Here is a 57,671-nt window from a genome sequence, read left to right as displayed (position 1 = left end):
TGCTGATCGCCATGGCGGCGCTCTCGTTCGCGGTGTATCAACAGGGCCTCTCGCTCGTCCAGCAAGAGAAGCAGGTGGTGTCGTCGGCGTGGCTGCAGAGCAAGGAAGCCGAGCTGCGTCACTACGTCAAACTCGGCTACAGCGCCATCAAACCGCTGCTGACCGATACCGACGTAAATGGCGCTCAGCAGCAGGCACTCGATCTGCTCGGGCAAATGGAATTCGACCGCGACGGCTATTTCTTCGTCTATGACCTGAACGGGCGCAATCTGATGCACCCGCGCCAGCCCGATCTGGTGGGCAAGGATCTCAGCGGTCTGCGCGATGAGCATGGCGACCTGGTGGTGCAGCGCCTGCTGGCCGCAGCCCGCGCCGCCGGCACGGAAGGTCAAGTCATCCATTACCTGTGGCAGAAGCCGTCCGCACAGCGCGAAACCGAAAAGCTCGGCTATGTGATGGTGGTGCCCGAATGGAACTGGATGCTGGGCACTGGCATCTATAACGACGACATCGAAGCCGCCCTGAACGACATCGACGTCGCGGCCCAGCAGAACATCCGCGGCATGCTGGCCTGGGTGGCGGGCATAGCCGCGATCAGCACACTACTGGTTGCGGGCAGCGGCCTGGCACTGAACATCAGCGATCACCGTCAGTCGGATGCGAAGCTGCGCCTGCTGGCCCGGCAAGTGGTGCAGTCGCAAGAAGACGAGCGGGCGCGGCTCTCGCGCGAGCTCCACGATGGCATCAGCCAGCATTTGGTGTCGACCAAGCTGGTGCTCGAAGCGGCGCACGAACGGTTGCTGCGGCAGTCGCCCCGCCACGACTCGGCCGCACCACCACCGGGCCGGCCGCCCGTGGAAGACCTGCTGGCAAACGCGCTCGAACGCCTGCATGCCACCGTGGGCGAGGTGCGGCGCATCTCGCACAACCTGCGGCCGTCGCTGCTCGATGACCTGGGGCTACCGACCGCGCTGGCGCAACTGGCCCGGGAAATCACGGCGGCATCCGGCAGCGCCGGCTCACCCCTGCATTCGGACGTGCACGTGCATGGCGAGGTGACGCCCTTGCCCGAATCGCACAACACCGCCCTCTTCCGTATCGCGCAGGAGGCGCTGACGAATGTGATTCGCCACGCCCGCGCGGCGCGCATCGATATGACGCTCACGTATGCCGCCGATCATGTGCGGCTCGACATCCAGGACGATGGCTGCGGCTTCGACTACGCCGACGTGCAACGCGATCCCGATCGCGGCATCGGTTTGCGCAACATGCGCGAACGCGTCGCGCCCCTGGGCGGGCGCATGACGTTGCACACCGGCCTGCGCGGCACCGCCCTGTCCGCGAGCTTGCCCACGTCGGGTGCCGCCCCCGCATGACCCAAATCCATCCATCGACGCCATGACGCCAAGCAACGCTGCCCCCTCAACCAAGCCCCCCACCGCATCACAATCAGCGTCAAACGCGACGCCTCACATCACGCCCACGCGCCTGATGCTGGTCGACGACCATCCGCTCGTACGCGACGGGTTGCGATTGCGGCTGGAGGTCGTCTCGCATATCGAGGTGATGGGCGAAGCCGATGACGGCGAAACCGCCGTTGCCCTGCTCGAGCAGCTCGATGCCGACCCGCACGCGCACCTGCCCGATTTGATCCTGATGGATCTGAACATGCGCAAGATGAGCGGTCTGGCCTTGGCGACCCTGCTGCACGAACGCTGGCCGCAGATTGCCGTGCTGGTCCTGTCGATGCATGACAACGTCGAATACATGATGCAGGCCATGCGGGCCGGGGTACGCGGTTATCTGTTGAAAGACGAACCCGCGCAGGAAATTCTCGTCGCGATCGACCAGGTCATGGCGGGACGCAATCATCTCAGCCCCACGGTGGCCATGAAGCTGGCCCAGGCCAGTTTGCCCACCACGCTGCTCAGTCCGCGCGAGCGGGAAATCCTGCGGCATGTGGCCGCCGGCAGTGCGAACAAGCAAATCGCGCAGACGCTCAATCTATCGGTACGGACGATCGAGACGCACCGGCAGAACATCAAACGCAAGCTCGGCATCGACGGCCAAGCCGAATTCGTGAAGTATGCCGTCGAACATCGGGGCGTCTAGTACTGCGGGTAGATACGTATAGGAGGCGCGCGTCCTTTAGGGTTGAATCCAACTGGCATTCGGACACACCGGATCGATAACAAGATTGGAGACTTTCATGACCCCCACGAACGTGTACGGTGCCGGTTTGCGCACCGTTCTGGCTGTCGCATTGATGGCCATCGGCAGCAGCAGCCTGGCCGCCGACTATCCCGATAAGCCGATCCGGCTGCTCGTGCCCTTCGCGGCCGGCGGCACGACCGATATCGTGGCGCGCGTTGTGGCCAACGGCCTGGGCAAAGAGCTGGGCCAGACCGTCGTGGTCGAAAACCGCGGCGGCGGTGGCGGCTTGATCGGCGCCGAAGCCCTCGCACGCTCGCCTGCCGACGGCTATACCTTGGGTATCGCCACGGTCAGCACCATGGCCACCGTGCCTGCCACCAATCCGAAAACGTCTTACGACCCGATCAAGGATTTCACGCCCATCGTCAACCTGGTCAACGTGCCCAACGTGATGACGATCAATCCGGCGGTTCCGGCCAAGGACATGAAAGAGTTCATCGCCTTGCTGAAAGCCAACCCGGGCAAGTACAGCTATGCCTCGTCGGGCACCGGCGGCATCTCGCATCTGGATGGCGAATTGTTCAAGTCGATCACCAAGACCGACATGGTGCACGTGCCCTACCGCGGATCGGGTCCGGCATTGAACGACACGCTGGCCGGTCAGGTCAACGCGCAGTTCGACAACCTGCCGTCTTCGCTGCCGCACATCAAGGCAGGCAAGCTGCGCGCGCTGGCCGTGGCGTCGCCCAAACGGGTGGACGGTCTGCCGGATGTGCCCACGTTTGCGGAAGTCGGCCTGGCGGACGTGAACAATGTGGCGTGGTATGGCATCGTGGCCCCGGCCAATACACCGCCCGCCGTGGTCAAACGCATCCATGACGCGACCGTTGCCGCGCTGAAGAACCCGGAGGTCAGCGCACGCCTGGTCGACGGCGGCTCCATTGTGGACGGCAATACGCCCGAACAATTTTCCGCTCAGATCAAAAAAGAACTCGCCTTGCGCCAGCGCATTGCGAAAGAGCAAAACATCAAACTCGTAGAATAGGCATGATGTGATCGCAGCAGCCGCACAACGCGGCCTTTGCGACGCGGCGGCGTGGCTTAAAACGTATCGGTTCGCTACCGAGCGGCGCCGCGCTTGCCGAATTTGCTTAGTTTTTCCTGCCTTGTTGGGCAAATCGCTGATTTTTGCCTTGCAACGCCAAAAAATAGCCGGGGATGGTTGGTTCAAAGCAACTGCTATCCCCCGCTCGCCCCGGTTGACCATTAAACTCCGGGCTGACTTAAATAAAAGTAGCTGATATGGGTTTCGAACAACTTGCCCCCCTCAAAGAGGCGTTTGCCAAGCAAGCGCTGGAAAAGGCCAAGGAGCAACCGCGCTCCGCCAAGCCTGCTCAAGATCAAACGAAGGGGCAACCTCGCAGCGCCAAACCGGCGCACGATCCGGCCAAATCGCGTCCCCGTGGGCCCAAGCCCGGCCATACCGGCAACGGCAGCAACGGTGGCAATGGCGCCAACCCGAATGCTTCCGCCCCCGCGCACGCCGGCAAACGCCCGCCTCGCCCCCAACGCCCGGCGCAACCGCCCGCCGATCCGGTGGTGCTGGCAATCGCGCGTCTGCAACGTCACTTCCCGGCCGCCTTCCCCAAGAAGCCTGCCCCCAAGTTGCCGTTGAAGCTGGGTATCCATGCCGATCTGCTGCAAGAGCAAAAGAAGCTGCAACTTGACGAAAGCGAGATCACGCAAGCCATCGCAACGTGGTGCCAAGGCGCCCGTTACTGGGCGTGCATGACTGAAAACGCGGCGCGCGTCGACCTCACCGGCGCCCCCAGCGGCGTGGTGACGGCGCCCGAAGCGAATCGCGCCCGCCATCAGGCGCGCCGCCAACGCACGACGGCGAAGAAAGCTGAAAAAGCCGCGAACGCCGTGCCGGCTGAAGGTGATGCCGCCGCACCGGCGCTGGATCCGCAAGCCGCGCAAAGCGATGCGGCCGCGCAAGCGACTGCACCCGTGCAGGCTGTGAATGCACCCGACGTCGCTCAAGTGGCCGATGCGACAGCAAACGCCGAGACGACAGTGCCGGCAGTTGCTGCCGAATCGCAGTCCGCAAAATCGCAGGTCGCAGAATCGCACGCCGAGGCAGCGCCCGCCGATGTGATGGCGCCTGCGGAAGCGACGGCGGATTCGACCGACGCGCCTAAGCAAGCGTCTTAATCGATTCTGCCCTGCCGCGCGTGGCGCAGCAGGCAATCGGCCGTCGATCAACACCCAGCGACATGTAAAACGCGCCGCCTCGAGTCTGTCTCGATGCGGCACGTTTCTTTGGGGTCGACACGCGGCGATTTGCGCGACGCATCCCTTATGTTCAGGCCATCGCCGATGCCACCTCGTCGGAGGTCAGAAACGCATCCCAGCGCTTGAGCGCCTCGGCTTCGGTTACCGAGCGGGCAGCATTGGCGAGAAATTTGGCTTGAATGCGTTGCTCACTCGCGGGCCGCTCGACGCTCCCCATCACTTGCGCGATGCGCGCTTGCAGGACGCGGCCATCGGCCAACGTGACGTCCAGCACGGCGCCGAATTTCTGCGGGAAGCCGCTGTCGTCCCACCGCTCGGTCGTTACGCGCTTGGCCAACGTCAACGCGGCGTCGTCCAAGGGCGCCACCGTCATCGCGGGCACATCGATCGGGATACCGAGCAGCGCGCACGCCACCGTATACGGCAAGCTGTATTTGGCTTCGTTGTTGTCACGCGGTTGCTGCTTGACCGACCAGGGCTCGGCAATCACCAGGGCGGCACCCGGAGCAACGCGGCAATGCACTGCGACGATCGGCGCACCTGCGGCCTGCTCGCGCAAGTGCTCGGCCGCTTCAAGATAGGGATGAATGTAGTGACAGCACGGATAGAACTTGAATGCGGCTTCTCGCAGCGCCCACCGCGTGCCCAGCCCATCGAGCGTGGTGTGCAAACGATCGCCCGCATTGCGATCGTCGGCGTAGGCGGCAAACACGCCGTATTTGTCTTCGAGTACCGCAGCGGGGCCCGTCATCCCTGAACCCGCCAGGGTGCTCGCCCAGATTGCCGCATGCGCGGCCCAACCGGGATGCAGCGCTTTCACATTCGACCCATTGCTCAAAAACGCAAAGATGCCGCTCGCCTGACTGCCGGCGATCCCGGCGGCGTGCGTCATCGTGGCGATGGATTGCCCGCGTGCCTGTGCCGCCAGCAGCGCGGCCACGATCGCCCCGCCCGCCGATGTCACCTGAAACCCTCGACGTTGAAAGCCGCCTGGCGCAGCCTCGCCCAATCGCACAAGCAACTCCCAACCCGCAATCGTCAGCCGCACGGCATCGCTCAAGCGTAAGCCCTGCTCCTGCGCGATCGCGAGCACCGTCGGCACGATCACTGCACTGCCATGCACGATCGCGCCCATGTGGGTATCGTCGTATTCGAGCGAGTGCATCGAGGTGCCGTTGATCAAGGCGGCGATATCTGACGGCGCACGATCATCGAAGCCCAGCAATGACGCCGGGCCGGCATGCGGCGACTGCTGCCGCAACGTGCGCACCATATCGCGATGCGCGGGCACCGCGGCGGCCGCCAGTGCAACACCCACCGCATCGGCCATATGCAGCCGCGCCAATCGCTCGACATCGTCCGGCACAGCGCCGAGATTCAGGTCGGCCACGAAGGCTGCCATTCGTGCGGAGGCACTTTCGGTCCGGCTCATGCGATCGCCTTCGCCGCGTCGCGGCCGGCCAGATAACCCAGGCCGATCGCCGTCAACAACCCATTGCCCGAGCTATAGCCCGATGCGCCCTGGCTGCCGCTGATCCCTGCGGCCGCACCGCCGCCCGCATACAACCCAACGATCGGTGCCCCGTCTGCGCGCAGCACGCGACCGATATCGTCGACCGCCAAGCCGCCCTGCGTATGAAAAAGCCCGGGCGTCACGCGGCAGATCCACAACGTGCCGCTCAACGGCGCCAGACCGAAGCGGGTGCGTGCGAACGCATCGGCCGTTGGCGTGTGCGCACCGGCCGCAGCGTTGTAGTCGGCAAGCGTCTGGGCCAACGTGTGTGCGGGCAGATCGAACGTCGCCGCAAGCCCCTCAATCGAATCGCTGCCCTTCACGCCGCCGTGATCGACGAGTTCCTGAAACTCTTCTTCCTTGCTGGCGATCGCCTTGATGCGATCGTCGAAGATGGCATACACAGGCGACTGTTGCGCCAGCACGAGGCGAGCGTAGCCTGAGTAGCCGAGATCTTCGTCGCCAAAGCGCGCGCCCTCGGCGTTGACGAGAATGCCGCCTTTTTCGATCGTGGTCCACGAGAGCAATGAACCATGCGGATAAGCGACCGCCGCATACCCTTGATAGGCCTGCATATTGGCCAGACGCGCCCCGAGCTGCTCACCCCAGAGCACCGCTTCGCCTTCACTGCCCAGTGCGCCAAAATACTCCGCTCCCGCGATCTCGCTGCAATGCTGCCCTACGAGGGTACGGTTGGCGGCAAAGCCGTTGGTGGCAAGAATTACCGAACGCGCCCCGATGCGCGACGATTCAACGCCTTCGCCTTGCACCGCCGCGCCGACGATCGCACCGTGGGTATCGACGAATAACGTGGTGACCGCATTATTGGTGGCCAGCGGAATGTCGCGCTGCGTGACGGCGGCCAGCAAGTCGTCGACCAGATCCTGGCCGCGCCGCGACACGGGCGCATGCAAGCGCGGCACGGTATGCCCCACATGACAGTAATCGGTGATGAGCGCCATCCGCGCCCCCACGGTATCGACCAGCCATTCGCACAGCTCGGCCGACACGCGCGCCATGACCGGCGTGAGGTGCGGCAATTCGCTTGCGCCTGCCGTGCGCTCGAGATCGGCAATCATGCGCTCGGCCGAATCGTCGATGCCCGCAGCGCGTTGAAACCGGCTGCCTGCCCCCGGCACCGACCCCGTGCTGAGCGACGAGTTGCCGCCCGCGCGATCGCGCTTTTCCAGGATGGCCACGGTGGCGCCCGCATCGTGCGCGGCGATGGCTGCGGCCAATCCGCATGCGCCCGCGCCCACCACCAACACGTCCACCTCAAGATCCCACTCGACGCCGGCGTCATGCTGCTCGACTGCTGCTTTCATGCTGAAGCCCTCTCCTCGTTTGTGTTGTTCGATCAACGCTGCGGTTCGGCAAACATCGCGTCGAGCGACGCAGACCATGTGCTCGACAGCGAAAGCGACATCGCGCCATCGCCGCTTTCAACGGCCACTTGCGCGAGCCGTTCAAGCACGCCGGCAGCCGATGGCGCCACCGGTGCGCACAACGCGGCCACTTTGCGCCAAATCGCTTGTTCATCGAACGGCAGATCCGGTCCGCCAGGCGCGCTCCAGCACGTCTCGCGATCTGCGCCTGCGGCAGTCACGATCTCGACCGTCGCCGGCCGATCGTGCGGCGCCGGTCGCACGGCGTCGAAAGGCACGATCTCGATCAGTTGCCGCAGCCGCGCGATACGCGGATCCGATAATGAGGCCGAATCGAATGCCGCGACACCGCCGTGGCCATGCACGATGGCTGCGGCCACCGCATGCGGCAGCGAGAACTTCGCCGCCAGCGTGGTCGAGGGCTGGCGATTGTCGAGCTTGAGCGCAAGCGGGTGTGCCCACACGCGCACGGCGCTCACCGCGTCGCCGTCAAGCAAGGCCGGTGTCCGCGCAATCAACGCCTCCACGGCAGCAATCGAAGAATGTGCATACTGGCAGCACGCGTTGATTTTTTGATAGCCCGCGCATACGGCCCAGTCGCCGTCATCGTCGAAGGCTGAAAGATCCGTGGTCGTGCCGAGGCTGGTGACGTAGACGTCATAGGGCGTACTCGCCAGGCCACCGATCCCGGCACGCGCATGGTCGACGGCGGCAATGCCTGCTGCGGCGCCGTGCGCGGCCCAGGTGTTGCGTATCAGGGCGCCTTGCACGGCTTGATTGAAGGGCCCGGCCATTCCCAGCGCTGCGGCACCCGCCACGGCGGCGATCAATTCGTCGGCAGGCAAGCGCCGCAGCAACGCCACGCCAGCCGCCGCGCCCACGGGCGCCAGCAACGCATGCGGATGCAAGCGCAGATCGGGAAAGCGCCAGGCGCGTGCGACGCGTGCAACGATCTCGTAGCCCAGGATCAGCGCACGCAAGACGTCGCGGGCGCTCGCGCCACGCGCCTCTGCGGTCGCCAGCAATGCGGGCAACACATACAACCCGCCGTGGCACACCGCTTTACGGTAGCCCTCGTCGAGTTCGTTCCATCCCATCGTCAAGCCATTGATCGACGCCGCATCGCGTCGCGAGGCGAGCGGCCGGCCACGCGCGAGGATCGTTACCGCACCCGCGTCGCCTTCGCTCAACGCCAACTGTCGGGCGCGCACGACTTCGGGCTCATCCGCCGCGCTGAATGCAGCCGAAACGTTGTCGGCCACGATCATGGCCGCGCGGCGTCGCGCCGCCACCGGCAGATCCGGCCACTCGCAGGCGGCAATGCGCCGCAAGCAGGTGGCAAAAGCACTCGCCGCGTCCGCTCGCGCCGTCTCGACGCCATCTCCCACTTGCCCGCCATCGATGACCTGGATGCCATCGCTTGCTTGTCCGCTATCAGAACCAGGCACCGGTCGTGCAGCGAAATCGTTTGCCATCGCATTCGCCCCCAGATCGCGCGTACTCAAAACAGGTCCCACAAACTTTCTTGTTTGAGCAGTTCGGCACTCGCGCCGTCGTAGATCACGCGGCCCGACTTGATCACCACGGCCCGGTCCACGTTCTGCAGCGTGGCTTGCACGTTCTGCTCCACGATGACCACAGTGGTGCCGCGCGTACGGTTGATCTCCGTCACGGTGGCCAGCACATCGCGCACGATCACCGGCGCCAGCCCGATCGTGGGCTCGTCCAACAGCAGAATCGACGGCTGCGTCATCAATGCCATGCCCAGCGCCAGCATCTGCTGCTGACCGCCGCTCAATGACCCCGCGACCTGCTCGCTGCGTTCGGCCAGCAAGGGAAACAGCGCATACACCTCGTCGAAGGCACGCTTGCGTGCCGTGGCGTCGTGCTTCAAACCGGCGATGGCCAGGTTCTGTTCGACCTGCAATTCGCGGAAGACGTTATTGCCTTGCGGCACAAACGCCATACCGTAAGCGACGTTGTGGTGCACCTCACCTGCACGAATCGGCTGGTTGCGATACCGCACATCGCCGTCGCACCCCTCGAGATCGCCCAGGCACGCACGCAGCATCGTCGTCTTGCCGGCGCCGTTGTGACCGAACACGCCCACCCGTTGCCCTTCGGGCACGCTGAGCGACAGATCGTGCAGCACGTGGAGTTTGCCGTAATGGGCATTGACGCCCTTCAGTTCAAGCATCTGAATCCTCTCTCGCGCGACTGCGCGCTATTGCCCGAAGTAAAGTTCGGCCAGCGTTTTGCTTTCCAGCAACGTGGTCACATCGCCGCGTTCGAGAATGCGACCTTGCGCCATGAACACCGCGCTGTTGCACAAGTCGCGAATGAACGACACGTTGTGCTCGACCACGCATACCGCGCGTCCGGCGGCCGCCTCTTCACGCACGATGTCGCGCATCGTCTCGTACGCCATGCCCTCCACGCCGGCCATGGGCTCGTCGAGCAACAGCAACGGCCCCTCGCTCATCAATGCGCGCGCCAGCCCCACCAGCTTCTGCTGCCCAAAGGTGATGTCGTTGACGTTCGCATCCGCCAACGCCTCCAGCTTCATCCGCGCCAGGATCCCGTGCGCCCTTTCGCGCGTGGCCGCTTCCGCGCGTTTCACCGAAGGGCCGGCCGTGATGAGGCGCCACAACGATTCGCCGGGATAATGCGACGGCGCGATCATCATGTTGTCGAGCACCGATAGCGATCCAAACAATCGCATGTGCTGCCAGGTGCGCGCCACGCCCAGGCGTGCCCGCGCATACAGCGGCAGCCCGGTGAGCGTACGGTCGCCGAGCACGATGGTGCCGGCATCAGCCGGCACCACGCCGGAGATCAAGTTGAACAGCGATGTCTTGCCGGCGCCGTTCGGCCCGATCAGCCCCAGGATCTCGCCGCTGCGGATCTCAAGGTCGATGTTGTCCGATACGACCACGCCGCCGAAGCGCTTGCACACGCCTTTGAGGTTGAGCACTGTTGTCACGATTGACCTCCATGCGCCGCGCTGCCTTTGGCAGAGGCCACCAGTCCTTGCGGCCGCAGGAAAAGAAACAGGATCACCAGCGAGGTGAAAATCACGCCTTGCAAGGGGCCCATGATGCCGGACGGCAAGTTCAGGAACGTAATGGCCTCGGGCAACAGCAGCAGCAATACCGCGCCCACCACCGGACCGAGTACCGAACCCATCCCACCCACCACGACCATCGTGAGAATCATGGCCGACTGCAAAATCTGAAATTGATCCGGCGTGACGTACTGGTAGTAATAGGCATACAGTCCGCCGGCAATGCCCGCCACGCCTGAACCCAATGCGAAGATGGCGATCTTGATGTTCATGGCGTTGCGGCCCAGGGCCAGAAACGCCAATTCATCGTCGCGCATGGCCTGGATTGCGCGGCCATAGGGCCCGCGCACCAGCGCGCGAATCGCCAGCACCACCACGAGCGCCACACCCAGCGCGATGCCCGCGAACACGAGATTGCGATTGCCTTGCACCACGTTGGGAATGCCGCCGAGCCCGCTTGCGCCGCCAACGAAATCGAGGTTCTTGATGATTTCCAGGAGCCCCAGCTGAAAACCGATGCTCGTGATCAGCAGGTAGTCGCCCGAGATCCGCAAGGACGGCAACGACAGCATGAACGAGAACGCCATCGAGATGCCGAAGCCCGCAGCCACGCTGAGCACCGGATGCAAGCCGAACTGTGTACTCAGCACGCCCACCGTGTAGGCGCCAAGTGCGAAAAAAATAGGATGGGCGATGCTGATCAGCCCGCCGAATCCGATGATGAGGTTGAAGCTGGAGGCCAGGATCACATACAGCCCGACCAGCACCAGCAATGACGCGACATATTCCATGATGCGACTCCGTACGCTGTTCAGACGCCGGCCGCAGGTGCGGCGGCCGTGGCGGGTTTGCGCGCGCGACGCTTGATGCGCACGCCCTGCGGGAAGAACAGGATGGTGATGAAAAGCAACGCGTACAGGATCAAGCTCTGCCAGGCGGAAGGAATCACAAGAATGCTGAAGGCACGCAAGAGCCCCAGGAATACCGCCGCGATGGCCGCGCCAAACACATTGCCCATGCCGCCCAGCAACGCGGCGATCACGGCGAAGAGCATCATTTCGAGCGGTGTATTGGGCACCATCGATGCACGCGTGCCGAAGAGATACATGCCCACCGCGATCAGGATGGCTGCGATCACGAAGGTCACGGCATAGACGCGCCGCACGTTGATGCCGTACAGGCGCGAAAGATGGGGATTATCGGCCGCGGCGATCATGAACTGCCCCTGCCGCGAGCGATGCATCACGAGATAGAGCAGGCCCATCAACACCACCGTGGTGCCGATCGCCTTGAGATCCCACTCGCTGATCACCACGCCACCCACGATGTGAGAGGTCGACATGAGCGTAGCGGCAAGCGATACCGGCTCGGTGCCTGCAACCATGGCCAGCAGATACTGCACCAGCTCCGACAACACCAGGGTGAAGATGAAGAACGTGAGCGGCGGTGAGTGACGGCGGCGGAAGGTTTGCAAGCCGAACACCTCCATCGCCAACGCGGCGGCAATGGCAGCCAGCGCGCCCAGCAGCAAGGCGACCGAACCGGGCAAGCCGAATTTCTGGATCGCCGCATACATCGTGTAGTAGGCGATCCCCATCATCCCGGCCTGGGCAAAGTTCCATACTTTGACCACCTTCAATACCAACGCGAACGCCGCGGCCAACAGCACCGCATAGCTCGAGTTGGCCAGACCCGTCCAGAAGATCTGCATGAGCGTCTGGAAATCCAGCATCGCTGCTCCCCTTGTGGCGCGGGTCGCCCCGCGCGTGGCTGTTTTTATTGGATGGTCGCAACCGGCACGAACTGCCCGCCTTTGACCTCGAACAGATACACCGGCTTGTTCACGCGGTGATCGGCGCCCACTTCAAGCTTGCCGGTCATCGGCAGATCGAAGGTGCCGATATCGACCAGGGCGCGGCGCATATTGGCACCGGTCAACGGCTGATTGTTCTTGAGCAGGTGGCTGTACAGATTGGAGATCAAGTACGGCATGTCATACAGATACTGGGTATACGGCAGGCCGTTGGGCACGCGTCCTTCCGCCTTCTGCCAGCGCGCCACGAACTCGGCGATGCGCGGGTTTTGCTCGGCCGACGGCGCCAGGGCCGACACGAGCATGCCTTCGGCGGCCGCGCCCAACTGCGCCACGATCTTGGGGTTGTAGCCGGCGGAGTAGGTGGAAATCGGCTGCTTCAGACCCAACTGCCGCAACTGCGCCACCACCTGCGGCAGATCCGATACCAGCCCCTGGATATGGATGATTTCAGGATTGGAAGCCCGCACCTTCAACAGCGCGCCGGTGTAGTCCGTGGACTGCGCGTCGTAAGCCTCATAAGCCACCACTTTTCCACCCAGCTTCTCGAAGGCATCGCGATAGATCTTCGCGCCCTCCACACCGCTGTCGTTGTGGATGTACAGCACGGCGGCGCGCTCTTTCTTGAGTGTTTCGCGCGCGTATCGGGCTTGCGCCACCACGTCCACATCCGCCAGCGGATACGTGGTGTAGATGTAGTCGCCCAGCTTGGCGATTTCGGGTGAATTGGCGCCCACACTCAGGCCCAGCACTTCGCTGCGGTTGGCGATGGGCGCCACCGCTTTCACCACCGCACTCCAGGCCGTACCGAAGACCGGAACGCGGTCGACGTTCACTAAACGATTGACGGCATTGATGCCCAATCGCGGATCCGCTTGCGTATCGAGCAGAATCATTTCAAGTTTGTGGCCGTCCACGCCGCCCTTGGCGTTGATGTCGTCCACCGCCCACTGCGCGGCCTTGGCCTGATCGGCACCAAACAACGCTTGCGATCCCGTCAACGGCATCGCAAGACCGAAACGCAGCGGCTCTTTGGCCGTTTGCGCCATCACCTGGCCCGAAATGCCAATGCCGGCGGCCACCGCCACCAACGACACGATGAGGCTTCGACGTAGATTCTTCATGATTGTTTTCCCCACGAACATGATTAGGCTTGGGCCTTGCGGCCAACGTTTTGCAGACTGGCGATAATCGACTCGGTAGTGCCCACGTCGGCATACTTCTCCGACATGTCGAACAGATTCACGGCATGCGAGACCTGACTGCGGTCATACACGGCGTCTTGCGGCACGAAAACGCGGAAATTCAATGAGAACGCGTCGACCACACTGCCGCGCACGCAGCCGCTGGTGGTGCAGCCCGTGACGATCAACGTGTCGGCCTGCAGATCGATCAGGTGGCTGGCCAGCGCCGTACCGAAGAACGCGCTCGGATGTTTCTTAGGCAGCAGCACGTCGCCGGGCTGCGGCGCAACTTCCTTGACGAAGTCATAGCCGTGCGCGGGGATCGTCATGATCGACGGCACCTTGTCGGCCAGCCGGCCGGCATCGGTAGACGTTTTGGGCGCCACATGCGGATACAGCACCGGCCAGCCGCGCTCGCGAAAGGTCGCCAGCAACTTGGCGATATTGCCCACCGCCTTCCAGCCCACGTCGCCGCAACTCGTTGGAAATTCCTTGATGGACTCCCAGAACGGCTGCGGGGTCGTACCCACGGTGCGGTACTGCACATCGATGATCAACAGCGCGGGCCGAACGCCCAACCCGGAAGGCCGGCCGAAGCCCGCCGCCCGATAAGCGCGTTGCTCGTCTTCGCTGATGATGTTGTCCCACGGTTTCGTCGTTACGTCATTCATTTCGCATTCACCTTGCGCGAGAGATAGCGCCCATATCCTGGTTTGCCCACCATCTTGCCGTCCTGCATCACCGTCTCGCCGCGTACGATCGTGCGGACGGGCCACCCCTTCAGATCCCAACCGTCATACAGGCTGTAATCGGAGTACGAACCGAGTTCTTCGGCACGCACCACGCGGCTGCGTTCGAGATCGACCAGCGTAAGATCGGCATCGGCGCCAACGGCGAGCGAGCCTTTCTTGGGATCGAGATTGAAGATGCGTGCAGGCCCACGCGTGAGCAGATCGGCGATGCGTGCCAACCCCAATCGCCCCTTGTGATAACCCTCTGAAAGCAGCACCGGCAGGATCGTGGCCGTGCCGGGAAACCCTTGCGAGGCCAGCCACAGCGGCCGTTCCTTGGTGGCCTTCTTGCGCGGCACGTGATCGGAAGCCACCACATCGATGCTGCCGTCGCGCAAGCCTTCCCACATCGCCTCCACATCGTCTTTCGAGCGAAACGGCGGGTTGGCTTTGCCCAGCGAGCCGATATCCGAATCTTCGTCGTGCGTGAGATAGTGCGGGCAGGTTTCCACATGCACATGCTCGTAGCGCTCGCGCCACGTGCGCACCTCATCCAGCGCCAATCGGGTGCTCAGATGCGGGATATAGATCCGCGCGCCCAGATGCTCGGCAAAGTACATCGCCCGCACGCAGCTTTCAGACTCGGTAAACGCGGGCTTGGACGCCGACCAGTCCTTGAGCGTGTCTCGCCCCTCGGCCTGCAGACGACGGCGGATGCGATTCACGATTTCGATGTTCTCGGTATGGCAAACCACCTTGATGTCGCCCAGTCGGGCAGCTTCGCTCAACAGATCGTAGAAGTAGCCGTCATCGGTGCCGTCCAGCCCGAGGTAGCGGCCCTCTTCACCTTTGAAGTTCATGAAGTACTTGAACGACGTCACGCCGTATTTGTTCACGTACTCCGAGAGCTCACGCACGTGCATCTCGTTGGCGACGCTGAAGTGAAAGCCGTAATCCACATACGCCCGCGTGCGCGCATACTCCTGCTCGCGGCGATACACCTCGGTGTAGTCCTCGTTATTGAGGAAATAGCCCAGCACCGTGGTGAAGCCGCCTTGTGCGGCGTATACGGTTTCGGTTTCGTATTCGGTGATCTTCTCGCCAAACCCGAAGTGCACATGCGCATCGATCAACCCCGGGAACACATGCAGCCCATGGGCCGAGATCTCAGGCGTGCCTTCGGCGACGGGCGTACCGGGCAACAACCGCGCCGCGATGCGGCCATCCTTGACCAGCACGTCGAGTGCTTGGCCATCCGTATCGGCATCGACGGCAATGCCGCCGCGCAAGACAAAATCCGTGGCCATCAACGGCTCTCCGAAGGTTGGGGAATGAGGGAATCGAGCGCTGCGAGATCCGGCGGCAGCAAGCCAGGTTCATCGATGCGCAGCGCCGCCAAACTGTGGGCGAGCCAGGCGCGATCGATGCCCACGCCGATGCACACGAGCCGCGAACGCGGATCGTTGCCTGGCCAATGATCGATCGGTTCGGGCCGGTGAAATTCACGCCCGACGGTTTGCAGAAAGATCTGCGGCGGGCGGGCGTCCGCGACGCGCAGCAAGCCTTTGCATCGCAAGAGATCGTCGCCGTAGTGCCGCGAGACGAGATGCCACCAGGCCGCAATGCCGGCCCAGGTGATGGGCTCGTCGAGGTAGAAACTCACGGTGCTCACACGTTCGTGAAAGGCGTGATCCTGGGTGTGGGGGTGATCTTGGTGGTGATCGTGAGCGGGGTCGTGATCGGCATGGCCCAAGTCAGCTGCATGCGCTTCGTGTTTGGCGTGTGCGTTGTGTGCGTCGTGTTTGTCGTGTTTGTCGTGTTTGTCGTGTGCGCCGTGCTCGCCGTGCACGTGATGTACGTGATGCGGTTCATGTGCCTTGCGGTCCAGCCCGGCGAGCGCTTGAGCAGACGCGGTTCCGTCGCGCACCGCATCCCACTGCCGCGTGCCGCCCTGCTGCGTAAACACCGCAACTGCCGCATCGCCCGACGTGCAGGTCAGCACGTGCGCCAGCGGATTCGCGCCTGCAATCGCGTGCGCCAACGCTTGCACGTCTGCCGCATCGGCGAGATCCGTTTTCGTGACGACCACCACCTCGGCCGCCGCCAACTGGCGCACCGACTCCGGTTGCGTGCGCAACTGCCGCAACCCTTGCGCGCCGTCCACCGTCACGATCACTTGATTGAGCCGCATCGTTTCGGTCAACAGCTTGTCGCCCAGCAGCGAATGCAGAATCGGCAGCGGTTCGGCCAGGCCAGTGGTTTCGATCACGATGCGCGTCAAGGCCGTGCCGTTGCCACGCGCCACGGCAACCACGTTGAGCAGCGTTTCGCGCAGCGATCCGCTGAGCGTGCAGCACAGGCAACCCGACTCGAGCAGCAAGACGTTCTCGGCCACTTCGGCCAACACCAGCTGATCGATACCGATGTCGCCCACTTCATTGACCACCACCGCGGTGCCCGCCGATTCCGGCGCGCGCAACCAGGCGTTCAACAGCGTTGTCTTGCCGCTGCCCAGAAATCCGGTGAGTAAATCGCAGTCGATTCGCATCGTGGTTCGTCGTGGCGCCAGGGTCGTCAGACTTTGGGTGCCAAGACTGCTGGCGACGGCCAAGTCATCGGTTGCATCACTCTTCTGCCGCCTTAGCAGCGTTACGTAGAGCGATATTGAATATCGACAAGCATAACGATGAAATTGCGGTTACGCTAGTCGGAATTCCATATCATTTAACGTTACAAATCGGCGTGCAACCGCAGCGGGTGGCGCAAAAGCCGGTGCCTGGAGATGAAATGCGTCAGAATTCGGCCTTGCCCGCTCATACACCCGCGTTCGTCAGAACCAGCGCCACCATGGCTGAAAAGAATCCAAACTCCGTCGAGGCCGTCAAAGTGGCCGTTCGCGTGCTCGATGAGCTCGCGGCGCAGCAACGCCCCATGGGCGTGACCGAACTTGCCGACGCGTTGGGCGAGACGAAGCCCCGCATTCACCGGCATTTGTCGACGCTGAAAGAAATGGGCCTGATCGAGCAGGAGCAAGCCACCGATCGCTATCACCTGGGTTGGCGCGTGTTTCAGTTGGGAGAGGCCGCGGGCAATCAATTCGATCTGCGCGCGCGTGCCGAGCCGTACATGATTCAGATTCGTGACGAGCTCAGGGAGACGGCAGTATTGGCCGTGCCGATCAATGCGACCCCGATGGTGATTGCCACTGCCGACAACATCTACGCGCGGATCTTGATCAGCGTGAAGCCCGGCAATCGGCCGCTGCCGCATTGCTCGGCGCTGGGCCGCCTCACCTTGGCGTTCGCGCCGAAAGCGCTGCAAGAATCGCGATTGTCGGAGCCCTTGCTGGCCGAGACGAATCTATCGATGATCGATCCGGCCAAGATTCGTGAGCGGCTCGAGATCATTCGCCATCAGTTCTACGAGGTATCCGACGGCGAAATGATGCTGGGCGTGAACACCGTTGCGGTACCCATCTTTCGCAATGGCGATCAACTTGCCGGGGTCCTGTCGATCGTGGGATCGATTCAAAATATTCCCAACCCGCCGCGCCGCGCTCAGGTGGAGATGCTGCAGCATTGCGCGGCAGCGCTGTCGACGCAGTTGAATAGCCAGGCGTATGCGAACTGGCATTTGCGGCAAAGCGCCTCTGAGATCCTGGACGCATTGCCCTGATCGTGCGCACCGGGTGCTGACCTGATGGTGCACCCTTGGCGCGACTTGAGCGCCTTGCACGTTCGATGTCGACGACATCCCTGCTGCATGCATTGGCCCCTTTACACCAGCGGACGTTACGCCGCGTTCGTTTCCGTCTCCGCCAGATGAAACGCCTTCTTGCTTACCAGGTGCGCACGGATCGACGCCTCGGCGGCATCCGCGTCGCGGGCCAAAAGCGCCTTCACAAACCGCTCATGATCCGCCACACCCGCTTCCCACTCGCGCCGATCCAGATTTGATTTGTAGCGTAGCGCCTGCACCTGCAAGTTCAAGCGGTCGTAGGTCGCCGTAAGCGCCGGATTGTGCGCGGCACGGTTGATGGCGATATGGGTGCCCATGCTCGCCGCGAAGTACGCGCCGATATCGCCCTCTTCGGTCTTTTTCAGCATGCGCGCATGCAGCGCGGCGATCGCGGCGAGCTCGGCGTCCGAGGCGCGTTCCGCGGCCTGCCGAATGGCCAGCCCTTCGAGCACGGCCAGCACATCGAAAATATTCTCGATGTCGGCTTCCGAATGCTCGATGACCACCGCGCCGCGCTTGGGCTGAATGCTCACCAGCCCATCGGCACTCAACACCCTATACGCCTCGCGCAGCGGCGTACGCGACACGCGCAGCCGATCGCATAGATCCCTTTCGTTCAATACCGTGCCCGGTTTTAACGTGCCGTCCGTGATCAATTGCCGCAGCCGATCGGCCACGACCGCAGCGAGCGTGGGATGGTCGATCGCGAGTGGATCGAGTGCCTTTTGCGAGGTCGATTCGAGAGACGAGCTAGGGTAATCCATAGGTGCGCACCGCAAAAAATGGGACTAGTTTGGCATCTGGTATACCAAACACCATATACCAATTAATCAATTAAAACGTCGCCTTTCCGGGATGACGGCATCGAGCAACAAAGCTCGAGCATGAAAAACAATGGAGACAGGCATGCACAAGAATACTGTATGCAAATGGGTGGGCGCGGCCGCGCTTGCCGTTGCGCAGATCGGCACGGCGCAGGCGCAAGGCACGTTTCCCAACAAGCCCATTCGCTTGATCGTCGGGTTCGTTCCAGGAGGCGGCACCGACGTATCCGCACGTTTGATCGCGCAGCGGCTCAGCGAGGAGCTGGGTCAGCAGGTGGTGGTGGAAAACAAACCCGGCGCCTCTGGCCTGATCGCGGCCGATGGCGTGACCAAGGCGGAGCCTGACGGCTACACCTTGCTGCTGGCCAATATGCAGTCCACCGTGGCCGCGCCGTATGTGCTGCCGGTGTCGTTCGATCCGCTGAAGGGATTTACCGCCGTGCGCTACATCGGCTCGGTGCCCAACGTGCTCGTGGTCAACCCCACGAAAAACGACGTGAAATCAGTGAGCGAACTTCTTGCGAAGGTGAAAGCCGCACCGGGCACATTCACTTATGCGTCATCCGGCATGGGCAGCCCCCAGCACTTGAGCGCCGCGCGCTTCTCCAAGATCACCGATGTGAAGATGGAGCACGTGCCCTACAAAGGCAGCGGTCAGGCCATTGCCGATCTGCTGGGCGGCCAGGTCGACATGAATTTCGATACTCTGCCCAGCGTGCTGGGTCAGGTGAAAGCCGGCAAGCTGCGCGCCCTCGCCGTCACCAGCAATAAACGCACGGATACGCTACCCGATGTACTCACGCTGGCCGAAGCCGGCGTGAAAGGTATGGACGTCGAGCAGTGGTATGCCGTGCTCGCACCCGCCAATATCCCCGCCCCCACCCTCACCCGCCTGGATCAGGCGATCGACGCCACGCTGCGCGACAAGACGGTGGCCGCGAAACTTGCCGAGCAAGGCATGGTGCTGGGCGGTGGCCCATCCAATCCAAAGGATTTCCAAGCCTTTCTTGAGACCGAATACAAGAAATACGGCGCCATTACGACCGACCTGGGCATGAGCAAACCCTGACGCCGGCGCGCGCACCACACCGCGCGTCGCATGCGCAAACAAACGTCGATGCGCATCGCGCCACAGGCAAAACCGCCGCACCGCTATGCGCGCTCCTGAGCGATAGCGACAACATTGGATCGAAGACATGAACACACTTGCTGACACCCCTGCTGTAGAGACCAAACCTTTACTCGTTGCCCGCGATGGCGCCATCGTGACGATCACATTCAACCGTCCCGAAAAACTCAACGCCTTCACCATCGACGTGTGGCGCGATCTCGGCACAGCATTCCTCGAACTTTCCGAGGACGACGACGTGCGTTGCATCGTGATGCGCGGCGCCGGTGAGAAAGCGTTTTCGCCCGGCAACGATATCTCCGAGTTTGAAACCTCGCGCTCGAACACACAGCAGGCCACGGCTTACGGCCAGGTCATGCGCCGCACGATCGAGGCCATCGCCAATTGCCGCCATCCCGTGATTGCGCAGATCCACGGCATCTGCGTGGGTGGCGGACTGGAAATCGCCAGCTTGGCCGACATCCGCATCTGCGGCACGTCATCGCGTTTCGGCGTGCCGATCAAGAACCTCGGCCTGGTGATGTCGTACACCGAACTGGCCCCGCTGATCCGCTTGGTCGGCCCGGCCGTGGCGCTCGATGTTCTGCTGGAAGGCACGATCTTCGGTGCCGACGAAGCCTTGCGGCTTGGCGTGGTCACACGTGTGGTGGCCGACGATCAAGTCGCCAATGAGGTGGCTGCCACTGTGAAGCGGGTCGCCGCAGGCGCCCCGCTGGTCGCGCGCTGGCACAAGCAATTCATCCGCAAGATCGCCTCGGGTGAAAACCTGAGCGACGCCGAACGCAATGAAGCCTTCGCGTGCTTCGACACCGAGGACTTCCGTATCGGATACCAAGCGTTCCTGAAAAAAGAAACGCCAAAATTCACAGGCCGTTGAGCCGAGGATGCCTTATGACTGAATCCACATCGCCCAACAAAACCGGCGCGCTCTCCGGCATGCGCGTCATCGAACTCTCGCAAATCATGGCCGGTCCCACGTGCGGCATGATGCTCGCCGATCTCGGTGCCGACGTGATCAAGGTCGAGAAACTCGAAGGCGGCGACGATGCCCGCCAGTATCGCGATCCCTTGATCAACGGCGTCTCGGCGCCCTTTCTCATGCTCAATCGCAACAAGCGCGCGATCGCGCTCAATCTCAAAAGCGACAAAGGCCGCGAGGTGCTGATGCGCCTGTTGAAGGACGCTGACGTCATCACCGAGAACTATCGCAAAGGCACCATGGAAAAGCTCGGCCTGGGCTATGAGACCTTGCGCCAGACCAATCCCGGGCTCATCTATTGCGCGGTATCGGGCTACGGCAAAACCGGACCCTTTGCGGACAAGGGCGGCTTCGACCTGATCGCGCAAGGCTTTTCCGGCTTGATGGCCATTACCGGCGAACCCGGCGGCCCGCCGCTGCGTACCGGCAATTCGGTGGCCGATATCAATGCAGGATTGTTGGCGGCCTTCGGCGTGCTGGCGGCGTACCAGCACAAACAGAAAACCGGCGAAGGTCAGATGGTGGAAACCTCGCTGCTGGAGGCCAGCCTGCAGCAACTCTATTGGCACGCCGCCATCTATTTCGGCACCGGGGAATCGCCCGGCCCCACGGGCTCCGCCCATGTACTCACCTCGCCGTATCAAGCCTTCCCCACCGCCACCGAATGGATCATCATCGGCGGCGCGAACGAGAAGAACTGGACGCGCATCGCACAAGTGCTCGGCCACCCCGAATGGTGCGACGATCCGCGCTACGCCAAGAACGCGCAGCGCATGGCCAATCGCGACACCCTCATTCCTGCGATGACCGAGATCCTGTCCAAACGTTCTGCCGCAGACTGGCTGGTCGACTTCGACAACGCCGGCGTACCGGCGGGCCCCGTGCATTCGGTGGGCGAAGCGTTATCGCATCCGCAAACGCTGGCGCGCGAGATGGTGGTTGAACAAACCCATCCGCAAGCCGGCCCCACACGCACGATCGGCATGCCCGTCAAGTTCTCGGCCACGCCGGCGCAGTATCACCGCGCCGCGCCGCGATTAGGTGAAGACAGCGTGCAGATCCTGAATGAGCTGGGCTACAGCGCATCGGACATCGACGCGATGATCGACGACGGCATCGTCGGCGACGTCGAACGCCAGACCGTCGATCACTGACCCGCCACTGCGACGACCCATCGCCTGAATATCTCCAGTTCGGGCGATCGGCGTCGCGGCTGTTCGGGCAGCAGGAAGTAATACGTGGAATCCCCCAAATCGACGGACAATTCAAAAGGCATCACCAGCCGGCCGTCCTGCAACTCCTTGCTCACCAGCGCCTTCTGGGCGATTGCCACGCCATAGCCCTCCAACGCCGCTTCGTAGGCCAATACCGACGATTCGTATTTCATACCCCGAGTAACGTCGATCTCATCGACGTGGGCGGCGCGCAACCAGATGAACCAATCGTCCGGCCGCGCCAGCACGTGCAGCAACGTCTCGTGAGCAAGGTCGGCGGGAGACGTCAACCGACGCGCCTTCTCCGGCGTGCAAACGGGCACCAGCTCATTGGCCATCATCTTGTAGCTGGCCACGCCCTTCCACTTGCCATCGCCCATCTGGATGCCGGCATCCAGATCCTCGCGCTCGAAATCCGGCGGCAGCAGCGACGTATTGATCTTCACATCGATCGCCGGATTTGCACGGTGAAAACTTGCCAGGCGCGGCAGCAGCCAACGCATCGCAATGCTGTGCGGGGCGCGGATCTGAAACTGCTGGCGCCGTTGGTCGCGTCGAACGGCAGCTGTCGCACGCCGCAATCCGTCCATCAGTAGCGTCACCTCTTCCAGATAACGCTTGCCGGTATCGGTCAGCACAATCGCCCGGTGCTCCCGGTGAAACAGCCGCGTGCCCAAATGCTCTTCAAGCAGCCTGATGTGCCGGCTGACCGCAGCAGGCGTCACGCAGAGCTCACCCGCCGCCGCCGACACACTCGCCAGCCGGCCCGCCGCTTCGAAAGCGCGCAATGCATTCAGCGGCGGCAACTGATCCATGGGATGGCCCGATCTTTCGATTAACAAAAACTAAATCTTATCGTAGATAAAGTTGCTTGAGCAGGCGCACGACGAGGCACACCATAGATCCGAACGCACCGTAGAAACGTCTACGCGACGACTCGGATTCATGGGGAAAAAAATGATCTCATTCTTGACCAGAAAATGGATGTTGTGCGGCGTCGCTGCCGTGATGACCAGCAGTGCCGCAGTCGCCCAGGCGCAGGGTTATCCCGACCGGGCGGTCACCATCGTGGTGCCCACCACGGCGGGCGGGACGGCCGATATTCTCGGCCGGTTGCTGGGCAAGAAACTGGGCGACATGTGGGGTCAACCGGTGGTCGTCGAGAACCGCTCTGGCGCCGGCACGCAGATCGGCACCGAGTATGCGGCCCGCGCCAAGCCCGACGGCTATACGCTGATGCTTACCTTCAACGAACTGGCCACGCTGTCTGCCGTCAACAAAAATACGCGCGTGGACGTGGTGCGCGACTTCACCCGCGTGGGCAAGATCGGCAGCCTGCCCGTCGTCATCCTGGGCAATCCCAAGATGACGGCCAACACCATGGGCGAGTTGGTCAAGCAACTGCAAGCCGCGCCAGGCAAATACACCTATTCGTCCGGCGGACCTGGCTCGATCCTGCATCTCTACACCGAGATGTTCAAGCAGGTTGCGAAGGTCGACATGCTGCACGTGCCCTACCGCGGCGCCCTGGAAGCTTCCACGGCGTTGATCGCAGGTGAAGTCGACGTGCTGGTGCAGTTCGCCAACGGCAACGTCATCAACTATGTGACCTCGGGCAAAGCCAAAGGCTATGCCGTGGCGTCGCCGCAGCGCCTGACGCGTCTGCCCGACGTCCCCACCACAGCGGAAGTGGGCATGCCCGATCTGCAATTGGAAGCCTGGTACGGATTGTTCGCACCCGCAGGGCTGCCGAACGATCTGAAGCAGAAGATCAATCGCGACCTGATCGAGGTCATGAAGCAACCCGATATCCAGGAACGCCTGGCCACCCTGAACATGCAGGTGCAAAGCGGCACGTCCGAATCGTTCGACGCCTTCTTCCTGAACGAGCATGAACGCTGGACCAAGCTTATCGCCGATGCCGGCATTCAAGGTAATTAAATGGAGACCACATTGACTTACAGCCCCGCCACCCACAAGCCGTTGACGTTTCACACTGCGCGCGAGGACTTCATCGGCGGCACCGACAACGCACGTGCGTATCTCGAGCGCTGCCTGGAAACCATCGACGCCCGCGAGCCCGCCGTTTTGGGCTGGGTCACGCTCAACCGCGAAGGCGCCCGCCAGGCGGCCGACGCTTCCGTCGAACGCTATCGCGCCGGCCGCCCCCTCTCGCTCATCGACGGCATGCCGATCGGCATCAAGGATCTCATCGAAACCCGCGACATGCCCACTGAAATGGGCTGCGCGGCATTCAAGGGCAACTTCCCCAAACGCGACAGCGCACTCGTGCGTGCGCTGCGCGATGCCGGCGCCATCGTGCTCGGCAAAACCGTCACCACCGCGCTCGGCTTTCTGGATGCGGGTCCCACCACCAATGCCTTCGACGCGCGCCGCACCCCCGGCGGATCGTCCAGCGGCTCCGGCGCCGTGGTCGGCGCGAACATGGTGCCGGTGGCCATCGGTTCGCAACTCGTGGGGTCCGTCATCCGCCCCGCAAGTTTCAATGCCAACTGGGCACTCAAGCCCACGTACGGCGGCATCAATCGCGGGGAACGCATGGGCTTCAGCCAATCCCACGTGGGCGTGCATGCGGGCTCGGCCATCGACATGTGGCAGACCACCATCGAGATCGTGCAACGCGCCGGCGGCGACCCCGGCCATCCCGGCGTCTACGGCACCACCGAAGCCCCCAAGCCCATCAAGCCGAAACGCCTCGCCGTGTTCGAAAGCGAAGGCTGGCCCCGCCTGGACGCCGCATCGCGCGAAGCATTTGAAAAGGCCCTGAGCGCCATCGCCGCGCAAGGTGTGGAGATCGTACGCCGCGGCCAATCGCAAAAGCTGGAAGCCCTCGAACGCGCCATTGCCGATTGCACCGCGCTCTCGATGCGCCTCAATGCCTGGGAACAGCGCTGGAGCCTGGCCAACATCGCCGAACAGCACATGGACACGCTCGGCCCCAGCCTGCGCGAATCGCTCGAACTCGGCCGCGGCCTCACGCTGGATGACTTCCGTGAATCATTGCGTGAGCGCGAAGCGGCGCGTACGCAACTCGCCGCCCTTGCATCGGAATGCGACGCCCTCATCAGCCTCGCTGCCTGCGGCCCTGCGCCCTTGATCGACGACATCAAAGGCACGGCGTTTCCCACTGGCGACGTGTCGTTCAGTTGCGTCTCGTCGCTGCTCGGCGCACCCTCGGTGACCACGCCGGTATTGGCCGTGAACGGGATGCCTTTGGGGATTCAGGTGATGGGGCAGCATCACGACGATGCCAAGGTGACCGGGATTGCATGCTGGTTGGCGAACGCGTCGCTTGGCTGACTGACGATGCAGGGAAGCATGCCGTCTCTCGATCCTTTCGTCAGTTAGCTAACTGACGATGTGGGGAAGCGTACCGTCCCTCGATCATGTCGTCAGTTAGCTAACTGACGATCTGGGGCCGCATAAGGTCCGCCAATCATTTCGTCAGTTAGCTAACTGACGATCTGAGAGGCGTAGGTTTGCCGCGAGCCTCCTCCCCATCTGTGGACCAATCTGGGGGCCAGCGCTCTCATTTTTACGTTGGCGTAAGTTGAACGACAGCGGTCGTAGAATATGTCAGTTGAGCGACAGTGGCCGTGGACTAAGCCGCGATCGCAGGATATTCCGCCGACGCATCGGGCCAAGGGGTCAGCACCTCGAAGCCCGTCTCAGTCACCGCCACCATGTGCTCCCACTGGGCCGACAGCGAGCGGTCCTTCGTCACCACCGTCCATCCATCGCCAAGCGTCTTCACTTGCGAACGACCGGCATTGAGCATCGGCTCGATGGTAAAGATCATCCCAGGCTCGAGCGTGGCACCCGCACCCGGACTGCCGTAATGCAGCACCGTGGGTTCGTCGTGATACACACGTCCAATCCCATGTCCGGTAAAGTCGCGCACCACGCCATAGCTGTGTCGACGTGCCACGGTTTGAATCGCGTGCCCGATATCGCCCAGCGTTGCCCCCGGCCGCACCGCGCGAATACCGGCCACCAGCGCCTCGTAGGTGGTGTTCACCAACCGCCGCGCAAGCGGACTGCCCTCACCCACGATATACATGCGACTCGTATCGCCAAACCAGCCCTCCTTGATGACAGCGACATCGATATTGACGATGTCGCCGTTCTTCAACGTCTTGGCCGACGGAATCCCGTGGCACACCACGTGATTCACTGACGTCAGAATGGTCTTCGGGTAATCCTGATAACCAAGATTTGCCGGCGTCGCCTTCTGCACATTGACGATGTAATCGTGGCAGAGCTGGTCCAGATAATCGGTGGTGACGCCTGCTTTCACATGCTCGCCGATCATGGCCAACACGTCGGCGGCGAGCATGCCCGCTGCACGAGACATGGCGATCTCGGCTGGCGTGTGGATCACGATATTGCCGCTCATGGGCGCACCTCGGTCACCGTGGGCGGCTTCGCGCGCTTGGTGGCGCGGGGCACTTTCGAATCGATGGTGGGTACGGCGCTGGATTTGCCATGGCCTGCCGATTTGGATTTGGCAGGATCTGCCGTTTCGAGCACAACTTTCGTCGCTGCTTTCGTCGCCGCCTTGGTCGCCACATCAGACACCGATGTCGAATCGGCAGCCAGCACGCGAAGGTCAAACCCACCGGCCAGTTCAGCGCGAATCAACAGTTGACAGATTTCGCGGTGGTCCAGACCCGGATGCAGCTCCGCCAACATCCCTACCCGCATCCAGTGCTCAGCCTGCGCATTGATCGAGCGGCTCAGTGCGTCGCTCGCGATGCGAAGATTCTCATGCATGCCATCGGAAATTTTTACGATACCCATGTGAAGCGCCATATATGAAACATGTATGAATCATATAACAAGTCACGTCGCTCGTAGCGGGCCTAAGCGCAAAACGTCGCACAGCCCCTAAGCTGCCAACGTCTCACGGATGTTATCCATCACAATCCGAGACGCAGGACTCAACCCCCGGGAAAGCGGCCACACCACATTGAGCGTGAGCGTCTCCTTCGTTTCGATCGGTACCGGCACTAACCCGAGTTTTCGCGCGTACGACCCGGTCAGACTTTCCAGGATGCAGGGGCCACACCCCGCATCGGTCAATCCACAGGCGGCAGAAAACTGCACGATCTCAATGCTGGGTTGCCAGGTCACGCCTTCGGCTTCCAATGCCAACGCCGTTGCCGCGCCCACAGGAAGATGCCGACTGTGCGCGATGTAGGGATGCGCCGCCAGTTCAGCCACACCGATGCTGGAACGATTCGCCCACCGATGATCTGGCCGGACCACACAAACCAGTCCTAGATCTGCGATCTTCTGAAACCCAACATGCTCATGGGCGCCTGAGCCAAGCACGACGCCAAGTTCGATGCGCTGCTGAATGGCCATCTCGATCACTTCGGCGGCGGTGCCCACCTTCACGATCACGGTTCTCGCGGGCTCCTGCAATTGCAGCGCGCGTACTGCCGATGGAATCACGCTGGCGCCGGCTGCAGAGACGGCGCCGATGGTAAGCGGTTGGCCCGTGCCACGGCCCATGCTCTGCACGCGCTTGTCCACGGCGTCCAGCGCCGCCAAGGCATGCGTGACGTCCGGCAAAAGCGAACGACCTGTGGCGGTCAAGACCAGCCGGCGACTCTGACGTGAGAACAATGTGGTGCCGATCCTCGCCTCGAGATCCTTGAGCATGTTGCTCGCAGCAGGTTGCGACAGTCCTACTTCCGTCGCCGCTTGCGTGACGGAGCCGGTTCGGCACACGCCCGCAAACAACGCCATCTCTCGCGGCTTCATTATGTTTTTCATATGAATCCATTGCCAACATGCATTTGACGGCATGGTAGCGGGAATCGCAGACTCTCGTCACATTGCCGACGAGGATCAACGTGAACATTACCCAGATCAATGGCTACCATCTCCGATTCAAGCCGGCCGAGCCGTTGGGCAACGCCCGAACCTTCATCAGAGAGCGCAATTTTCTGGCGCTGGAAGTCAAAACCGACGCCGGTCTCTCGGGATGGGGCGAGGTGTTTTCCTCTCCCTGGGCGGCGGCGGCACTGATACAGCGCCAGATGGCGAAGGAAGTAATCAATCGCTCGCCGTTGGACCACGGCGTGATCTACGCACGGCTGCTCGGCAGCATCGGCTACGACAAACGCGGCGCCTCGATGATGGCGATCTCCGCGCTCGATATGGCGATGCACGACCTGGCCGCCCGCGCACAAAATATAAGCGTCGCCCAGTTGTTAGGCGGCGTGGTGCGCGACGCGTTGCCTTGCTACGCCAGCGGCCCCTTCATACGCGAAGGCGCGGATCCCTACGCCCACTACGAACGCGACATCGAGCGGTACCTCAAACAGGGCTTCAAGGCCGTCAAGCCGCGGGCGGGCATCAGCCCGCGTGCCGACGCGAAGATGGCCGAACGCGTGCGGTCGTCGATTGGCGACGATCTGGAATTCATGATCGACATCAATCAGGGCTACAGCAGCGCAGCGGCGAGCCAAGCCGTTCAGATGATCGAGCACACGCGCCCGCTATGGGTGGAAGAACCCGTGCATCCTGAAGACCTGGAAGGCTACCAGCGCGTGGCGAACGCCACCACGATCCCCATTGCCGGAGGCGAAGCACTGGGAAGCCTTGCAAGTTTCAATGCATTCATCGCCTCGGGTGCACCCACCGTGCTGCAGCCCGACCTCACCGTGTGCGGCGGCTTCACCGGATATCGCAAAGCCGCCGCACTGGCCGAAGCACGCGAGATCTGCGCGATGCCGCATGCCTTCGGCACAGGCATCAATTTCTGCGCGTCGCTTCAGATGGCGGCCGCCACGCCCACGCGCCATTACGGTTTGAGTGCCCCCTACCCCTGGGTGGAATACGACCCCACCGGCAATCCCTTGATCGAACTGTGCGACATCTCGTTGGACAGCAATGGGCTCATCACGCTGCCGCCAGGACCCGGCTTGGGACTCGAGCTTTCTCCAGACCATCTGACGCCCTGGATCGTGGAGCACTGGTCGGTGAACTCACCATGATCGACCGATGAACCTGCCGCGATCATCGGAAAAAAACCAACGCCTCTATGCACCGCAGCACGCATGGCGTCACAGAAAAATCAACGACGGAGACAACAATGAACAAACATCACACAGCGATGGGTCAGAAAGCGCGACGGAAGGTATTGGGATTGATCGTGCCGGCAGTGATGTGCGCGATCGCCCTGCCGGCAACGACATACGCGCAGGAGTGGCCACAAAAGCCCATCACCCTGGTTGTGCCATTTCCGCCCGGCGGCACGACTGATGTGACCGCACGCATCATTGCCAAAGAACTGACCGGAAAGCTGGGACAGCCGGTCGTCGTCGAAAACAAGGCAGGTGCCAGCGGCAACATCGGCAGCGCCTACGTTGCCCGCGCACAGCCTGACGGATACACACTCGTCATGTCTGGCGTGGGCACGCACGCCGCCAACGTCGGGCTCTATAACAACATGCCGTACGACCCCGTCAAGGACTTCACCCATATCACCACGGTGTCGTCCAGCCCGAACGCGATCCTGGTCTATGCCGAGGTACCAGCAAAAAATTTGACCGAACTGATCGCGCTCATCAAGCGTGATTCAAAACTGAATTACGCCAGCCCCGGCACCGGCTCGTCGGGCCATCTGGCATTCGAGCTTTTGCGCAAGCAAGCCAACCTGCAGATCCAGCACATTCCGTACAAGGGCGCTTCCCAAGCCTTGACCGATCTGATCGGTGGACAGGTGCCGATACTCGTGATGGTGACGGACACGCTGAAGCCGCATGTCGAGACCGGAAAGATCCGCGTTCTCGCCGTGACCGGGCCCGAGCGCAGTACGCTTTTCCCGGATGTGCCCACGGTGGCCGAATCGGGATATCCGGGCTTTGCAGCGGTATCGTGGACGGGAATTTCGGGGCCGGCGGGATTGCCTAACGATGTCGTGCGCAAATTGTCGGAAGCGAGCAAAGCGGTACTCGACGATACATCCGTGCAAGCGCAATTCGCACGCACGGGCAATACCTTGCAATATCGATCGCCCGAGGCGTTTACGGCATTCGTTCAGGCTGAAGTCACCAAGTGGGTGGGCGTTGCGCGCGACGCAAACGTGCAGCAATAACGGGATCCAGAACACAAAAAGCCTACCGTGACCGGTGGGCTGAATGCTGGGTACTGCGAAAAATTCTGGTGGGCTGTGAGTGGCTCGAACACTCGACATACGGATTAAGAGTGCGGGGCGCAATACCTGCGCAAGGTGTTTATCCTCAGTAGCTATGCGGGTCAGCGGCCCGCAGGCCGCGCATAGACCGCGCGATTTGCCGCCACTTCGTCAATTTCTCCCCACCGCTTAGGCGACGATATACTGTATTTTCATACAGCATTGACGTGTGCCGCTATGCCCTTCCGCGACCCATACCCATGCACGAACTGTGCGAGATCCAAGAACGGTTACGCGGTGATCCGCGAGGTGAAGGGAGTGTTGCATGAGGTTTATCACATGCAACAAGGCCTTTCGCGGGAGGGCAGGCTGCCCGGGAGCGCCCGAAGACCAATGGTTTAATGCGTAACACCCAGACGACTGCGCTCGGGCATCGCTTTAACAGGCCGAACCTAGTGTAAAAGTTCTGAGATTCCGCTCGCCAGCGGGTTAACCAGTGGCAGCTAGCATCGATTAAAGACCAAGCAATTGAGTAAATAAAATTGCTTGACAGAACAGCGGATCGGGTAAAAAAATCCGCGATCCATCTTCTCAGCTAGGCTGAAGTAGCCACCGTCGTGGCAATTGGCATATTCAGTGGCTGAGATCAAGATCTAACTGCGTTGCGCCTATATTTAAACGGATCGCGCACCGTATGTTTGACCGTTCCCTCTCAGATTCGAACGTTAATGTGAACGTATTCGACCCTTCTTTTGGCACTGGAGCGTCGAAACTAAACTCCATACGCAACCCGGCCAACGCCTGCAATGACGTTGCAAACGTAAGGTATTTCTCCCTCGATGTGGTTAGGTTACGAAAATCCGGTCGACGATAAGTGGAGCTATTCACTGGCCGCGAAGAGGCAGACGCTGACGCGAGATCAACTTCAGTGGCCGCAAACAGCAGATCATCAGAATGACCATTCATTTGCCTTTTGGTGAATGAGCTTGAGGCAGCGGTTTTAAGTAACATCACCCCGGCGTCAAACCCTCCCCGCTTACGTTTCTTGGATTGCCGCTCCTGGTCGAGTGTGGCTCCATCGATTCCGAGTGACTGTGCAAGCGCAAAAAGGACTTCTTGGACATCCGCAAGTTCCCCGAGAAGGTCGTTCGCACTCGTCGCATCTAGCGCCTCAAATGCCTCCTCCACCAATTTCTGCTTTAGAGCTTTAACCAAGGTATCGCCAGTCAAGTTAACGTGGATAACCTGCTCTCCTCGCCCTTTGATGAAATCTGGTATGCCGTCCCGAACCAATTTATTGAAATCGACAACTTCCTCAGTTGCATCGAACAAATCCACACACTCGACTCGACATCCACCGCTCATGAGCAAGTAGTACGCATGCGATAAAACGCCCCCCGAAAGTTCAACAATGCAACCATTCTCTTTCGCTAAGAGCGCAAGCTCCTTGGCAAACGATTGATTGCGAATTAGTTCAGCATCGATCGGCTCAATAATAATTCGCTGTATCGGCTTCCCCAATCTGACGTCTTCAGTCAAAGTTATCCAATCAACTGTCGTCCGAATACGGACGTCATGTATCGATCGGTGCTTACGACGAGGGGCAGCCTTGGGACCGTCCTCCAAATCCGAGATTGTGTGATACCAAGGTAGCACACGATGTTGCGTGGCTTGCCGATGCGTGTCGATGAACCACATCACCGCGACTGGCTTGCCCTCAGATTCTGCGATCGCTCGGGTAGTACGAGCAATCTCGGAGATCCATTCCTTCTTCTTAATACTGCGGACCCAGTCGTGCTGCGCATCTGTTGCTTGAGGAATCCATCGTCCGTCAGAATCCGCAGCGATAAATGTACCTTTATAGCGGATACGTTCGCGGACTTCATATTCACTTGTAGTTGCGGACTGATCAAGCACCCTGGATCTAGTGTCAACCGAGAAGGTGTCGTGGGAGTGCCAATAGAGACCCTCAGGGATGCCCCAAAGAGATTCGATGCGTACCGTTGAAATGTCTGGCTGAGCGCGTGCCCAAGCCGATGCAACAGCAGGAATAAAATGATGTGCAATCAAACAGATTCCACAATCCTTCAAATCATGCTTATTAATAAACGGAACAAGCTTATCAACAAACCATGCTTTGGCATCATCAGCCGAGCGCAGCTCGTCACTTCTCGGAAGCATATCCCGGTTCGCAGCTGGAATATTTGTACCATCGACCCTTATGATAAAAGGCCGGAGAGTAAGATCTGCCAAGTCAGCATCGAGATTGGTCGAGATCCTTCCCGAAAATATTGATTCTATTGCTTTTGCATCATCGATCACATAAAACGGATTAATATCATAATTTAGAGACGCGTATAAACGCGTGTTTTTGAGCTTTCGATACTTCTCAAAATCCGATTGAGTAGCAATTCGGAACACTCTCAAAGTCGCCGAATCCAGAGACTCGATCTTTGCCGGAATTGTTGAGTGGGGATTTGTACCGATAGAATCATCCGCTAGATCGACCTGGACGACCCATAAAGTCATGCCGTCCCAGACCCATTCAAAGTGTAGACGCACGTTGAACCGGAAGCCCCACCCTGCAACCCTTCGTAACGCGATCCCGACCGCATCAGGGGCGATGCAGAACATCTGATCGATATTGCTTGCTACACCGTCACGCCACGGTCGAATCGAAACCGATTCGGTACGCCCTTCGTTACCCCCAGCTGGCTCCCATTCCGCCACCCAATCTCGGGGCTCCCTCCGAAATCGACGCTCGTTTGAGAGGTGCCCTTTCGCATGCACACGCATGCAAACCTGCACAATAAAATGGACAGAATGGGGGGCACTGCAAAGCTCTTTGTGCAGTTCGACCAACGTGGACGGTAGATCTTCAACCGAACAGGCGCGGGAGTCCAATTGCCCTCGATAGTCCAACGTCTCGACAACTCCGCTAGATCTAATGTAAATCTGTGTAGTCCCGGAAGCACCCAGACACTCAGCTACAACTTGACGCAGTTGAATTGAATAGAAGCTAAAATCCCTACTTAGTTGAGCTGAATACGAGCAATCAACCACAAAAAACGGCGGCACCCAAGCGGTAGGCAAAGCGGCAAGCCCGTAAGCCTTCTGCCCCACACGCTCGACATCAAGCGCTGATGGCTCTAAGGTCTCAAATCCACCAGTGTGCAATACGTCCACTGTGCGATGCGGCACTGGCCGCGATGACCGAGAATATTTCTTTGCCATAATTCGCGTTTCTAGTCGCCGTTCTTCTTATGACGCGCATTCGACGTTCCAAAAATCACATCCGCAATTTCTGTCATCTTTGCCAACGCTTTATCTCCGAAATAACCAGTGATGAAGCCTAGGCCAATATACGTCGACGCTCCACCTCCGACCCTAACGCCCATCAAGCCAGCTTGAGTCAGCACCCCCACAATAAATGCCAGAGAGCCTGAGAGAAGGGGCGACAGGACTCTCCACAATCGCCTATCCTGATGCCAGTAGCCCTTAGCCACAACGTGGTAAAGATATTTTATTCCAAATAGAGTTCCACCAAAGATTCCACCCAGAAAGAAATATCCATACCTCTTGAATGCTGGCCGCGAACACGAGGAACAAAACTGAGAGTCGAATACGCCGGCCCAAAGAAGAAAAATTGCCAACAACGACCCTAGCGAGATGAGCACCACCCCACCTGTCTCCAACCAAATTTGCTTTTGAATTTCGGGAGGGTAAATGGATTTGTACCCACCTACGTGCCGGCCATCCCGCTCATCAATCGGCACTGCACGGCCATCGGCAACTTTTGGAAGGATCGGGGCTGGTGACGGAGCCGGGCAACTTGCTCTGATGGACTGTGTGCCATCTTTCGAATCAGTCGGGATGGACTCCGTCATAGATTTACTCACCCTTGAACTTCAACTGTCAACGCCATTTGACTACTTAAAATTTCTGCAGTCGCTTGTGCGTTCGCTTCTCCCGGACTTGCCCTATAGTCGTAACACTGAACTTGAGCCGTGTGATGCGCTAGGGCTCTGCGAAAGAATTGCGACTCTGCAAAATTAACAGCATGCCAAGTTGGCTGAGCGAAAAGAGACGTCAAATCGTTCGCCATTAGCAAATACTCTTCGCCTTCATCAACATTCAACAGTGATTTGGACCACGATTTAGTCAGATCGAAGCGCTGAGTGTCTTCAACGAAGTCATGGGAATAGGGAACCACGTGCAAATGAGCATGCTCAGTTCCACACCCGGTCGCCGATCCTGCCAAATTCGCTCCGTGCTCAAAAAAAACTGATTTTCCGAACACCTTGCCAACCGTATCGGCAACTCTCTGAGTGAAGTCCTTAAACTCGGGGCTCCTATAGTCCTCGCGCAAATTAAGCCTGTGATCTTTAGTACAAATTAGCGTCCAGCCATTTACAAACCCGCCAAGTGACGCGATCGCAAAATAATTCTTGGATTCGCTAATGACATGATCAAATGGGCGGCGCGAAATTTTGTTCGAAATTGTGCAAAATCTGCAATCATCTCGAGTTTCACTAATCAATGAATTTTTCATCTTTAACCTCATGGCTGGTACGCCAAACAATCGACTGCTCCTCTAGGGGCGCCCAGAAGCTACAGTTCGCGGAACACGCATACCGCCGGAAAAATACATAACCTCAGCACCTTGCCTTATAACGCCCGCTGTGTGCAACAAGCCAAACCGCCGGGATTTTACGCCCTTATAAATCTCCCTAATCTCAGGCGCGTCATCGTATGACACCACCCACGGCACAGCTAATTGCCTTACAGCCGCTCCGACCGCCGCATGGTCGTCGGGCGCATAGGCATTGAGATAGAGGCAAGGCCCTTTCTTGTAGTATGGAGGATCAAGGTAAATAAACGACTTTGTCGGATTTTTTTCAATCTTTCGCAGAAAAATTAATGCATCCATGTTCGAAAGAAAAATTCGGTCTTTGAAACTTGCTACTCTAAGGATTCGCTGCACTAAATCATCTCGATTGAAGCGTGCATCTAGCCTCCAAACGCCCGATTGTTTTTTCCCGCCGATCATGCCTCCATTCATAATTCCCGAATGATTAGTTCGATTAAGAAAAAAAGTCGCAAATCCCAATTTCAAAATATCTCTGGAGTCTGTGTCAAGATAAATCTCGCGCTGACGCATCCATTCATCGGGAGTTATGGGAGTAGTCCGAACAAGCTGTGCAAATTCCTCACTGCGATCAAGCACGGCCCTCCAAAACGCGTGGACCGCCCGATCCAAATCGTTAAGGTGAACATGAGCGACATGGCCCCCTATCAAAAGGCTTAAGGCAAGAGATGCTCCGCCTGCGTACGGCTCTACATAATCGACACCGCCTAACCCATTCGTCAACAGCAGGCGTTCGAAGAATGGCGTAATTCTCCACTTGCCGCCTGGATACCTAAGGGGAGATGCTGTCTTCAAAAAAAATGCCTAGAACACGAATAGAGAAAACGCATGATTGTCACTTCAACACGGCCTAACCACGATCGTCGATGATCCATACGCCAGCAAAACGCCCCGAGATCGATAGACGAATTTGCGATAGCCAGGCCGCGCATTCGCGAAGCCAATCTTCTCCGATTATCGCCCCGAAGCTGTACTGACGTAAAGTCGAAGATGCTCGATCTCCTCATGGGTGCTCAGCGGCAGCGCAATAGGCCCTCAAGTGGCTGAGTAGCCGCTTACCCCTGGACCGCAGCCGACGCATCCGGCTGGTGCAACAGTTCCGAGAAAGCGACTTTGTTGCAAATGAGAGCAATGCGTCCGATAAAATGATTCACCAATTGCATAGTGCTCGGCCGCGTTCGTTATGCCTTAGTAGCTGCCTTGCTGTTAAATCCGTAATATGGTCTTCTTCAACGATGTGGATCGGCTTCGCAATCGCGCGGTACTAAAACCCGACCGGTTGTCTACTTGCGCAACCAGTTGCGCTTAAGCTGGTCAGCGCCGCCAGCAGGCAAGCGGTCAATCTCAGCGTCATTGCGGCTCTCCCTCGCGGCATTCGCCGCCTGTTGGTTTGTCTTCGCGTCGACCTCGGCGCGCGCGTTGGCCTTGCCACGGGCCTTGCCACGTAAATATGCGCTGGCCACGCCGGCGAGCAGCGTGGCTATCACGGCAAACGCCGGCCCCATCTCGGAAAGAATCATGCTTATACAGAGCACACGATAGATGACGCAGTGCTCATATATCTGAAGGAGCGTGCCCGCACGTTAAAGTCAGGGGACAACATCGAACGAGAGCTGGCCCATTTGCTGCCCTTCTACAAGGGCAAGGCGATGACCGATTTGGCCGCCGTGTGTGCTGACTACACCAAGCGCGCCACTAAGGCTGACGGCTCGCCCTTGGCGCCGGCAACCTTGCGCAACCGCATTCGGTATCTCACCAGCGCCTGCCGCTACGGCTGGAAACGCCATGCGATGTGCGACCACGATCCCGCTGAGCGTGTGGTCGCTCCCGAAGTCAGAAACGAGCGACATCATTTCGTCGATCGCCGCGACATGCTGCGTCTGGCGCGCGCTTGCAGGGACCGGCAAACACGCGCGGCCATTCGAATTGCTTTTTACAGTGGCATGCGGCTCGGCGAGATCGGGCGCGCGCAGGTGCGGGACGGGACTTTCATCCTGGCGGACACCAAGAACGGGCAGCGTCGGCATGTACCTATCCACCCGAAGATCGCGCGATGCTTGTCGTTCGGCATGCCCAATCAAACGACGATCTCCAAACACTTCCGTCGCGCGCGGGCAGCTATCGGCATGGACTGGCTCAAGTTTCACGATTTGCGGCACTCGGCAGCATCAGCGATGATCAACAGCGGTGTCGATCTTTATACCGTGGGTACCGTTCTCGGCCATAAGTCGCCGGTCAGCACGCGGCGATACGCTCACCTCGCAACGGATTCGCTGCGAAATGCTATCGGGGCAATCGGGAAGAAGAGAGTGGCCTCATTTGGGGGATATGGCAATAATTCCCCCACCGGCTTTTGGCGCTGAATCCCCGAAATGGCTGGGGACCCGCATAGATTCTGGTGGGCTGTGAGTGGCTCGAACACTCGACCTACGGATTAAGAGTCCGCTGCTCTACCAACTGAGCTAACAACCCATGCTCAACAAAGACTGTGCGTCATTCGTCAAAGCGAGGCCGCATTGTACATGAATTTTACGGCCTGTCCAGCCGTGCGCCCAACATATTCCCGCCCCGGATACGCCTTCCGCGAGTAAAATTCGCGCCATGAAAAAGCTGTACCCCTCATCCTTTTCATGCCATCCGAGGTAAGGCCACACATGTTGCGTGTGGATCTGCGGCGGCTGATTCTCTCCCTCTGCCTGCTCTCGCTGGTAGTGGGACTGGGTGCGAGCCTCTATGCAAGTCATCTGGTGCAACGCGATCTGCTGCTCACCAACGCACTCGAGGCCAACCGCAATTACGCCCAAAAGGTGGCCAGCCTCACCAATACATTGCTGTCCGATATCGCCGATGAGATGGCGTTCTCGGCCAAGCAGTTGGCGGTCATGGATCGCTCACCCGAGCGCGTCAATGGCGAGATCAGCCGCTTGTACAGCAACAGCAAGCATTTCAATTCCTTGATCGTGGTGCGTGCCGATGGCACGCCGATTGGCGAAGCGCCATCAGATCTGGGCATCGTGGGCAAACGCGTGGATACCGAGCGCAGCCGCTTTGCGCTCAGCCTGCGCAAGCCTTATCTGAGCGAGCCCTTCAAGGCCGTGACCGGCCGCTGGGTGGTGTCGCATGTGGAACCGATCTTCGCCGGCGATGGCCGCTACCTGGGCTACATGATCGGCAGTATTTATCTGCACTCGCCGAATGCGCTGCAAGCGTTGCTGGGCACGCACTTCTATCGCGATGGCTCAAGCTTGTTTGTCGTCGATCAAGCCGGCCAACTGATCTATCACCCGCAATCCGAGCGCATCGGTCAGTCCATTGCCGATAACCCGTCGGTGAAAGCGGTGCTCAAGGGCGCAACCGGTCAAATGCGGATCGAGGACGATGAGCGGATCGATATGCTCACCGGCTATGCCCCGGTGCCCTTCAGCGGTTGGGGCATCGTGAGCCAACGGCCTGCGGTACTGGCGCTGCAGCGCCTCAATGACCTGGCCGCGCTCACTGTACGCAATGCGCTGCCGTTGTTGCTCGTGTCGTTGCTGGCCATCTGGGCCCTCTCGAAATTGATTGCCCGTCCCCTGTGGGATCTGGCGAGCCTGGCCAAGCAGATGGATGAGACGGATGCGTCTGACCAGATACGTGGCGTACGCGCCTGGTACTTCGAAGCGGCGCAACTGAAGCGCGCCATGCTGGCGGGGCTGTGGTCGATGAATCACAAAATCCACAACCTGCGTCAGGAGAGCACGACCGATCCGCTGAGTGGCTTGCTCAACCGGCGCGGCATGGAGCACGCGGTCGAGCAGATTCGTACGGGCAACTTGCCGACGGCGGTGGTGGCGATCGACATCGATCGCTTCAAGATCATCAACGACACGCTGGGCCATGACGCAGGCGACGCGGTGATTCGTTTGCTGGCGGCGATGATGCGTCAGGAATCCCGCGGCGGCGATCAACTGGTGCGGGCAGGCGGCGAAGAATTCATGATGCTGCTGCCCAATACGGGCCTCTTGGATGCCGCCCGCGTGGCCGAACGTTTGCGCGTTGCCGTCGAGGGTGCGCCTGCGGTGGAAGGCATGCGCGTGACCGTATCGTGCGGCGTGTCGCACTTTCCCACGATTCACGACGACATCGATGTGACGATCAAGCGCGCCGACACGGCCCTCTATTTCGCCAAGAACAACGGGCGAAACGTGACCGCGATCTCGGATCCGGCCACGCCTCGCGGTTACCGCCTGTTCAGCGCGCTCGCTTACCCGGCGGCGGCGCCTTGACCGGCTTTTGCATTTGACGCAGCAGCGTCGTGCACTGATTTTCTTCGTCCTCGCCAGCACTCGGCGCGATCAGGGCCAGCAAACCGGCTACCGGCGTCAACGCTGCGCCAAGCACCACCATGCCGGCACCGCGTGCGGCAAGCGGAACTACTTTCACGCCGGCCTTCGGATCCTTGAACGTGCCTTCCACATAAAGCGGCGAGCGCAGCGAGAACACACGAAAGCCTTTGCTTTCGGGCGTGATATCCAGATCCAGCGCTTCATTCTTGAAGTTGGCGGTGCCGTCGATCTTGATCAAGGCATTTTCGGTGTCGAACAAGAAAAGACGCGTGGTGAGCAAGCCATCCTTGATCCCGGCATCGGTGACGCCGCAATTGATCGCCACTTCGTCGTCACCGAAGAGTTTGCTGATCACGTAGTTGCCCACGTTCAAGCCGGCGATTTCCATCAAGGACCGGCTGATGACACCGTCATTGACGATCAGCTTGAGCTCGCCATTGGAACTGCCCAGCAACGCGGCAACCGAATTGCCGGTGCCGGTAAGCGCGACATCACCGTTCATCTGACCCAGGCTCTTTTGCATGGATTCAGTGGTCGAGAAGAGCTGCTTGAGCCTCAGGCGGCGCGCGGTGGCTTTCACACGCCCAGTCATTGGCGTCTTCGCGCCGTCCAGTTGAATGGTGGTATTCATCGACCCACCGGCCATCGCAAAATTAAGCGGATCGAGTGTGAGCTTGCCGGCGTCCATCACGGCGTGCACGTTTAGATCCGACAGGGGCAACGAATCGCCGTGCTCGATCTTGCCGGCCTTCAACCGCACGTCCGCATCCATATCGCGCCAGCGCTCGGTGCGAAATTCGCTGACCGGCAAGGCTTTGTTTGCAGGCTGCTTCTTGGTTTCGTCAGAGGGCTTCTTCGCCCCACCCGACTGCACGCCGACCAACGGACCGAGGTCAGCCAGACGCAATTGCTTGGACGTCAGCTCACCCGTCAATTTGGGACGAGGTTGGCCAAGTGCGAACGTCAGTGAGCCGTGAAGATCGCTTTGCCCCACTCGGCCGTTGAAGTTCTCGTACTTGAAACGCGCACCCTCGGCACGTTGCAGCTCGGCCACCAGGCGGCCGTCGGTCGAGTACGGCGGGGTGTCCGGAAGTGCAACGCCGATCAGCGGATACAAATCGGCCATGCTCTTGCCCGAGAATTTGAGTTTCACATCCAGCGCGCCAAGATTGAGCGGCTCGGTCACGGTACCCACCACGACGGCCTTGGTATCGCCCACGCTCACATCGGCCTGCACGGGGAAAGGCGTGTCCGCATCGCGCAAGGCCAGCATGCCGCCGATCTTGCCCTCGCCTTTCAAAGGCAGCGCCTTGTACTTGCCTTTGACGGCCCACCCAAACACGTAATCTTTCGGAATCGGCGCGCCTTCCGGCAACGCTGCGGCACCGGCGATTTCCGGATACGGTACGGGCTTGCCCAGCGGATCGATCAAGACTTCAAGGTCGGCTTGCAGCGTTTCGTCGGCGAATCCAACCCGACCCTTGTCGAACCCGATTTCGTTGATGTCGAGCACCCACTTCGACGGCTCATCAGTATCGGACGCCGCCGATTTGATGTTGAAATCCCAATTGGCGCGGCCATCCTTCAATCGCTGAAGATCGGCCGACGGCTGCGTCAGCTGGATGCTGCGAATCACCACGCGTTGACTGATCAAAGGCAACGGCGACAAGCTGAATTCGCCCCGCTGCAACGTCGCAAACTGGGGCGCCTTGGCCCAATCCGTGTTGCCGACAACGATATCGTTAGCCGCAACGTGCGGCCATGGCACCCAATGCCGCCAACCACTTTCGGTATCCGAACGCCGCCACTGAACCGTCAAGTCGCCATTGATGGCAAACGGACGGCCGATCGCTTCGGACACTTTTTCATTGATGGTGGGCTTGACGCGGTTCCAGTCGAACGTGGCAATGACCACGACGAGAACGACGATCAGCAAGAGCAGCGTACCGAGGGTAAACCCGACGATTTTTTTTGTACGCGTCATGGCGGCAACTCCAAGCATGGGCGGTAGCCCAATGACTTAGCAAGGTTCACGCCCGCGAGACGAATGGCCCTAAGAGCGTAGGCCGTCAGGCCGCCTTGCGTTGTGACGCAGAGGGCAACGCCATTGTGAACACGCCATCGGCAAGCTCTGCTCGCCAGCCGTAAAACGATGCCAACGTTTGCACGGCAGTCCACGCAATCATCGCACCGCCGCGTCCATCGGACGCGCGAACGAGCGTCGATCCCTTGCCGGGATGAATCGTGGCCTGCACTTGACCGTCGGGTCGGCCTTCGATCAGCAACTCGCTGCCATCCGGCATCGTGTCGACCAGATGCAGCAGCATGGCCAACATCACATACCGCCCGCCGAACAATGCCACGTCGGGACCGGCCACTGACTCGGCCAGCGTAATGCGTTTACCGGACAGCAACAGATGCGTAAATACGAGCTTGGTGCATTCGCGCGTCAACGCGGCCATGGAGACGCGCTTGCCGGAGTCGGTCAGCCACTCGCCCAACTCACGCACCGTATCCACGCCCTCATCGAGCATCACATCCACGTCGTTCAGCAATTGCTGGGTACGTTCGTCGGACATGTCGAGCGGCGTCTCACCCGACGTGCGCTGCATCATGCCGGCTGCAAGCTTGGCGTTCGCGATGGGCTTGAGCGCATCGTGCCGCAATACCGGAAAGGCTTGCGCCAACACGGCAAACTGAATCCCTTGGGCCATGATCGCGTCGGAGTGATTGGGCGTTTGCATCGCGTTCCTCATACCTTCAGTAGCGTCGCTTCCAGCGTTTCCAGATCGGCAGGTTTTTCAAGCCATGCATCGAAAAGCGAATGATCGCCGCGCCGCATATTCTTGGGCAAGCCGCTCAAGGCAACGATCTTGGGTGGCCGCGCGAGCGTGTGCTTCATGGCATCGGCCAGCGCGTAGCCGTCCATGTCCGGCAGCACGATATCGACGATCGCAACATCGGGCGCAAATGCCGTCGCGATTTCCAAAGCCTGGGCACCCGTGTGCGCAACCTGCGGCGTATGGCCGGACAACTCGAGAAACTCCGAAAGCAATTCGGACGCCATCTCGTTATCGTCGACGATCAATACACGCAGCGTGGTTTCATTGGTCACGCGTCATTCTCCAAAAATTCATGTCTCGCTCCGGCCGACGGGCAGCACAACGGCAAAATCCACAATGCCGTCCTCGCACACCACGTCGATGCGTCCGCCATGGCCGGCGACGACCTGGTCGGCAATATAAAGTCCCAATCCAAGACCGCTGCGATTGCGCGGACGGCCTACCGATTGGGGTTTGAATGGGGCAAATAAATGTTCGAGCACATCAGCGTCGATCGGCGGGCCATCGTTGATCACGTGAATCACGATTGCCTCGCCCAACGCGCGGCCGGTGATCAAAATGGGTGCGCCGACCATGCCATGCTTGATTGCATTGCTCAGCAGATTTGAAATCACCTGCGCCATGCGATCGCCGTCTGCTTGCAGCATCAGGTGCGCATCCAGATCGAGTTGAATCGAAATCGAGGGATGCGCAATGCGCGACTCTTCCACCAGATCGACAACGATCGCGGCCAGGTCGCAGTCGCCCGGCTGCATACCGAGCCCAAGACCGCCTTGCAGGCGCGACAGATCCAATACTTGCGCGATCAGGCGCTGCATCCGGCCACTCGAGGTTCGGATGCGCTCGCCCATCCGGGCACCGGCGCCGTCGGTGCGCGTTAACAGCGTTGCCGCCACGTTGATGGATTGCAGCGGGTCGCGCAGATCGTGGCCGAGCATCGCCAGAAGCGCAGAGCGCGCGCGATCCATTTCGGCCGCGCGCGACGCGGTGATCTGCGACAGCTCGTCGCGGAGATTTTCAGCCGCAGCCAACTCTTCGGGCAGCCAGGGACGGCAGGTGTTGCGCACCACCTCGCGCCATTCGTCGAACGAACCGCGAGGCGTCAGCCGAGGGCCGAGCGCACCGGTGGTGTATTCCTTTTCCGGTTGACCGCCCCACACCAGCGTTTCGACCTGTTCTTTACGCAACCAGATCAACCAGCCGTTATGCACGGCGTCGAATTTGCAGGCCAGAAACCCTGCGTAGGGCACGAACTGACTTTGCAGATCGGGAAAGCTGTGCGCGATACTCGTGCACGCAATGGTGCGCGAGCCGGCGCGTTCCAGGGCCGCAACGATCGACTGCATATCGCCCCGCGGCGCAATGCCTTCACAAATCGTCAAGCCGCCGCCCCACAGGCACAGCGCGGCGTCGTGCGGCAGCAAATCCGCGGGCGTGGGGGATTCCTGCGTCAACGCGGCCAGAATGTCTTCCGAATTCCAGACCCGTTGCGCAATGCGATTGACCACCCCAGTGCTGACCTGCACCTTGGCCGCGCGCGACTGCGCTTCGAACGATGCGATCGTCGACGACAGAATCTGCGCCATCACCTCGCACGCCATGCGAATACCGAACGCCACATGGCGCGGTGCCATGTGATGGCAGGCGATCATCCCCCACAAGCGACCATCGATCACGACCGACACGCTCATCGAGGCGCGTACGCCCATATTGGCCATGTACTCGAGATGAATCGGCGACACACTGCGCAGCACGCTGGAACTCATGTCGAGCGGCCGCGCGGAAGGGTCACGGCTCAATAGATGCACAGGCTGGTATTTGGCATCCGAAATCAAGCGCAGCGTGTTCTTGATATAGAGACGGCGCGCCTGTGCGGGGATATCGCTCGCCGGGTACCGGCGACCTTCCCAATTATCCAGATCCTCGCGACGACTTTCTCGCACCACCTCGCCGCTCTCATCCGGATGAAACCGATACGCCATCACACGATCGAATCCCGTGATGTGGCGAATTTCCTGAACGGCGATGTTCAAGAGGGATTCGATGGATTTCTGACGTCGAAGTCGCTCAACGGCCTGATAAGCGCGGCTCAATGCCGGTGCCATCTCGGCCAGGGGGTCGGCACGCAGTTCCAGTTCGACGATCGCAAAACCGTCCACGTTCCGGTGGCCGATGACGTCGTAGTCCTGGCCCTTGATGTTCGCTACGAACGGTTCGAAGTCGCTGTCTTCCTCGTCCAACCAGCGGACCAGGACGGCACTGACGTCGGCAGGGATCGCATCTGCCGTGGCTGCAACGCCCAAAGTCACTGGAGCACCCAACACGTCTGCTGCATTCGCAGAAACGTATGCCAACAAGCCCGCACGGTCGAACGCCAACAACGCACCGCACGGCTGGATTGCGCCTGGGATGTGAATGGGTTCGCTGTCGCAGTTTTGCAACGTAACAGCGGTACTCGTGTTGGAAGGAGTCAATGACATAGCTTATCTAAATAGCGGGCCCATGACCCACATCCGCACCGATCGCCAGGCACATCTGGGCAGGTGCCGGCGTTGCAAAACTTACCGTCAGCCGTTCACACTCGGTATTACTGGCATGGGCGACCCTCCCATCTCTCCTATGGCAGAACGCGTTGCCAATGGTAGAAAAGTGCGGCATGGCTTTACCAATGATGCCAAATGTTAATTCTTTCGACACAAGAGCACATTTCGTGCCCAGAGTTGGAGTTTCCCCTTGCTGGGGAGCAGTTTTACAAAGAAATGGGGAATTTGGCGGGTATGACGGGCCAGCTGCTTACATATGGACGTCAATCAATGATTCTCGCATGGGGCCACCCCACCAGCAATCGATTCCGGCGGCAGACATTTTCAGGCGCGCGTAAGCGCTACCAATCGGTCGAGCAAGGCCCGACGCCGCGCGTCCTCGAAGCCGTACGTCCCGTAAATATCCGACGCCCAGATGCCATCCGCGGCTAGGCGCGCGACGAGGGCGCCGGTGGGATCGTCGGTTTCTTCAAGATCGGCGGCCAGCGCCTCGGATACCGCCGAGCGCCACATATGCAGCAGTGACATATCCGAGAGCAGCGCGGCGCTCATCGACGCCCACGCGTCATACTCCTTCTTCGACTGGCCAGCGATCACGCGGACGTAGGCCCGCGCGCTACGGCCCCGCGGCTCGGGATCCTTGGCTGCCAACTCCGACACCATCGCCGTGAACTGATCGACCATGTCTTTGACCATGGCGGCGACCAATTCTTTCTTGGACGGGAAATGGTGCAGCAGGGCTCCCTTGCTCAGCCCGGCCTTCAATGCCACCGCGTCCAACGTGAAGGTGATTGCCCCAAACTCAGCAATCACCTCGTTCGCTGCCGTCAGCAGGGCCTTGCGCGTCACATCCGCCTGTCTCTTCATGCCTGTTCCCAATTGAATTCTTTCGTACCTAAGCGTTGCAATACTACCGCTGCTAACAGCAGCTTGCTGTCGTTGCATAGTACCGTCTAGACGGTCAACTTTTATGGCGTCTTGGCCTAATTTGGATGACATCTTCGCTTAACTTCGATAACATACCGGCCAGACGGTTTACACCCTGACGATATTTTTTACAGTGCCTGTACGTCCGCCGGTATAGGCGTTCAGCGTCCCCCATCCGGCAGGTCGTCGCTTCCCGCCTGAACTCAGTCAATGAAAAAACTCAAGATTTCCACTCAACTCATCGGCCTCACAGCCGTGTTTCTCGTGTTTTTCTTCATCACGAACGGCATGAGCATCAGAGCATTTGAGAATGCGGTGGATGCGGCCGAGCGGGTCTATACGCACAATCTGCAGCCGATTCGCCACCTTAAGACCATGTCTGACGTGTACGCCATCGAAGCCGTAGACACGGCGACCAAAACGCTTCTGGGCCTCCAACGCTGGGACGTGAGCCGCAAGACGCTCGATGAGGCACGCGCGCGTATTGCGCCTGCACTTGCTGCTTTCGAAGCGGGCGCAGACTCACTTGAGGAAGAGGCCGACCTGGTGGCGTTGACGCCCCTCAAAGCCACGGCGGATGCCGCTCTGGACAAACTGACCTCATTGCTGCGCGACGACGACTCGGGTGGATTGGCCACCTTCGTATCCACTGAACTGTTCGACGCCATCACACCCCTGCAAATGCATCTGGACGCGATGAACGACCGGCAGGAGGCGCTCGCGGAATCTGAGCATGAAGACCTGCAGGCCAACCTGAACAGGATCGTCGTGATTCTGGCCGTTGTGCTCATCGGCGCGTTGCTCGCCAGCGGCGCTGTCGCCTTCTACATCACCCGAACCATCACCCGTCAGTTGGGTGCAGAGCTCAATGAGCTCAAGCACGTTGCGGATGCCGTCGGCAGGGGCGAGCTTTATCACGCAATAACGCTGCGCAAGAACGATCGCGACAGCGTTCTGAAGACGCTGGTCGGCATGCGCGACATGCTGAAGAATGTGGTGTCAGGCGTGCGCGGCAACGCTGAGGCGGTTGCGATCGCCAGCGCTCAGATCGCCGAAGGCAACAATGATTTGAGCGCGCGAACCGAGGAGCAAGCCGCCGCGCTGGAGCAAACGGCCGCCTCCATGGAACAACTGGGTTCCACGGTGCAGCACAATGCCTCGAACGCCGTACAAGCTACCGAGCTTGCCCAAACGGCGGCAGGCGTGGCCGGTGAAGGCGGCGATGTCGTCAACCAGATGATCGAAACCATGCGTGGCATCGACGACAGCGCCAAGCGCATGGCCGGCATCATCAATACGATTGAAGGCATCGCTTTCCAAACCAATATCCTGGCCCTCAATGCTGCGGTCGAAGCTGCGCGCGTGGGCGAACACGGCCGGGGCTTTGCCGTGGTGGCCGGCGAGGTGCGTAGCCTCGCGCAGCGTGCCGCGCAAGCCGCCAAGGAAATCAGCGAACTAATCAACACGAGCGTCGATCGGGTGAGCCATGGGACCACACTGGTCGGGCAGGCCGGGCAAAGCATGACTGACATTGTGGCGTCCACCCAGCACGTCATGACCCTGATGAATGAAATCAGCGTGGCCAATAAAGAACAAAGCGTGGGCGTTGCCCAAGTAGGCGAGGCAGTCACTCAAATGGATCAAACCACGCAGCAAAACGCTGCGTTGGTCGAACAAAGCGCCGCTGCCGCCCAAGGGCTGCGCGAGCAGGCGGACGAACTACTCGCAGCGGTTTCGGTATTTCAATTGGGCGACCGCCAGCAGCCCACACCTGTTCGGCTGCTCCAATCTGCACGTCAGGCAACACCGTCTGCGGCAATGGCACGCAGTGTGGCCCAACCTTCCGCTGCATCGGGCAAGACGCTTGCCCCGCATAAGACGAAAACGATGTCTACGCCCGCAACCACCCCCGAGCCACTAGCTCCCAAGCCCTTCCGTCATGCCGACAATGGCGCATCTGCACGCTCCCATCCTGACGACGGCGACGACTGGTCAAAGTTTTGACGCCTATCAAACCATCCAGACGGTTTTTAATCTACAACAACGATGGGTATTTTTATTCAACTCACGACTGCGTCAACGCGTAGCCGCCCTGCTCCGTCAAGACGGATCGACCACGCTTCCTCTGCTTCAGGAGTACACGATGCCAGACAGACTAACGTCCGCCGCCGCCGATATCCGAGAGGTGAACCTCTCTTATCTCCTCCTTGCACAACGCCTGCTTCACGACGATTTCGAGGGTGCGCTGTTTCGCCTTGGCTTCAGCAAAGAGGTCGCCAACATCATGATGCGGCTATCCCCGGCTCAGTTGGTTCGACTTGCAAGTTCAGGCGCCTTGCTATGCCAATTCCGCTTCGAAGACCAAAAAGTGCTCAGCGCGCTCACCAAAGACCTGCTGGGCGGCGTGCTGCAGCAGGCACATACAACGATTTTGCTCGCCAACCAACCTGTCGAACGCGTGGCATAACGCCTTTGGCGTCGCAGCCATGACCACAAACAAGAAAAGTGTGTCTCGCGATGCCGACGAAATCATCTTGGCCAAGGAGATGATCATGTTGGGTGCTCGGCTACAAGTCGTCGAAAGCGAAACCGCGTTGAGTCGCGAACGGTTGGCCAAGCTTTACCGGGAGCTGCAGGGCTGCGCGGCACCCAAGGGCATGCTGCCTTTCTCCGTCGACTGGTATATGACGTGGATGCCGAATATCCACTCGTCAATGTTCTACGGCATTTACCGCTTCCTAGCCCGCGAGACCCATCTCGAAGGCGTACGCCTTACCGTGCGAGCGTACCGGCTCTATCGCAATCAAGTGGCCTGTCAAACCCATGGCGTCGGAACCCCCACGTTGAGTTTCACACGCGCCTGGATGCTGATCCGTTTTTTCGAAAGCAGAATGCTGCAGCTATCGGCATGCACCCAATGCAAGGGCGAATTTGTGGCGCACGCGCACGCGATCCGGCACAACTACATGTGCGCGATTTGTCGCCCGCCGCCGCGCGCAGGAAAAAAACGCCGCCCATCAGCGGCGAAGTCCACCTCGGCCTCAGCCTCGTCTTCAGCCTCGTCGTTAACCTCGAGCTCTTCCGCGTCGTCAACGCCGTCTTCCACCATCTCGAAGCAGCTGTCAGACACGACATTCACTGGCGTCGATCCGGATCCCGCCGCCGGTGCGCCGGATAACCCTGCGACCGCTCTAGATCCGAGTGACCCCAATCCGCATATTGCCTAAGGTTATTTATAAATAGCCTTTTATGCGTATTCATCCCCGCAGGGGTGCGTTAACGTCAACGATCCGATATTCCCCGCCGCGGTGTCGCCGCGCGCCCTGGAATACCCCAGACGAGAAGCGAGTCCGGTGGCGCAAGCCCCTGGAACGCTGTGGACGAACATGTATCAGTATGACGAAGTCGACCAGCAATTGGTCGAAGAGCGCGTTACCCAGTTCAGTGATCAAATGCAGCGGTTTCTCGCAGGCGATTTGAGTGAGGATGATTTCCGCCCGCTCCGCCTGCAAAACGGGCTTTATATTCAGCGCCACGCGCCCATGCTTCGCGTCGCCATTCCGTATGGTTTGCTGTCGGCCGAGCAACTGCGAATGCTCGGGCACATCGCGCGCACGTGGGATCGCGGCTACGGTCACTTCAGCACACGCCAGAACATTCAGTTCAATTGGCCCAGTCTGGAAGATACGCCGAAGATTCTTGCGGCGCTGGCAACCGTACAGATGCACGCGATTCAGACCAGCGGCAACTGCATTCGGAATACGACAACCGATCACTTCGCCGGCGTCGCTCCTGACGAGATCGTCGATCCCCTGGTGTGGTGCGAGATCATTCGTCAGTGGTCGACCTTCCACCCCGAGTTCGCGTTCTTGCCGCGCAAGTTCAAGATCGCCGTGAGCGGTTCCCCCTCCGATCGCGCCGCCGTGGGGGTGCACGACATCGGTCTGCAGGCTGACACGGTCGACGGCGTCATCGGTTTCCGCGTGGCAGTGGGCGGCGGCATGGGCCGCACGCCGATCGTGGGCAAGGTGATCCGCAATTTCTTGCCGTGGTACGACCTGCTGACTTATCTGCAAGCCATTCTGCGGGTGTACAACCTGCATGGCCGACGCGACAACAAGTACAAGGCGCGCATCAAGATCCTGGTGAAGGATCTGACGCCGGAGGTATTTGGCGAGCAGGTCGAGCGCGAATGGCAGCACATCAAGGACGGCCCCAACAAGCTGACCCAAGCCGACCTGGATGCCATCGCGACCCGCTTCACCACGCCTGCCTATGACGCCGATGCCGCGCAAGCGCCCGATCCCACGCCGGCGCTGGCGGCACAGCAACCCACGTTTGCGCGTTGGCTGCGAAAGAACGTGCACCCGCATCGCGAACCGGGCTACGCCTGTGTGACCTTGTCGTTGAAGGAAACGGGCGTGCCGCCTGGCGACCTCACGGCAGATCAAATGGATGCGGTCGCGGATCTCGCGGATGCGTTCAGCGCAGGCGAAATGCGCGTGTCGCACGAACAGAATCTGATCTTTGCTCATGTGCGGCAAAGCGATTTGCCCGCATTGTGGGAAAAACTCACGCCGCTGGGTCTGGCCCACGCCAACATCGGCTTGATCAACAACATCATCGCCTGTCCTGGCGGCGACTTCTGCGCGTTGGCCAATGCGGTGTCGATCCCCGTGGCGGAGTCGATCCAGCGTCGCTTCGACAACCTCGATTATCAATTCGAAATCGGCGAACTGGATCTGAACATCTCCGGCTGCATCAATTCCTGCGGTCACCATCATGTAGGCCATATCGGCATTCTGGGTGTGGATAAGGGCGGCGAAGAGTGGTACCAGGTGACCATCGGCGGCCGCCAAAGCGCCGGCCCCGGCGAGCACCTCGATGCCAAGGGCGTGATTCGCCCGGGCGGTGCCGCCATCGGCAAGATCATCGGGCCCTCGTTCGCACGCGATGAAGTGCCGGACGTGGTCGAAACGCTGATCCAGACCTATCTGAAACTGCGCGACAGCGATGCCGAGCGCTTTGTGGATGTGGTGGGTCGCGTAGGCCTGGACCCCTTCAAGACGGATGTGTACGGCGACGCGCGCAAGAATCTGATCGCGCAGCAGCAGGGAGCCGTTCATGCTTGAGCGTCAATTGATCCAGAACGGCACGAGCCGTATCGACCACACGCGTCTGCCGCAGGCTGACGATACGACGTTGCCGGCCGACGATGGAGACGCGGTTGTGAACCTGGCCACGTGGCTCGAGCATCGCGGGGCGTTGCGCGCGCGGCAGCATCCGGTGGGCATCGCACTCGCGCCGGATGACGAAGCCCTCGATCTCGCGGAAACCGAAAGCGGAACCATCGATCCCACAGGCATCGCCTTCATCGCCGTCGAATTTCCCAACATGACGGACGGCCGCGGATTTTCGCAAGGTCAACTGCTGCGCACCCGACTGGGCTGGGAAGGTGAGATGCGCGCAGTGGGCGATGTGCTGGCCGACACGATGTTCTATCTCTCGCGCTGCGGCTTCGACAGCTTCTCGCTGAAACCCGGGCAGGATGCCGAGCTGGCGTTGCGCGCGCTGTCGACGTTCTCGACAGGCTACCAACGCGGATATCGGCTAGGCAACGCGCGCGCTTGACGTAGCGCGTGTAACGGCAGCGCGCGAAGTGATAACTCGCTGGACACGGTAACGCGTTGAACGGCAAGGCACTAAACGGTACCGCACCAGACGGCATAGTGGTTGACGTACAAGCTGCATCAGGCACTTTCCTGCCTGATGCATCATGCGCCCGCATCCAGCGCCTCGCGCAGTGCCTGCACGATGATCTCGAAGCTTGCCGCCATGCCGTTTTCCGGCACGCACGCGTAGCCCAGCACCAAGCCTTTCTGCGCCCGCTCGGGCACAGCGTAGTAGCGCGACAGTGCGCGCGTAAGCACGCCTCGTTCGCGCACTACCCGCTCCACCTCGCGATCGTCCATCGTCTGCGGGAGATCCAGCACCAGATGCAATCCCGCATCGATCCCGTCACGGTGCAACCACCCTTCGCCCAGCCGCCGTTCGATCAGTTTCACGAGCATGGCGCGCCGGCGTTCATACAGCATGCGCATGCGGCGGATATGCGCCACGTAGTGGCCCTCTTCGATAAACGTGGCCACTGCGCCGTGCGTGAGCAAATGCCCCTCGCGATAGAGCTCGGCGTGACCGGCCTGAAATGCGGGTACAAGCGCTTTCGGCAGCACGAGATAACCCAGCCGCAGGCCGGGATACATCGTCTTGCTGAACGTGCCCACATAGATCACGCGCGCATCGGGTTCCAACCCCTGCAATGACGCAATGGGATGGCCCGAGTAGCGAAATTCGCTGTCGTAGTCGTCCTCCACGATCCAGCAGTTCCAGGCGCGTGCGAGCGCCAGCCATTGCCGGCGGCGCGCCAGCGACATGATCGATCCCAGTGGATACTGATGCGAAGGCGTCATGAAAATGAACGTGGGCCGGGGGGGCGCATCGGCGGCCTGCATATCCGGCGGGCACATGCCCTCTTCGTCGACGGCAACGGGATGCACATCCATGCCATTGGACTTCAGCACACTGCGCGCGCCCCAGTAGCCTGGATCTTCCACCCATGCCACGTCGCCCACGTCCGACAACAAACGCGTCGCCAGATCGATGGCCTGCTGCGTGCCTTCGGTGATCACGATCTGATCCGCCTCGCAATCTACCGAGCGGGCCACGGAAAGATGCTGTGCCAACGCTTCGCGCAGGGCCGGCAAGCCGCCCCCATGCCCATAGGTGAGCAACTCGGGGGGCGGCGCACGCCAAAGGCCGCGCATGATGCGGCCGAACTTTTGGTGTGGAAACGCGGACACATCGGGCACGCCCGGCATGAATGCCCCCCACTGAAATGGCGACGCGGCTGCGTTTTCGACGATGCTCGCACCGCGACGCGACAGCCCTTGCGCCGCGGCGTCCGGCGCGCGATGACGGGTGCGGCGTCCCGCATCGAGCAGGCGCTCCGGAATCGCATCCATGACGTACGTGCCGCTGCCCGGCCGGCTGTGCACATACCCTTCCGCCAGCAGCTGCGCATACACATGAATCACCGTGTTGCGTGCGATATTCATCTCGTTGGCCAGATCGCGCGATGCAGGCAGACGAACCCCGGCGGCGAGTTGCCCGTCGAGGATGGACTCCCGAATCAGACGATAGAGCCGCTTGTTCATCGGCTCAGGGCTGGGCTCGGTCAACTTCCAGCGTAAGAGATCAGCCAGCAACGCGCGCATGTGGTTCCATCAAAATGGCGAAAGTGGTTCTTTATGAGGGAACCATCCTAGCATTACATTGGCTGACTCATGTGCAGCGACGCGAACGTCCTGCACACCCGTGCATACGCCCTCGCTCACCTGGAGATCGGCAATGAAGAATATGGATCTGGATACCCGTCGCAGCCTGGCCACCCCGCGTGGCGTCGGCGTGGCCTACAGCGTGTACGCCGTGCGTGCCGAGAACGCGACCATCTGGGACGCGGACGGCAAGGAATACATCGACTTCGCCGGCGGCATCGCCGTGCTGAACACCGGCCATCGCCACCCGAAGGTCAAGGCCGCGATCGCTGCCCAACTCGAGTGCTTCACGCATACCGCCTATCAGATCATTCCTTACGAGCCTTACGTTGCGCTCGCCGAACGCCTGAACAAGATCGCGCCCATCGACGGCCTGAAGAAAACCGCCTTTTTCACCACCGGCGCCGAAGCCGTTGAGAACGCGATCAAGATCGCCCGCGCCTACACCAAGCGCACCGGCGTGATCGCCTTCTCCGGCGCCTTCCATGGCCGCACGCTGCTGGGCATGGCGCTCACCGGCAAGGTTGCGCCGTACAAAGTGGACTTCGGCGCCATGCCGCCGGACATCTTCCACGCCCCGTTCCCCAACACGACGCAGGACATCTCGGTCGCCGATGCGCTCAAGCACCTGGAACTGCTGTTCAAGGTCGACATCGATCCGAAGCGCGTCGCAGCCATCATCATCGAGCCCGTGCAAGGCGAAGGCGGTTTCAATCCCGCGCCGGCCGAACTCATGACCGCCCTGCGCCGCATTTGCGACGAGCACGGCATTGTGCTGATCGCCGACGAAGTGCAAACCGGCTTTGCCCGCACTGGCAAGATGTTTGCCATGCAGCACTACGACGTGCAGCCCGACATGATGACGGTGGCCAAGAGCCTGGCGGGCGGCATGCCGCTATCGGGTGTGATCGGCCGCGCCGAAATCATGGACGCGCCCAACCCCGGCGGCCTTGGCGGCACGTACGCCGGCAACGCGTTGGCGTTGGCCTCGGCCCATGCTGTGCTGGACGTGATCGAAGAAGAACAACTTTGCGCCCGTGCCGAAACGCTGGGCCAGCGCCTGCGCGATCGTTTGACGGCACTCAAGCGCACCGTGCCCGCTTTGGGTGAGGTGCGCGGACCGGGTTCGATGGTGGCCGTTGAAATGAACGACCCCACCACCGGCAAGCCCGATGCAGAGGCCGTCAAGCGCGTGCAAGCGGCGGCATTGGCTCAAGGCCTGATCCTGATCACGTGCGGCGTTTACGGCAACGTGCTGCGTTTCCTGTATCCGCTCACGATTCCGGATGCGCAATTCGATCGCGCGCTGGATATTCTCGCCAACGCCATCACCGCCTGATCACGGAGCATTCGAAGTCATGCAGCACCCCGCACTCACCCGTCCCAGCCTTCTCCGTAACGCCTGCTTCATCGACGGCAAATGGGTGGGCGCGGACGGCGCCGATCCCATCGTCGTCACCAACCCCGCAACGGGCGCCACCGTGGGCACGGTGCCCACCCTGCCGCGCAGCGAAGTCGAGCGCACCATCGATCGTGCGCAGGCCGCCCTGCCGGCATGGCGTGCGTTGCCTGGCAAGGCGCGCGCAGCCGTGCTGGTGCGCTGGGCGCAAGCCATGATGGCGCATCAGGACGATCTCGCCACGCTGCTCACGCTGGAACAAGGTAAACCGCTCGCCGAGGCGAAAGGCGAGATTGCCTACGCCGCGTCGTTTCTGGAATGGTTTGCCGAAGAAGCCAAGCGCATCGACGGCGACGTGCTGCAGAGCCCGCAAGCGCACCAGCGCCTGCTCGTGCTCAAGCAAGGCATCGGCGTGTGCGCGGCAATCACGCCCTGGAATTTCCCGGCGGCCATGATCACGCGCAAAGTGGCGCCCGCCCTGGCGGCAGGCTGCACGATCATCGTCAAGCCCGCCGAGCAAACACCCCTCAGCGCCCTGGCGTTGGCCGTGTTGGCTGAAGACGCCGGCGTACCGGCCGGGGTGTTCAATGTCGTGACGGGCGACGCCCGCACGGTGGGCGGTGCCTTGTGCGACAGCAACATCGTGCGCAAGTTGAGCTTTACCGGCTCGACCGAAGTGGGTCGCTTGTTGATGGCGCAGTGTGCGCCGACGATCAAGAAAGTGTCGTTGGAATTGGGCGGCAATGCGCCGTTCATCGTGTTCGACGATGCCGATGCCGATCGTGCCATCGAGGGCATCCTGGCCTCGAAGTTTCGCAATGCCGGACAAACCTGCGTGTGCGCCAACCGCATCTACATCCAGTCGGGCATCTACGATCGCATCGCGACCGGACTGGCCGAACGCGTGGCCGCATTGCCGGTAGGCGATGGTTTCACACCGGGCGTGCAGCAGGGACCATTGATCGACACCGACGCCATCGCCAAAGTGAAGCAGCATATCGGCGATGCCGTGGCGCAAGGCGCGACGGTGATGACGGGCGGCGAACCGCATGAACTCGGTGGCACGTTCTTCCAACCGACCGTGGTGCGCGATGTCACCGCCGCCATGCGTTTTGCGCAAGAAGAAACCTTCGGCCCGGTTGCACCGCTGTTCAAGTTCGAAACGGAAGACGAAGTGATCGCCCGCGCGAATGACACTATCTTCGGATTGGCGTCATATGTGTTCACGCAAGACTACGCGCGCATCTGGCGCATTTCGGAGGCACTTGAGTACGGCATGGTGGCGATCAACACCGGACTGCTGTCCAACGAAGTGGCGCCGTTCGGCGGCGTCAAGCAGTCGGGACTGGGCCGCGAAGGCTCGCGCTACGGCATCGAGGATTACCTCGAGATGAAGTACGTGTGCGTGGATCTGGGTAAGTAAGCGCGCTGATTCAGTAGGCACGCAGTACCAAGGAGCGAGAATCGGGACGATTGTCCGGATTCTCGCTTTTTTCATGGGCGCAGGATCGGTCGTCGCCTGATCTCGATGACCCACTCATTTTCGAATGACTCAGGTCTTTCAAGATCAAGCGCCTCGCCTCAGCAACCCGCTCTACACACGCGTTTTACAGCACGTGGATCTTGGTTGCTTGCGGACCTTTCGGACCCATGCCGGGTTCATAGCTGACGCGCTGATTCTCGTCCAACGAATCGCGTCCGCCTTGAATATCCGAGAAATGGACGAAGAGGTCTTTGCCGCCGCTCTCGGGCATGATGAAGCCAAAGCCTTTTTGCGAGTTGAACCACTTTACGATGCCGGTTTCCATATTATTTCCTTTAGATTTGAGGAACGGCGCTTGGACCGCGGCGCGCACGCCGCGAAGCCCACGGCCCGCGACCTGTCAATCAGATCGTGGCAGTGGGCTGGCGTCGGTATAGCTAGAACGGGTTCGCTGCGAACACGTCGTCGTTATGAGGGGGAGCCGGCAAGCGCCGCAAGGGCGCAGCCGGTGAACAGCGGTGGAGTTGTAGCGATCAGTTGAGACTGCCGCGCAAACTCGCAACTGCGTGCGATGCAATGCTGTCATCGGCGGCGGCGCCATCCAGGGCAACGCCTGGATGCAAGGCGATGTCGGCTTGGACATCACCCGCTTTGCCTTGTTCTGCTTCGACCGAATCGGCACGGGGGTCGGTGGCGAAATTAGGATAAATCATGCCTGCTCCCGTAGAGGTTGGTATGGCGAAAGCCATGACGCAATGTACAGGACGACGGTCGGATCCCCTAACCGAACTTTGCAAGCAGATACGTCGATTTTGTAAGCTTGAAATCGGAAGATGCTGCAAGGAGACGGCATGATCGTGAAACAGACATGACACGGGGATGACAACGCTCTAGTGCGCATGACATGTCATCACGCTGTCATGAAGGGGCTTTATCGTCAACGAGCGCTCCGACACGAGATCTCGGTCATCATGCATCCCGCCGCTTATCGCCCTGCCCCCTCCTCCTCCGACTATCAGGCCGCCTGGACCAAGCTCGTGGACGCGTTCCCGTACGCCGATGCTGTGGTGCCGGAGGCTGCGATCTATGAGTATCGGCATCGCCTGGAGGTGTCGGCTGCGCTCGTGATGGGTGCTGTCGACTGGGCAAAATCAAGCGATGAAGTCTCGCGTGCAAATGCAAACAACGACTTGCACTTGACGCCCTACGGCCAGGATCGCTGGCACGCGCGCCACTTCGTCAATGAAGGACTGCGCCCGAGCCGACGCCCAAGGTGAGTACTTCGGGCTTGCTTGCCCGCGCAGGCTGACGCATGAACCGATCAGCCGAACGCGTATCGCGATGGGCTGGCTCTTGGCTCGCTCTTGGCTTGCTCTTGGCCAGTTGTTGCTCAGGCCCCCGTCGACGAAGCGGGAGCAATAGGCAAATGACGCGTGCAATAGGCGGCTTGGCGTCGAACGGAATGCAGCGCCGCCCCCTTCAGCTTTTCATACTCTACCCGGTCGGCCCGCCGCACCAGTGTGGGGTGATCAGACACGAAGGCGTCGAATCGGCGCAACGCTTCGGTCGACGTATCGCAAAGCTGTCGCATCTCTTGCCAATCATGATCGTTCGTCATTGCACACCTGCGCTCATTGCTCACCGATAATGTTGGACATCATGCAAACCACATGCCCGGCGCGTTTTTGAGGCGTGCTATAGAGGGGCGCTTTAAAGGGGTGCATTAATGGCGTGCACTAGTGGCGTGCACTAGTGGCGGGCTTTAAAGGGGTGCACTAGTGGCGTGCACGAGTGGCGGGCTTCCGAACTTGGCGATCCCCAAACGCAAAAACGCCACCCCGAAAGGTGGCGTTTTCACTGCTAATTTTGGTGGTGGGTCGTGCGGGGGTCGAACCCACGACAAACGGATTAAAAGTCCGTCGCACCATAACGAGGCATAAGTAGAAAGCGCCGCAAATTCAACGACTTGCAGCCTT

At 60.5% G+C, this 57,671-nt stretch carries 49 protein-coding genes, 1 tRNA gene and 2 pseudogenes (1 of these 52 running past the window's edge); 22 read left to right on the top strand and 30 right to left on the bottom strand.

Going from position 1 to position 57,671, the window contains the following annotated elements; translation table 11 throughout:
- The 4 genes from EYW45_RS19715 to EYW45_RS19700 all read left to right on the top strand — a co-directional run.
- Positions 1-1,376, top strand: the 3' portion of a protein-coding gene (locus EYW45_RS19715; RefSeq protein ID WP_161137180.1) for a cache domain-containing protein. It extends 43 nt beyond the left edge of the window; 1,376 of the gene's 1,419 nt are visible here — the last part of the coding sequence; its start codon lies beyond the left edge, outside the window; the stop codon is at positions 1,374-1,376.
- A 115-nt stretch (positions 1,377-1,491) separates the two neighbouring features.
- Positions 1,492-2,112 carry a response regulator gene (locus tag EYW45_RS19710; RefSeq protein ID WP_235939161.1) on the top strand — a complete coding sequence of 207 codons (621 nt, stop codon included), beginning with the start codon at positions 1,492-1,494 and terminating at the stop codon, positions 2,110-2,112.
- Positions 2,113-2,209: 97 nt separating this feature from the next.
- Complete coding sequence (locus EYW45_RS19705; protein WP_161137178.1) at positions 2,210-3,199, top strand: Bug family tripartite tricarboxylate transporter substrate binding protein; 990 nt, start codon at positions 2,210-2,212, stop codon at positions 3,197-3,199.
- Positions 3,200-3,456: 257 nt separating this feature from the next.
- On the top strand, positions 3,457-4,368 hold the full coding sequence (locus EYW45_RS19700; protein ID WP_161137177.1) for a ProQ/FinO family protein: 912 nt from the start codon (positions 3,457-3,459) through the stop codon (positions 4,366-4,368).
- Positions 4,369-4,519: 151 nt separating this feature from the next.
- On the opposite strand, the gene EYW45_RS19695 is transcribed toward EYW45_RS19700, so the two are convergent.
- Genes EYW45_RS19695 through EYW45_RS19645 form a run of 11 tightly spaced genes read right to left on the bottom strand, consistent with a single transcriptional unit; the run spans position 4,520 to position 16,687 of the window.
- Positions 4,520-5,881 (bottom strand): MmgE/PrpD family protein, encoded by a 1,362-nt coding sequence (locus tag EYW45_RS19695; protein WP_161137176.1) that lies wholly within the window; start codon positions 5,879-5,881, stop codon positions 4,520-4,522.
- Positions 5,878-7,287, bottom strand: a complete 1,410-nt coding sequence (locus tag EYW45_RS19690; protein ID WP_161137175.1) for an FAD-dependent oxidoreductase — start codon at positions 7,285-7,287, stop codon at positions 5,878-5,880. Before EYW45_RS19690 ends, EYW45_RS19695 begins: the two co-directional genes overlap by 4 nt.
- A 32-nt stretch (positions 7,288-7,319) precedes the next feature.
- Entirely contained in the window at positions 7,320-8,822 is a 1,503-nt protein-coding gene (locus tag EYW45_RS19685; protein WP_161137174.1) for an MmgE/PrpD family protein, read from the bottom strand.
- Between the two features lie 26 nt (positions 8,823-8,848).
- Complete coding sequence (locus EYW45_RS19680; RefSeq protein WP_161137173.1) at positions 8,849-9,544, bottom strand: ABC transporter ATP-binding protein; 696 nt, start codon at positions 9,542-9,544, stop codon at positions 8,849-8,851.
- A 27-nt stretch (positions 9,545-9,571) separates the two neighbouring features.
- Positions 9,572-10,330 carry an ABC transporter ATP-binding protein gene (locus EYW45_RS19675; protein ID WP_161137172.1) on the bottom strand — a complete coding sequence of 253 codons (759 nt, stop codon included), beginning with the start codon at positions 10,328-10,330 and terminating at the stop codon, positions 9,572-9,574.
- A complete protein-coding gene (locus tag EYW45_RS19670) occupies positions 10,327-11,202 on the bottom strand; it encodes a branched-chain amino acid ABC transporter permease (protein ID WP_161137171.1) in 876 nt (291 codons plus the stop codon). The genes EYW45_RS19675 and EYW45_RS19670 overlap by 4 nt, the downstream gene beginning before the upstream one ends.
- Positions 11,203-11,222: 20 nt before the next feature.
- On the bottom strand, positions 11,223-12,143 hold the full coding sequence (locus tag EYW45_RS19665) for a branched-chain amino acid ABC transporter permease (protein ID WP_161137170.1): 921 nt from the start codon (positions 12,141-12,143) through the stop codon (positions 11,223-11,225).
- 44 nt (positions 12,144-12,187) lie between these two features.
- The gene (locus tag EYW45_RS19660) at positions 12,188-13,348 is read right to left on the bottom strand and encodes an ABC transporter substrate-binding protein (protein WP_161137169.1); all 1,161 of its coding nucleotides are present in this window, start codon (positions 13,346-13,348) and stop codon (positions 12,188-12,190) included.
- 23 nt (positions 13,349-13,371) lie between these two features.
- Positions 13,372-14,079 carry an isochorismatase family protein gene (locus tag EYW45_RS19655; RefSeq protein ID WP_161137168.1) on the bottom strand — a complete coding sequence of 236 codons (708 nt, stop codon included), beginning with the start codon at positions 14,077-14,079 and terminating at the stop codon, positions 13,372-13,374.
- Positions 14,076-15,446 carry a dihydroorotase gene (locus tag EYW45_RS19650; RefSeq protein ID WP_161137167.1) on the bottom strand — a complete coding sequence of 457 codons (1,371 nt, stop codon included), beginning with the start codon at positions 15,444-15,446 and terminating at the stop codon, positions 14,076-14,078. The genes EYW45_RS19655 and EYW45_RS19650 overlap by 4 nt, the downstream gene beginning before the upstream one ends.
- A complete protein-coding gene (locus EYW45_RS19645) occupies positions 15,446-16,687 on the bottom strand; it encodes a CobW family GTP-binding protein (RefSeq protein ID WP_161137166.1) in 1,242 nt (413 codons plus the stop codon). The genes EYW45_RS19650 and EYW45_RS19645 overlap by 1 nt, the downstream gene beginning before the upstream one ends.
- A 239-nt stretch (positions 16,688-16,926) precedes the next feature.
- On the opposite strand from EYW45_RS19645, the gene EYW45_RS19640 reads away from it, so the two are divergent.
- A complete protein-coding gene (locus EYW45_RS19640; protein WP_161137165.1) occupies positions 16,927-17,814 on the top strand; it encodes an IclR family transcriptional regulator in 888 nt (295 codons plus the stop codon).
- A 116-nt stretch (positions 17,815-17,930) separates the two neighbouring features.
- Here the strand turns inward: EYW45_RS19640 and EYW45_RS19635 are convergent, their stop codons facing one another.
- Positions 17,931-18,641 carry a GntR family transcriptional regulator gene (locus EYW45_RS19635; RefSeq protein WP_161137164.1) on the bottom strand — a complete coding sequence of 237 codons (711 nt, stop codon included), beginning with the start codon at positions 18,639-18,641 and terminating at the stop codon, positions 17,931-17,933.
- 142 nt (positions 18,642-18,783) lie between these two features.
- On the opposite strand from EYW45_RS19635, the gene EYW45_RS19630 reads away from it, so the two are divergent.
- From EYW45_RS19630 to EYW45_RS19620, 3 genes are all read left to right on the top strand, one after another.
- Positions 18,784-19,770 carry a Bug family tripartite tricarboxylate transporter substrate binding protein gene (locus EYW45_RS19630; protein ID WP_161137163.1) on the top strand — a complete coding sequence of 329 codons (987 nt, stop codon included), beginning with the start codon at positions 18,784-18,786 and terminating at the stop codon, positions 19,768-19,770.
- Between the two features lie 127 nt (positions 19,771-19,897).
- Positions 19,898-20,707 (top strand): enoyl-CoA hydratase-related protein, encoded by an 810-nt coding sequence (locus EYW45_RS19625; protein ID WP_161137162.1) that lies wholly within the window; start codon positions 19,898-19,900, stop codon positions 20,705-20,707.
- Between the two features lie 14 nt (positions 20,708-20,721).
- Complete coding sequence (locus EYW45_RS19620; protein WP_235939160.1) at positions 20,722-21,963, top strand: CaiB/BaiF CoA transferase family protein; 1,242 nt, start codon at positions 20,722-20,724, stop codon at positions 21,961-21,963.
- Here the strand turns inward: EYW45_RS19620 and gcvA are convergent.
- Positions 21,957-22,838 carry a transcriptional regulator GcvA gene (gene gcvA / locus EYW45_RS19615; RefSeq protein ID WP_161137161.1) on the bottom strand — a complete coding sequence of 294 codons (882 nt, stop codon included), beginning with the start codon at positions 22,836-22,838 and terminating at the stop codon, positions 21,957-21,959. The genes EYW45_RS19620 and gcvA overlap by 7 nt on opposite strands.
- A gap of 142 nt (positions 22,839-22,980) precedes the next feature.
- Between gcvA and EYW45_RS19610 the strand changes: the two genes are divergently transcribed.
- Positions 22,981-23,964, top strand: a complete 984-nt coding sequence (locus tag EYW45_RS19610; protein ID WP_161137160.1) for a Bug family tripartite tricarboxylate transporter substrate binding protein — start codon at positions 22,981-22,983, stop codon at positions 23,962-23,964.
- A gap of 12 nt (positions 23,965-23,976) precedes the next feature.
- Positions 23,977-25,344, top strand: a complete 1,368-nt coding sequence (locus EYW45_RS19605) for an amidase (RefSeq protein ID WP_161137159.1) — start codon at positions 23,977-23,979, stop codon at positions 25,342-25,344.
- 301 nt (positions 25,345-25,645) lie between these two features.
- On the opposite strand, the gene map is transcribed toward EYW45_RS19605, so the two are convergent.
- The 3 genes and pseudogenes from map to EYW45_RS19590 all read right to left on the bottom strand — a co-directional run bounded on the left by map (position 25,646) and on the right by EYW45_RS19590 (position 27,825).
- Positions 25,646-26,440 (bottom strand): type I methionyl aminopeptidase, encoded by a 795-nt coding sequence (gene map / locus EYW45_RS19600; protein WP_161137158.1) that lies wholly within the window; start codon positions 26,438-26,440, stop codon positions 25,646-25,648.
- Positions 26,441-26,637: 197 nt separating this feature from the next.
- A pseudogene (locus EYW45_RS24355) lies at positions 26,638-26,844 on the bottom strand (ParD-like family protein); the annotation flags it as partial.
- An 87-nt stretch (positions 26,845-26,931) separates the two neighbouring features.
- Positions 26,932-27,825: a LysR family transcriptional regulator gene (locus EYW45_RS19590; RefSeq protein WP_161137156.1), complete on the bottom strand. Its 894-nt coding sequence runs from the start codon at positions 27,823-27,825 to the stop codon at positions 26,932-26,934.
- Between the two features lie 80 nt (positions 27,826-27,905).
- Here EYW45_RS19590 and EYW45_RS19585 point away from each other — a divergent pair, with 80 nt between their 5' ends.
- A complete protein-coding gene (locus EYW45_RS19585) occupies positions 27,906-29,051 on the top strand; it encodes a mandelate racemase/muconate lactonizing enzyme family protein (RefSeq protein WP_161137155.1) in 1,146 nt (381 codons plus the stop codon).
- A 98-nt stretch (positions 29,052-29,149) separates the two neighbouring features.
- Entirely contained in the window at positions 29,150-30,154 is a 1,005-nt protein-coding gene (locus EYW45_RS19580; protein WP_161137154.1) for a Bug family tripartite tricarboxylate transporter substrate binding protein, read from the top strand.
- Positions 30,155-30,826: 672 nt separating this feature from the next.
- On the opposite strand, the gene EYW45_RS19575 is transcribed toward EYW45_RS19580, so the two are convergent.
- From EYW45_RS19575 to EYW45_RS19555, 5 genes are all read right to left on the bottom strand, one after another.
- Positions 30,827-33,427, bottom strand: coding sequence for a nucleoside triphosphate pyrophosphohydrolase (locus tag EYW45_RS19575; RefSeq protein WP_161137153.1), 2,601 nt, complete (start codon positions 33,425-33,427; stop codon positions 30,827-30,829).
- Between the two features lie 11 nt (positions 33,428-33,438).
- Positions 33,439-34,080, bottom strand: a complete 642-nt coding sequence (locus EYW45_RS19570) for a hypothetical protein (protein ID WP_161137152.1) — start codon at positions 34,078-34,080, stop codon at positions 33,439-33,441.
- An 8-nt stretch (positions 34,081-34,088) separates the two neighbouring features.
- Positions 34,089-34,745 (bottom strand): HIT family protein, encoded by a 657-nt coding sequence (locus EYW45_RS19565; RefSeq protein WP_161137151.1) that lies wholly within the window; start codon positions 34,743-34,745, stop codon positions 34,089-34,091.
- Between the two features lie 42 nt (positions 34,746-34,787).
- Complete coding sequence (locus EYW45_RS19560; protein WP_161137150.1) at positions 34,788-35,636, bottom strand: DNA adenine methylase; 849 nt, start codon at positions 35,634-35,636, stop codon at positions 34,788-34,790.
- A 488-nt stretch (positions 35,637-36,124) separates the two neighbouring features.
- On the bottom strand, positions 36,125-36,361 hold the full coding sequence (locus EYW45_RS19555; protein ID WP_161137149.1) for a hypothetical protein: 237 nt from the start codon (positions 36,359-36,361) through the stop codon (positions 36,125-36,127).
- A 102-nt stretch (positions 36,362-36,463) separates the two neighbouring features.
- Between EYW45_RS19555 and EYW45_RS19550 the strand changes: the two genes are divergently transcribed.
- Positions 36,464-37,204 carry a tyrosine-type recombinase/integrase gene (locus tag EYW45_RS19550; protein WP_235939159.1) on the top strand — a complete coding sequence of 247 codons (741 nt, stop codon included), beginning with the start codon at positions 36,464-36,466 and terminating at the stop codon, positions 37,202-37,204.
- 33 nt (positions 37,205-37,237) lie between these two features.
- Here the strand turns inward: EYW45_RS19550 and EYW45_RS19545 are convergent.
- A tRNA-Lys gene (locus tag EYW45_RS19545) sits at positions 37,238-37,313 on the bottom strand.
- Between the two features lie 182 nt (positions 37,314-37,495).
- On the opposite strand from EYW45_RS19545, the gene EYW45_RS19540 reads away from it, so the two are divergent.
- Entirely contained in the window at positions 37,496-39,106 is a 1,611-nt protein-coding gene (locus EYW45_RS19540) for a sensor domain-containing diguanylate cyclase (RefSeq protein WP_161137148.1), read from the top strand.
- Here the strand turns inward: EYW45_RS19540 and EYW45_RS19535 are convergent.
- The 5 genes from EYW45_RS19535 to EYW45_RS19515 form a co-directional block, all read right to left on the bottom strand.
- On the bottom strand, positions 39,072-41,150 hold the full coding sequence (locus EYW45_RS19535) for an AsmA family protein (RefSeq protein WP_161137147.1): 2,079 nt from the start codon (positions 41,148-41,150) through the stop codon (positions 39,072-39,074). The two genes, EYW45_RS19540 and EYW45_RS19535, sit on opposite strands and share 35 nt — an antisense overlap.
- Before the next feature lie 85 nt (positions 41,151-41,235).
- The gene (locus tag EYW45_RS19530; RefSeq protein ID WP_161137146.1) at positions 41,236-41,910 is read right to left on the bottom strand and encodes a hypothetical protein; all 675 of its coding nucleotides are present in this window, start codon (positions 41,908-41,910) and stop codon (positions 41,236-41,238) included.
- Between the two features lie 8 nt (positions 41,911-41,918).
- Positions 41,919-42,281, bottom strand: a complete 363-nt coding sequence (locus EYW45_RS19525) for a response regulator (protein ID WP_328703661.1) — start codon at positions 42,279-42,281, stop codon at positions 41,919-41,921.
- An 18-nt stretch (positions 42,282-42,299) separates the two neighbouring features.
- A complete protein-coding gene (locus tag EYW45_RS19520; protein WP_161137145.1) occupies positions 42,300-44,489 on the bottom strand; it encodes an ATP-binding protein in 2,190 nt (729 codons plus the stop codon).
- Between the two features lie 387 nt (positions 44,490-44,876).
- Positions 44,877-45,419, bottom strand: a complete 543-nt coding sequence (locus EYW45_RS19515; protein WP_161137144.1) for a TetR/AcrR family transcriptional regulator — start codon at positions 45,417-45,419, stop codon at positions 44,877-44,879.
- A gap of 270 nt (positions 45,420-45,689) precedes the next feature.
- Between EYW45_RS19515 and EYW45_RS19510 the strand changes: the two genes are divergently transcribed.
- The 5 genes and pseudogenes from EYW45_RS19510 (at position 45,690) to EYW45_RS19490 (ending at position 51,110) form a co-directional block, all read left to right on the top strand.
- Complete coding sequence (locus EYW45_RS19510; RefSeq protein ID WP_161137143.1) at positions 45,690-47,483, top strand: methyl-accepting chemotaxis protein; 1,794 nt, start codon at positions 45,690-45,692, stop codon at positions 47,481-47,483.
- Between the two features lie 139 nt (positions 47,484-47,622).
- Positions 47,623-47,946 carry a flagellar transcriptional regulator FlhD gene (flhD, locus tag EYW45_RS19505; protein WP_161137142.1) on the top strand — a complete coding sequence of 108 codons (324 nt, stop codon included), beginning with the start codon at positions 47,623-47,625 and terminating at the stop codon, positions 47,944-47,946.
- Positions 47,947-47,965: 19 nt separating this feature from the next.
- Positions 47,966-48,526, top strand: a pseudogene (flhC, locus tag EYW45_RS19500) (flagellar transcriptional regulator FlhC); the annotation flags it as partial.
- A gap of 339 nt (positions 48,527-48,865) precedes the next feature.
- Positions 48,866-50,611, top strand: coding sequence for a nitrite/sulfite reductase (locus EYW45_RS19495; RefSeq protein WP_161137976.1), 1,746 nt, complete (start codon positions 48,866-48,868; stop codon positions 50,609-50,611).
- Positions 50,604-51,110, top strand: coding sequence for a DUF934 domain-containing protein (locus tag EYW45_RS19490; protein ID WP_161137140.1), 507 nt, complete (start codon positions 50,604-50,606; stop codon positions 51,108-51,110). Before EYW45_RS19495 ends, EYW45_RS19490 begins: the two co-directional genes overlap by 8 nt.
- Before the next feature lie 143 nt (positions 51,111-51,253).
- On the opposite strand, the gene pdxR is transcribed toward EYW45_RS19490, so the two are convergent.
- A complete protein-coding gene (pdxR, locus tag EYW45_RS19485; protein ID WP_202444830.1) occupies positions 51,254-52,753 on the bottom strand; it encodes a MocR-like pyridoxine biosynthesis transcription factor PdxR in 1,500 nt (499 codons plus the stop codon).
- 133 nt (positions 52,754-52,886) lie between these two features.
- Between pdxR and gabT the strand changes: the two genes are divergently transcribed.
- On the top strand, positions 52,887-54,152 hold the full coding sequence (gene gabT, locus EYW45_RS19480) for a 4-aminobutyrate--2-oxoglutarate transaminase (protein WP_161137139.1): 1,266 nt from the start codon (positions 52,887-52,889) through the stop codon (positions 54,150-54,152).
- 19 nt (positions 54,153-54,171) lie between these two features.
- Entirely contained in the window at positions 54,172-55,635 is a 1,464-nt protein-coding gene (locus EYW45_RS19475) for an NAD-dependent succinate-semialdehyde dehydrogenase (protein WP_161137138.1), read from the top strand.
- Between the two features lie 184 nt (positions 55,636-55,819).
- On the opposite strand, the gene EYW45_RS19470 is transcribed toward EYW45_RS19475, so the two are convergent.
- Together EYW45_RS19470 and EYW45_RS19465 are read right to left on the bottom strand one after the other, a co-directional pair.
- The gene (locus tag EYW45_RS19470) at positions 55,820-56,020 is read right to left on the bottom strand and encodes a cold-shock protein (RefSeq protein ID WP_161137137.1); all 201 of its coding nucleotides are present in this window, start codon (positions 56,018-56,020) and stop codon (positions 55,820-55,822) included.
- A 208-nt stretch (positions 56,021-56,228) separates the two neighbouring features.
- On the bottom strand, positions 56,229-56,408 hold the full coding sequence (locus EYW45_RS19465; protein ID WP_161137136.1) for a hypothetical protein: 180 nt from the start codon (positions 56,406-56,408) through the stop codon (positions 56,229-56,231).
- 258 nt (positions 56,409-56,666) lie between these two features.
- On the opposite strand from EYW45_RS19465, the gene EYW45_RS19460 reads away from it, so the two are divergent.
- Positions 56,667-56,972, top strand: coding sequence for a hypothetical protein (locus EYW45_RS19460; RefSeq protein WP_161137135.1), 306 nt, complete (start codon positions 56,667-56,669; stop codon positions 56,970-56,972).
- The last annotated feature ends 699 nt before the right edge of the window (positions 56,973-57,671 follow it).

Source organism: Schauerella aestuarii (assembly GCF_009866805.1).
Lineage (GTDB): Bacteria > Pseudomonadota > Gammaproteobacteria > Burkholderiales > Burkholderiaceae_B > Schauerella > Schauerella aestuarii.
Note: the sequence above shows the minus strand (reverse complement) of the source record. Positions and strands in the feature narration are given on the sequence as shown.

Bases quoted from the DNA above. Each gene is read 5' to 3' on its own strand.
- EYW45_RS19710 (WP_235939161.1), top strand. From the start codon at position 1,492: ATGCTGGTCGACGACCATCCGCTCGTACGCGACGGGTTGCGATTGCGG.
- EYW45_RS19705 (WP_161137178.1), top strand. From the start codon at position 2,210: ATGACCCCCACGAACGTGTACGGTGCCGGTTTGCGCACCGTTCTGGCT.
- EYW45_RS19700 (WP_161137177.1), top strand. From the start codon at position 3,457: ATGGGTTTCGAACAACTTGCCCCCCTCAAAGAGGCGTTTGCCAAGCAA.
- EYW45_RS19695 (WP_161137176.1), bottom strand. From the start codon at position 5,881: ATGAGCCGGACCGAAAGTGCCTCCGCACGAATGGCAGCCTTCGTGGCC.
- EYW45_RS19690 (WP_161137175.1), bottom strand. From the start codon at position 7,287: ATGAAAGCAGCAGTCGAGCAGCATGACGCCGGCGTCGAGTGGGATCTT.
- EYW45_RS19685 (WP_161137174.1), bottom strand. From the start codon at position 8,822: ATGGCAAACGATTTCGCTGCACGACCGGTGCCTGGTTCTGATAGCGGA.
- EYW45_RS19680 (WP_161137173.1), bottom strand. From the start codon at position 9,544: ATGCTTGAACTGAAGGGCGTCAATGCCCATTACGGCAAACTCCACGTG.
- EYW45_RS19670 (WP_161137171.1), bottom strand. From the start codon at position 11,202: ATGGAATATGTCGCGTCATTGCTGGTGCTGGTCGGGCTGTATGTGATC.
- EYW45_RS19665 (WP_161137170.1), bottom strand. From the start codon at position 12,143: ATGCTGGATTTCCAGACGCTCATGCAGATCTTCTGGACGGGTCTGGCC.
- EYW45_RS19660 (WP_161137169.1), bottom strand. From the start codon at position 13,348: ATGAAGAATCTACGTCGAAGCCTCATCGTGTCGTTGGTGGCGGTGGCC.
- EYW45_RS19655 (WP_161137168.1), bottom strand. From the start codon at position 14,079: ATGAATGACGTAACGACGAAACCGTGGGACAACATCATCAGCGAAGAC.
- EYW45_RS19650 (WP_161137167.1), bottom strand. From the start codon at position 15,446: ATGGCCACGGATTTTGTCTTGCGCGGCGGCATTGCCGTCGATGCCGAT.
- EYW45_RS19645 (WP_161137166.1), bottom strand. From the start codon at position 16,687: ATGCGAATCGACTGCGATTTACTCACCGGATTTCTGGGCAGCGGCAAG.
- EYW45_RS19640 (WP_161137165.1), top strand. From the start codon at position 16,927: ATGCGTCAGAATTCGGCCTTGCCCGCTCATACACCCGCGTTCGTCAGA.
- EYW45_RS19635 (WP_161137164.1), bottom strand. From the start codon at position 18,641: ATGGATTACCCTAGCTCGTCTCTCGAATCGACCTCGCAAAAGGCACTC.
- EYW45_RS19630 (WP_161137163.1), top strand. From the start codon at position 18,784: ATGCACAAGAATACTGTATGCAAATGGGTGGGCGCGGCCGCGCTTGCC.
- EYW45_RS19625 (WP_161137162.1), top strand. From the start codon at position 19,898: ATGAACACACTTGCTGACACCCCTGCTGTAGAGACCAAACCTTTACTC.
- EYW45_RS19620 (WP_235939160.1), top strand. From the start codon at position 20,722: ATGACTGAATCCACATCGCCCAACAAAACCGGCGCGCTCTCCGGCATG.
- gcvA (WP_161137161.1), bottom strand. From the start codon at position 22,838: ATGGATCAGTTGCCGCCGCTGAATGCATTGCGCGCTTTCGAAGCGGCG.
- EYW45_RS19610 (WP_161137160.1), top strand. From the start codon at position 22,981: ATGATCTCATTCTTGACCAGAAAATGGATGTTGTGCGGCGTCGCTGCC.
- map (WP_161137158.1), bottom strand. From the start codon at position 26,440: ATGAGCGGCAATATCGTGATCCACACGCCAGCCGAGATCGCCATGTCT.
- EYW45_RS19590 (WP_161137156.1), bottom strand. From the start codon at position 27,825: ATGAAAAACATAATGAAGCCGCGAGAGATGGCGTTGTTTGCGGGCGTG.
- EYW45_RS19580 (WP_161137154.1), top strand. From the start codon at position 29,150: ATGAACAAACATCACACAGCGATGGGTCAGAAAGCGCGACGGAAGGTA.
- EYW45_RS19575 (WP_161137153.1), bottom strand. From the start codon at position 33,427: ATGGCAAAGAAATATTCTCGGTCATCGCGGCCAGTGCCGCATCGCACA.
- EYW45_RS19570 (WP_161137152.1), bottom strand. From the start codon at position 34,080: ATGACGGAGTCCATCCCGACTGATTCGAAAGATGGCACACAGTCCATC.
- EYW45_RS19565 (WP_161137151.1), bottom strand. From the start codon at position 34,745: ATGAAAAATTCATTGATTAGTGAAACTCGAGATGATTGCAGATTTTGC.
- EYW45_RS19555 (WP_161137149.1), bottom strand. From the start codon at position 36,361: ATGATTCTTTCCGAGATGGGGCCGGCGTTTGCCGTGATAGCCACGCTG.
- EYW45_RS19540 (WP_161137148.1), top strand. From the start codon at position 37,496: ATGTTGCGTGTGGATCTGCGGCGGCTGATTCTCTCCCTCTGCCTGCTC.
- EYW45_RS19535 (WP_161137147.1), bottom strand. From the start codon at position 41,150: ATGACGCGTACAAAAAAAATCGTCGGGTTTACCCTCGGTACGCTGCTC.
- EYW45_RS19530 (WP_161137146.1), bottom strand. From the start codon at position 41,910: ATGCAAACGCCCAATCACTCCGACGCGATCATGGCCCAAGGGATTCAG.
- EYW45_RS19520 (WP_161137145.1), bottom strand. From the start codon at position 44,489: ATGTCATTGACTCCTTCCAACACGAGTACCGCTGTTACGTTGCAAAAC.
- EYW45_RS19515 (WP_161137144.1), bottom strand. From the start codon at position 45,419: ATGAAGAGACAGGCGGATGTGACGCGCAAGGCCCTGCTGACGGCAGCG.
- EYW45_RS19510 (WP_161137143.1), top strand. From the start codon at position 45,690: ATGAAAAAACTCAAGATTTCCACTCAACTCATCGGCCTCACAGCCGTG.
- flhD (WP_161137142.1), top strand. From the start codon at position 47,623: ATGCCAGACAGACTAACGTCCGCCGCCGCCGATATCCGAGAGGTGAAC.
- EYW45_RS19495 (WP_161137976.1), top strand. From the start codon at position 48,866: ATGTATCAGTATGACGAAGTCGACCAGCAATTGGTCGAAGAGCGCGTT.
- EYW45_RS19490 (WP_161137140.1), top strand. From the start codon at position 50,604: ATGCTTGAGCGTCAATTGATCCAGAACGGCACGAGCCGTATCGACCAC.
- pdxR (WP_202444830.1), bottom strand. From the start codon at position 52,753: ATGCGCGCGTTGCTGGCTGATCTCTTACGCTGGAAGTTGACCGAGCCC.
- gabT (WP_161137139.1), top strand. From the start codon at position 52,887: ATGAAGAATATGGATCTGGATACCCGTCGCAGCCTGGCCACCCCGCGT.
- EYW45_RS19475 (WP_161137138.1), top strand. From the start codon at position 54,172: ATGCAGCACCCCGCACTCACCCGTCCCAGCCTTCTCCGTAACGCCTGC.
- EYW45_RS19470 (WP_161137137.1), bottom strand. From the start codon at position 56,020: ATGGAAACCGGCATCGTAAAGTGGTTCAACTCGCAAAAAGGCTTTGGC.
- EYW45_RS19465 (WP_161137136.1), bottom strand. From the start codon at position 56,408: ATGATTTATCCTAATTTCGCCACCGACCCCCGTGCCGATTCGGTCGAA.
- EYW45_RS19460 (WP_161137135.1), top strand. From the start codon at position 56,667: ATGCATCCCGCCGCTTATCGCCCTGCCCCCTCCTCCTCCGACTATCAG.